This is a genomic window from Kocuria sp. HSID17590, assembly GCF_003989485.1.
GTDB classification, from domain to species: domain Bacteria; phylum Actinomycetota; class Actinomycetes; order Actinomycetales; family Micrococcaceae; genus Kocuria; species Kocuria salsicia.
In genome coordinates, this window is record NZ_RBMB01000003.1 from 1 (window position 1) to 56,876 (window position 56,876).

Here is a 56,876-nt window from a genome sequence, read left to right on the forward strand (position 1 = left end):
TGTGCAGCAGGTGCGAACTGAGCAGCACGGTGCCGCCGCGGTCCGCGAAGTCCCGCAGCAGCCCGCGCATCCAGCGGATGCCGGCGGGGTCCAGGCCGTTGGCGGGCTCGTCCAGGATCAGAACCTCCGGGTTGCCCATCAGCGCGCCGGCCAGGCCGAGGCGCTGGCGCATGCCCAGGGAGTAGTCCTTCACCCGGCGGGCCGCCTCGGAGCGTTCCAGGCCCACGAGGTCGAGCATCTCGTCCACACGGGCCTTGCCCATCCCGGTCACCGTGGCCGCCAGCCGCAGCACCTCGCGGCCGGTGCGCCCGGGGTGCTGCGCGGCGGCGTCGAGCATCACACCCACGTGCTTGCTCGGGTTGGGCAGCTCAGAGTAGCGGCGGCCCAGCACGAGCGCCTCCCCGGACGTGGCCGGCGTGAGCTGCGTGAGCGTCCGCAGCGCCGTGGACTTCCCGGCGCCGTTCGGGCCCAGGAACCCGGTGACCCGCCCGGGCTGCGCCGTGAAGGAGATGTCGTCCACGGCGGTGAACCCGCCGTACCGCTTGGTCAGGTGCTCGATCCGAATCATGCCCTCCATTGTGTGGGCTCGGCCCCCGGGGCCCCGGTTTCCGGGGCAGGCCGGGCGCGTTCCGGGCCACCGGGGGACGACGCCGCCGCGCCTGGTCCCGCGCGGAGGGTCCCGTTCGGTGCGGTGCGCTCGCATGGGCCTCAGCGGGGGAGGTCCTGCCCGCCCACCTGGGTCTCCCAGTACTGGAAGTCGATCGTGACACCCGGAACCACGGCCTCCTGGACCCGGGCCGCCAAGCGGACGCCTTCACGGCGGTGAGCGTCTCGCTGCTCCCGTGATGGCCAGCCGGTGTCGTAGTCGAAGTGGAGATCGAACTCGCGGGTCCACGCGAGGACGTCTCCGGTCAGCTCCGGAGGCAGTGGGAAGTCATCCTGTTCCAGAAGGCAGCCGTCTCCCCAGAACGGCCAGGGGCACCCGTACTCGTTGAACATGCGAACGGTGTGGAGGCGCATGCCGGTTGATCCTTTCGGGCCGTGCGACGGTATCTGGGATTTGTTCGATTCTCGCCCTGCGCTGCCCGGAAGGCGAGGCCTCGGATCGGTAGCATGAGCCGGGCCGGTGACCGTCCGGCGTCGTCGTCGAAGAGAGGGAATCCCATGGCCTTTGTGTGCAACGCCGTCTGGACCGCCAAGCCCGGTGAGGAGGAGACCGTGCGCGCCGCGCTCGAGCAGCTCTCCCCGCTCGCCCGCGAGGAGCCCGGGAACCTGTACTACCAGGCGTACCAGAGCCCCGAGGAGCCCGCCGTGTTCCGCATCTTCGAGGTCTACACGGACAAGGCCGCGTTCAAGGCGCACGTGGGCTCCGAGCACTTCACGCGGTGGGGAGCGGGCCAGGCGATCCCCGCGCTCGCGAGCAACGAGCACGACACGTACGAGACCCTCGACTTCTAACGCGCCGCTCGTGACCAGCCACAACGGGCCGACGACGCCGCCGGGTCCGGATCCTGCCGACGCCCCCGTCGTCCGCGGTTCCGGTGCGAGCCACGGGCCCGCACGCACTCCGGCGCGGGAGGCGGCTCCGGGCCACGCGGCCTGCCATCAGGTTGCTCGCGACTCCCCGGCCACGGCCCCTGCCCCCGGTGAACGGCCACCCGCCTGGGCGGTCGTGCTCAGCGAGGTGTTCCAGGCGCCGATCGTGCTGGCGGTGCTGCTGGTCCTCGTGCCGTGGACCGCTCACGGAACTTTTGCGTCGCTGGCCTGGGGCGTGGCGGCCGCGCTGTCCGTGTGCGGGGTGTCGCTGGCGACCGTCACCGTGCTCTCGCGCCAAGGTGTGCTCAGCGACCACCACGTGAGCGTCAAGGAGCACCGACGCCCCGTGATGATCGGGACGTTCCTGCTGGTGGCCGTGTTCCTCGCGGTCACGCTGGTGTTCCACGGTCCGGTGGAGATCACCGGCCTGCTGACCGCAACGCTGGCCGCGAGCGCCGTCGTCGCCCTCGTCAGTCCGTGGTGGAAGATCTCGGTGCACGGCATGATGATGGGCGGCACTGCCGTGATCCTGCCGCTGGCATGGGGGCCGTGGGGTCTGCTGTTCGGACCGGTCGCGGTGGCGGTGTGCGTGAGCCGCCGGGTGCTGCGGGCCCACACCTGGGCGCAGCTGGCGGCGGGGTCCGCGTACGGGGTGGTGTTTCTGGGCGGGATCTACGCGCTCATTGCGGGTTAGCCCCTCCCATTCCCAGCATCTGCGGCACGATATGCCCACGGGAACGACCGCAGGACGGGCATCTCATGCCTCAGGTGTTGGACCGGGGCGCGTTCTCGGCGCCCCTCGTGGCCGCTCGCGCGATCGGGATCATGGCCGCCAGGATCGCCACGGTCGGAAGGACCGCGAGCCACGGGAGCAGACCCGCAGGCCCCAGGAACACCAGGGCCAGGCACACCAGATCGATGAGCAGGACCGTGAGGCACGCGGTCCGGGCCACTGGCAGGGCGGCGGCATGACCGGCGCGCCACGCCTCGTCGCTGCGCCGCGTGGCTCTGATCCGGATGCCGACGGCCCCGTTCCGGCCCAGTTCCCCGCTCGCTCCCATGCGGGTGACCGCCAGGATCACGCCAAGCACCACCAGCGACGTGGCGATCCCGATGAGCGGTCCCACCACTGCCTCGTCCATGCGGGGGACGATACCGGGGAGCGGTCAGCGCCGGTAGCCCTCGCCCGGTCCAGCTCACCCCTGACATTCGGGGCACGAGAAGCCCACGGGATCGGCTGCCTGGCGGTCAGAACCTGCCTCAGATGCCTCGCCCGGTCACCCACGTTGCACCGGGTGGGGGTGTGGTGCAAGGGCAGGGAGCGCGACGTCGCACGCCGGAGACGCGGGCGACGTCGTCGGGCTCAGACGAGCGCCACCAGTAGGCCCGCCGCCAGCAGGCCCCCCAGGACGACCCACCCGGTGACCAGCAGGGTCGTGCGGACCCCGAAGTCGCGGGCCACCATCACGATGGACGGCACGCTCAGCGCCGGGAGGGTGATGAGCAGGGCCCCCGCCACGCCGCAGCTCGCCCCGGCCGCAGTGAGTGCCAGGACCACGGGGATCTCGCCGCCGGTGGGAATCACCAGTGCTGCCCCGACCACGCCCACGAGCAGCAGCGAGAACACCCCGGCGTGCTGGCTCAGCGCCGCGAAGTCCGAGAGCCAGCCGGCGAAGAATCCCACCAGCAGCACCAGCAGCAGGTACTCGGGGACCAGCACCACCAGGTACCGCCCGAGGGCCTTCACGAACCGGCCGAGCATCTGACCCCAGGACTGCGGATCGGCGGGCAGGGCCTCGGGTGTCTGGACCGTCACGGTGGAGAAGCGTCGGCTCACGAGAACCGCCGCGATCAGCACCACCAGGACCCCCACGGCCACGCGGGTGGTGACGAACGGCCAGGACATGGTGAGCCCCAGGAACATGAGCACCGCGGGGTTGAGCAGCGGGTTGGCTAGCCAGTAGGCCATGGTGGCGCCAGCGGGCGCTCCGGAGCGGCGCAGACCGATGGCCACGGGCGCGGTGCAGCATGTGCACATCATGCTCGGCAGGGCCAGCAGCGCGCCGGAGATGCCCTGACCCCAGGACGTCCTGCGGCTCAGTACGCGCAGCAGCCAGCGTCGTGGCACGAGGGACTCCAGCGCGGCGGCTACGAGCAGCGCCACGAGTGCGGCCTTCCACACGGCCTTCGCGTAGACCACGGTGAAGGCCCACGCGCCCTGCCACGAGGGCACGGTCTCCGCCGCCCCGAAGACGGCCTTGCCGTCCCACACGCCTGTCTCGGCCAGAGTGCGCGCCTTGAGGTCGTAGGGAATCCACTTCGCCCACAGCAGCCCGGCCACCAGGATCGCGAGGGTCAGGGCGAGTCCCGCCCAGCCGAGCGCGCGGTGACGCGGGGTCTGCGGGGCGGTGGTGAGGGTGGTCGTGGTGCTCACCGGGGGCCTTTCGGAGTGGGGGTGGTGTGAGGCCTCGTTGCCAGGGGCGACGGCGCGGCGGCCAGTGTACGTCCGGCGCCCGCCTCCCCGCCGGACGAGCTCCGGTGCCGGGCAGTGGGTTCACTCCCAGGCGGCGGTGTCGGGGTCGATGCCGTGCAGCCGCGCGCTCGCGTCGATGGCCTCGCGGAGCCAGGCGGTCAGGCCGGGGTGCAGGGTGTCGTAGTGCGTCGTGAAAGCCGGGTCCGCCTCGTACATTCGGCCCAGGCACACCTGCATCTGCCGGGTCAGGGGAAACCAGCGGCCGAACAGTGCGCGGTGCCGCTCCACAAGTGCGTTCGCGCGGGCATCCCCGGGAACCGCATGGTCGCGCGCGGCCCGGGCGAGGTCACCGTCGAGGTCCTCCGTGGCGCGCGTGAGCTCTGCCCACTCTTCCGCAGTTCGAGAGGCGGCCCGTTCTGCGTACTGCCGCCACTGGACCGTGTCTCCCCACCGGGCCCTGGCCTGCGCGGGCCAGTCGGGGCTCCACCCCTCACCCAGGACCTCCTTCTTGCGCTCAGGGCCCAGGAGGATCCCGTGCTCGTGCGCCTGGACCATGCCCTGCACGCTCTCGTGAAGCTGCTGCAGCCGGTGGATCCGCTCCTCGAGGTGCCCGATCTGCTCGCGCAGGGCGGCGGGGACGTCCACGGCGGGGTCGTCGAGCAGACTGCGGATCGAGTCGAGTCCCAGCCCGAGCTCGCGGTAGACCACTACCCGCTCCAGCCGGTCCAGATCTTCTTGGGTGTAGAGCCGGTACCCGGAGGCTGATCGTTCGGAGGGGCAGGCGAGGCCCTGTGCATCCCAGTGGTGCAGCGTCCGCACGGTCACGTCGAGGCGCTCTGCCACCTGGCCCACCGTCAGCCGGTCATCGGTCATGGGGCTCATTCTCGCCGAGCCCTTACTCCGGTGCCGTGATGCCTACGGCTCGGAGAGTCGCCGCCTCCTGGGTCGTGGGGTCGTACGGTTTCGCCGCCGTGAAGACCACGCGGGCCCGTTCGGGGGTCACGACCTCCACCTCCCGACTGTTCCAGGGGGTGTCCCGCGGACCGGTCACGACGACGTCGTCGAACCACCTGCACGCCGCCACAAGTGGCTCGATCTGGTTCAGCACGCATGAGAAGTTCACGAACATCGAGGATCCAGACCCGGACTCGGGCGCGGAGGTTCCGGGTACCAGGAGCACGTCCTGGAAGGCCCACCGGCGGAGGTGCACGAGCTGCCCTGGGATCTCGAAGAGGGCGAAGAAGCCGAGAGCCTCGGTCCAGAACCTCACGGAGGTGGGCAGGTCTGCGGTGCGGACGGTGGTGAACGAGGGCATTCCGTAGATGCCGTGGAAGTTCTCGGCCGCGGGGGCATCCCACGAGGGGCGGGGAACGGGGCTGATGTCGAAGGAGTCGAAGTGAGTGCTCATGCCGGTGACTGTCCCGCCTCACGCGGCGTGAGGGTCAAGTGGGATAACGGCACCCTGACACCCGAGGCACGAAATGCCTTAGGAACGGCTGCCGGGCGGGTACTTCGTGCCTCAGATGTTGGGGCCGACCTGTAGACCCATTCCGGGGACGTGTCTCGCTGCCCTGCGAGGGTGACGGGTGTCATACTCCGGGTGTGGAGAACCCCCAGCAGCGGCTACAACCCCATCTGCGTCCCGGCGAGAAACTTCTGTGGTCCGGGCAACCCGACCCCCGCGTCCACTTCATGCCGTCCGACGCGTTCCTCGTGCCCTTCAGCGTCTTGTGGTGTGCTTTCGCCGTGTACTGGACGTGGAGGGTCCTGAATTCTGGGAAGTCCCCATGGTTCGCTCTCGTGGGGCTACTCTTCGTGGGGATCGGGCTGTACCAGCTGGCCGGGAGGTTCATCGTCAAGGCTCGGCAGAAGCGACGCACGGTCTACGGCCTCACGGACACTCGCGCAATCGTGCTGGAGGGCGAACGCAACGTCTCGGACGTCCGGGTGAAGGACGTTCCCGCGAAGGTGAGGAAGCACCGCGATGGGGCGCACGTCGAGGTCATCTTCGGGGCATCCGGACTTCAGAAGGGCTATCTCAACAGCGGCATGGAGATCTTTTCGCCGGGCCGAGAATCGCCCGTGGCCTTCTTCGACGTCCCCGACTCGGACGCCCTGCTGCGGGAGCTGGACCGGGTGCGCTGACGCACCGAGGGGTCAAACGGCCCTGAGGCGCTCCCCTCGCGGTTCGCCGTCCGGGAAGTTTCCGCGCAGCTCCTCCATGAAGCCCGTGGGGGTCAGGCCGTCCCAGTAGAGGCTGCCACCCCGCGGTTCCACGGTCGGATCGAAGGGCACGACCTCCAGGGCCACGGGTCCGCAGTCCACGGGTGTGATCTCGCACCGGTACTCACGTCGCGAGGTGCCGTCCGAGACGACCACGTGCCCATGCCCCTCCTGCAGACGGGCCGAGACGACCCGCAGCTCCGGGTAGAGGTCGTCGAGCAACGCGGGGGTCAGCGACAGGTCGTACAGGAACCCGGCCCAGTTGCACCGCAGGTTTTCCGGGAACTCGCCGTACTCCAGCACCACCCGCCCGTCTCCCGACAGGGTGACCCCCACGATGTTCTCTCCGGCCGCGACGTCGCACGCCCGGTGGTAGAAGTTGTGCCTCGTGCCCATGGAGACGACCTTACGTGAGGGCGAGCGGGGAAAAGGCCCCGACATGTGAGGCGCGAAATACCCCGGGAAACTGCTGCCGGGCGGTCATTTCGTGCCTCAGATGTTGGGTGCGGCCCCAGCCGCGTCATGTCAGTCACCAGGGGGTGCCGCGTCGCCGGGCGTTACCGCCACCCGAGTTCCGGCGCCACGTGCGTCAGGATGCTCTCGATCACGTGCGCGTTGTACTCGACGCCCAGCTGGTTGGGGACCGTCAGGAGCAGGGTGTCCGCCTCCGCGATCGCCTCGTCCTGCGCGAGCTCCTTGACCAGCTGCTCCGGCTCCGCGGCGTAGCTGCGACCGAAGACCGAGCGGGTGCTGTCGATGAGGCCCACCTGGTCCGAGTTCTCCCGGTTGATCCCGAAGTACGCGCGGTCGGTGTCGCTGACCAGCGCGAAGATGCTGCGGGAGACCGAGACACGCGGTTCGTGATCGTGGCCGGCCTGCGCCCACGCCTCGCGGAACGCGCGGATCTGCTTGGCCTGCTGCACGTGGAACGGCTCGCCGGACTCGTCCGTCTTCAGCGTGGAACTCATGAGGTTCATGCCCAGCTCTGCGGTCCAGCGGGCAGTGGCGTCCGACGCCGCTCCCCACCACATGCGGTCCCGCAGCCCCTCGGAGTGGGGCTCCAGGCGCAGCAGCCCGGGCGGGTTGGGGAACATGGGCCGCGGGTTGGGTCGCGCGAACCCCTCACCCTCGAGCAGTTCCAGTGTCTTGAGGGTGTGCCTGCGAGCCATGTCCGCCTCGGTCTCGCCCTCGGCGGGCTCGTAGCCGAAGTACCGCCAGCCGTCGATGACCTGCTCGGGGGATCCCCGGGAGATGCCGAGCTGGAGCCTGCCGCCCGAGATCAGGTCCGCGGCCCCGGCGTCCTCCACGAACGCGTGGGGATTGACGTAGCGCATGTCGATCACGCCGGTGCCGATCTCGATCCGCGAGGTCTTGGCCCCCACGGCGGCGAGCAGCGGGAAGGGCGCACCGAGCTGGTTCGCGAAGTGGTGCACGCGGAAGTACGCGCCGTCGGCACCGAGCTCCTCTGCCGCCACGGCGAGGTCGATGCTCTCCAGCAGCGCGTCCGCACCCGTGCGCACGGCCGAGTGCGGGCTGGGTGTCCAGTGCCCGAAGGACAGGAAGCCGATCTTCTTCATGAGCTCACTCTCTTCCAGATGGTCTGGACGCGGCCGCCTCGGACCGGGAAACCCCGTTCGAAGGTGTTCCCAGCGCTCCGATGGCGACGGCGCCGGGGCCGGCGGGCGCGGTGCTCGCCGGCCACTCACCCCTCACAAGTGAGAACCGCCCCCATCTATTCCCGCCGCAACTATTGATGACGCAAGGAGGGGAAGTCCGTGTCCGCGAATTCCTGGGCACCCTCCACGGGGACGGGCCCGGAGCCGCCCTGCGGGTCGATCTCGTCCGGGTGCAGCTGCATCTCGCGGTGGCGCAGCTCCACGCGGCGGATCTTCCCGGAGATGGTCTTGGGCAGCTCCGCGAACTCGAGCCGCCGGATCCGCTTGTACGCCGCGAGGTTCACCCGGCAGTGGTGCAGGATGCTCTCGGCGGTCTCCGCGGTGGGTTCGTAGCCGTTGGCGAGCACCACGTACGCCTTGGGCACGGCCAGGCGGATGGGGTCGGGGGAGGGCACCACGGCCACCTCCACCACGGCGGGGTGCTCGATCACCACGGACTCCAGCTCGAACGGGGAGAGCCGGTAGTCGGAGGCCTTGAAGACGTCGTCGGCGCGTCCCACGTACGTGAAGACCCCGTTCTCGTCCCGGCTCACGACGTCCCCGGTGTGGTACAGCCCGTCCCGGAACGCCTCCGCGGTCTTCTCCGGGTCCCCGTGGTAGCCGGGGGTCAGGCTCACGGGGCGGGGGTCCAGCCGCAGGCACAGCTCGCCCTCGGTCTGGCTCTCCTCGTCCGTGTTCGGGTCGATCAGCACGGTCTCGTACCCGGGCAGCGCACGCCCCATGGCCCCGGGCTTCACGGGCATCCCGGGGGTGTTGGCGATCTGCAGGGAGGACTCCGTCTGCCCGTAGCCGTCCCGGATGTCCGTGCCCCAGGCCTCCCGCACGCGGGCGATGATCCCCGGGTTGAGCGGCTCGCCGGCGGAGACGGTCTTGCGCGGCGGGTGCTTGAGGTGGGTGAGGTCCGACTGGATGAGCATCCGCCACACCGTGGGCGGCGCACAGAAGGACGTGACTCCCTCGCGCTCCATCTGATCCATCAGCGCGGCGGCGTCGAAGCGCGTGTAGTTGTAGAGGAACACCGTGGCCCCGGCGATGAACGGCGCGTAGAAGTTGGACCACGCGTGCTTGCCCCACCCCGGGGACGCCACGTTCAGGTGCACGTCCCCCGGCTCCAGCCCGATCCAGTACATCGTGGAGAGGTGCCCCACCGGGTACGTCACGTTGGTGTGCTCCACGAGCTTCGGCAGGGACGTGGTCCCGGAGGTGAAGTACAGCAGCAGCGGGTCCTCCGCCGGGGACGGCTCCAGCACCTCGAAGGTCTCGGGCCCCTCGAACGAGCGCGTGTAGTCCAGCACGCGGTGCTCGCCGACCGGCTCCAGCTCCGCACTCTCCGGGGACGACGACGCCGCAGCGCCGGCTTCTCCGCCCGCCGCACCTTCCGCGGTGCTCGCGGAGGCGGAAGCCGCCTCAGACGCGGGTCCGGAACCGGCGCCCGCAGGACGCGACGCGGCGTCGTCGTCGGAAGAAGAGGAGGACGGGGCAAAGGCTCCGGAGGCCGGGCGCACGCGGAAGTCGGGCTGGTCCGGCACGGCGATGATCGTGAAGTCCCCGGGAACCTCCTCGAACTTCTGGGCGTTGCTCCGCGAGGTGACCACCCAGGCGGCGTGCCCTCGCTCCACGCGGTCCCGCAGGTCCGCCGGGCCGAGCATCACGGTGGTGGGGATCATGGGGGCGCCCAGCTTGGTGCACGCGAGCATGGTCTCCCACAGCTCCACCTGGTTGCCGAGCATCAGGATGACCCGGTCCCCGCGCCGCACCCCCTGCTCGCGCAGCCACGTGGCCAGCTGCGAGGAGCGGCGGGAGAGCTGAGCGTAGGTGCGGCGGGTCTCGGTGCCGTCCTCCTCCACGATCACCAGGGCCTCGCGCTCTGCCTCCTCGCCGGCGCCGAGGGCGTCGAACCAGTCCAGCGCGAAGTTGAAGTGCTCGAAGCGCGGCCACTCGAACTCGGCGTGCGCGGCGTCCAGGTCCGTGCGCAGCCGCACGAGCTGGTCCCGGGCGGCGCGGAAGCGCTCCGTGACGGACTGTTCTGGCGCTGTGCTCTCACTCAAGGGATCCTCGTTCCGGCCGGTGGGACCCCGGTGCCCAGCCCCGGGACGGCGGTGTCCGGAGGGCGGTGTGGAGCGTCGGGATCGGGATGGGACTCTGCCTCAAATTTACTGCACGGACCGGGGCCGTGGGCGGGGGTGACGTCGCGGATTCGCCGCGGCGGCCACTGCTCCCCGCGCGACGGTCGGCGGGCGGATGCGTCCTCCACAGGTGCTGCGCCGGGGGCCGTGCGCCCGGTTCTCGTCCCCTGCCGCTGACACGGCCGGGGCGGCCCCGTACGATCGGCCGGGAAGGCACCCCTACAAGGCACCCCGACGGCGTCGTCGGGCGCTGCGAGTACGCACGACGGCAGGAGCGGACATGGACATCACGGGAACCTCAGCGATTGTCACGGGGGCGGCCTCGGGGCTGGGAGCGGCCACCGCCGCGGAACTCGTCTCGCGCGGGGCCCAGGTGGTCGGCATCGACCTCCCGGCGGGGATCGAGAAGGCCCCGGAGGTCGACGGCGTGACCTACGCGGCCGCGGACGTCACCGACGAGCAGCAGGTCCGGGACGCCGTCGCCACGGCCGCCGCGATTGCACCCCTGCGCACGGTCGTGAACTGCGCCGGCATCGGACCCTCCGCCCGCGTGGTGGGCCGCAGCGGCGTGCACGACCTCGCCCTGTTCGAGCGCGTGGTGCGCATCAACCTGGTGGGCACGTTCACCGTGCTCGCGCTCGCCGCGGAGGTGATGACCGCGCAGGAGCCGGTGGACGAGGCCGGGCAGCGCGGGGTCATCGTGAACACCGCGTCCGTGGCGGCGTTCGAGGGGCAGGTCGGTCAGGCCGCGTACGCCGCGTCCAAGGGCGGTGTGCACTCCCTGACCATTGCCGCCGCGCGGGACCTCGCCTCGAAGGGCGTGCGCGTGATGACGATCGCCCCCGGCATCGTGGACACCCCCATGCTCGGCAGCGTGGGGGAGGACTTCCGCGCCGCGCTCGCCGAGTCCGTGCCCTTCCCGCACCGCCTGGCGCAACCTGCGGAGTTCGCGCAGCTGGCCGGGATGATCGTGGCGCACGACTACCTCAACGGCGAGACCATCCGCATGGACGGCGCACTGCGCATGGCGCCGCGCTGATCCTCGCTGCCGCGCGCCTGTCCCGTCCCGGCCACGCAGCCACGGGCGACGACACCGCACGGCCCCGCACATGACGATGCCTCGTCACGGTCCACCCGTGACGAGGCATCGTCGTGATGTGGTCAGAGCTCCATGGCTCCGGCCTGCGCGAAAGGCCCCCGGGAATCGCCTCGCTGAGGTCGAGACGTCCCCCGGGGCGTTCCGCGGATCAGTCGACCGTGAGCACGACCTTGCCCACGGTGTGGCCCTCCTGGCTCGCGGTGAATGCGTCCGGCAACTGCGCGAGCGGGAAGGTGCGGTCCACGCGGACGGTGAGCTTGCCGTCGTCGGCCAGGCGAGCAAGCTCGGTGAGCTGCTCTGCGTCCGGAGAGACCCACATGTAGTGCCCGCCGTGCTCCTCCACCCCGGGGTCCGCGATGGAGGCGTGCTGGCCGCCGTCCGCGAGCACGGCGACGGAGTCCTCCACCACGCCGCCCACGAAGTCCACGACGATGTCCACACCGTTCGGGGCAAGCTCCTTGACGCGCTCCACGAGACCGTCCCCGTACTCCACGGGCTCCGCGCCGAGCTCACGCACGTAGTCGTGGTTCTTGGTCGATGCGGTGCCGATCACCCGCGCGCCGAACGCCTTGGCGATCTGCACGCCCATGCTCCCCACACCACCGGAGGCCGCATGGATCAGCACGGTCTTGCCCTCCGCGACACCAAGTCGGGTGAGTACCTGGTACGCGGTGAGTCCGGCGAGCGGCAGCCCTCCGGCCTGTTCCCAGGAAAGACTCTTCGGTTTGGGGGCAAGTGCGCGCACCGGGACCGAGACGTACTGGGCAAACGTACCGCCGTGGATCCAGTCCTTGCGGGCGTAGGCGATCACCTCATCGCCCTCGGAGACGCTGGGGGTGTCGAAGCCCTTGCCCACGACGACGCCCGCGACGTCCCAGCCGGGGGCCGCCGGGAACTGGACGGTCATCATGGGATCCAGCCCGCCGGACATGACCTTCCAGTCCACCGGGTTGATGCCCGCGGCCTTCACCTTCACCAGGACCTCGCCGGGGCCCACCTTGGGCATGGGCTGGTCGGTGAGCTCCAGCACGGAGGTGTCACCGTACTGCTGATATGTCTGCGCCTTCATTGTGGTCATGTCTGTCTCAACGGCCCCGGGCGGGGCCTTATTCCATGCCGCGGCAAGTTTCTCGTGCGTGCTGCCGGACGACGCCGCCCGGTGGCCGTGGTCTTCCAGTCTCCCCGGGGGTGCCCGGGCGAGTGGGGGAGCAGCCTCAGGCGGAGATCAGCGCAATGCCCGTGAGCACGGCGGTGCAGCCGATGAGCCGCGGCACCAGGCGGTTCTCCTTGTAGATCCACCACGCGAGCAGCGAGCCCACCACGATGCTCGACTCCCGCAGGGGAGCCACGAGCGCCACCGGGGTGGACTGCATGGCGAAGAGCACCAGGATGTAGGCGAGCGGGGACAGCAGGCCCACCGCGACGATCCGGTTCCGGTCCACGGCCCACGAGCGCACCATGTCCTGGCGCTGCCGCCACGCCTTGGGCGTCAGGGTGAGCACCAGGACCACCGAGGTCAGCGCGAAGTACAGCACGGGCGGCAGGTCCAGGGCGGCCATGGAGTGGTCGTCCCACAGGGTGTACCCGGCGATGCACGCGCCCACCGCGGCACCCCACAGCACGCCGGTCAGGGCGGACCCGCGGGTGGGTGTGGCAGCGGAGTCGCCCCCCGGTGAGTGCCCGTCCGCCCCTTCCGGGGTTGACGTTCCGGACGCGGAGGAGTCCAGCGGGGCGGCGTCGCGCGCGATGACCGCGCCGGGATCCGACGCGTCGGACGAACTCGGCGGGGCGGCGTCGTCGTCCCGGGTGGAAGTGGGCGTGCCGAACGTGGCGACCACGGCCACGCCCACGAGCACGGAGATCGCCCCAGCGGCGGCCGTGAGGGAGAGCTGTTCACCCAGGAACAGGACCGCCACGATCATGGTGATCATGGGTCCGGTGCCGCGGGCCACCGCGTAGACCACGCCCAGAGGTGCGCGGTCGTAGCCGGTCTGCAGTGCGGTGCCGTAGACGGTGTGCAGCAGCCCGGAGACCACGGCGGCGCCCACGAGGGGCCACCCCCAGGACTGCCACGCCCCGGGTTCCAGCAGGCTCACGGGGATCAGCACCACCGAGGAGACGAGCCCGTACCACCACACGAACAGGGTCCCGTTGCCGCGGATGCCCTTGGCGAGGATGTTCCAGACCGCGTGCACCACGGCGGCCAGGAGGATCAGGGACACGCTGAGAGTGGACATCACCGTCCATTGGAGCGCACGCGGGGACGCGCGGGCGAATCGGAGCGCGGATTTGTCGCCGCGCCACGCCGGGCGGCGTCCGGGACGGCTCAGTCCCGCCGGTACTTCAGCAGCTCCGCCATGGCCGCCACGGTCTCCCGGGCGATCCCCGTGCGGTTCTCCACGTGCAGCTTGAACATGACGCCCTCCCCCAGGGAGATCACCAGCTCTGCGGGAATGCTGGTGCACCCGCTGACCCGCAGCAGCTCGCGCGCCTGCCCCTCGAGCCGCACGCGCTCCTCCGCGAGCACGGTGGCCAGCTGCGCGTTCTCCCGGGTGGTGTCCAGGAGCCAGCACAGGGTGCCGCGCAGCTCCGCGTCCTCCAGCCCCCGGCCGGTGATGACCCGCAGCATGCGCTGCGCGGTGACCTCCGGGTCCGGGCGGGCGGCGTCCGCGGCCGCCTCGGCCAGCACCCGCCGGGCCTCGGCGTCCCGGCGGGACTCGATGTCCTCCACGCACGCCGTGAGCAGGGCGTCCCGGGTGGCGAAGTAGTAGCGGATGGAGCCGTTGGGGACCCCCGCCCTCTCGGCCACCTGGCGGTGGGTCACGGCGGCCGTGCCCCCGTGCGCGAGCAGCTCACACGCGGCGGCGAGGATGTCCGCCCGGCGCTCCACGGCGCGGGCCTGTGTGCCTGCGATGACCACCACTCCTCAAAACTAGTACGGGCGTACAACTATGCTATATCCTCGTCGAGTGCCACCCGCCGTGCGGGCAGAGACAGCAAGAAGGCAAGCTCAGCCATGACAGCAACCCTTGACACCCCCGAGGTGATTCCAGCCCCCGCGGCCCCGCCCCGTTCCTTCCTGCTCTCCCTGGCCGCCGTGCTGGGCGTGGGTCCCTTCGCGATCGACATGTACCTCGCGTCCCTGCCCGAGATCGGCGCGGACTTCGCCGCCCCGTCCTGGACGGTGCAGCTCACCCTCACGGGCTACCTCATCATGCTCGGCGCGGGGCAGCTGGTTGCGGGGCCCGTGACGGATGCTTTCGGACGGCGCCGCCCGCTGCTGCTGGGCCTGAGCATCTTCATCGCGGCCTGCCTGCTCGCGGCCGCGGCGCCCTCCATGGCCGTGCTCGTGGTGGCCCGCATGCTCCAGGGCGCGGGGGCCGCCATGGCGTTCGTGGTGATCAACAGCGCCGTGCGGGACCGCGTCTCCGGCGACGCCGCCACCCGCGCCTTCGCCGTGCTCGTCACCGTGACCTCGGTGATCCCCATGATCTCCCCGGCCGTCGGCGGCTGGGTGGGCGAGCTCTTCGGGTGGCGCCCGGTGTTCCTGGTGCTCGCGCTGATCGGGGCCGTGTCCCTCGGCATCGTGTTCCGGTGGCTGCCCGAGTCACTGCCGGCCCAGCGGCGGGTCCCGCTGGCCTTCGCGCCCGTGCTGCGCGCCTACGCCGGGCACCTGCGCTCCCGCCGGATGCTCGTGCCCCTGGGGGCGCTTGCGGGCACGTTCGTGTACCTCTTCTGCTACCTGGGCGGGGCGTCCTACGTCTACCAGGGCCACTACGGGGTGGGTCAGGCGGACTTCGGGATGATCTTCGGGGTCACGGGCTTCGCCTCGGTGGGCGGCGCGGTGATCGGCCACCGCCTGGCGCACCGGCTGACCACGGGCCAGCTGGGCGTGCTGGGGATGCTCATCATGGTGGCGGGCGGCGTCATGGCCACCGCGGCCGCGCTGTGCACCGAATCCCTGTTCCTGCTGGCCCTGAGCGTGGGCTTCGGGCTGCTGGGCCTGGGCGCGTGCGAGCCCGCGTTCATGTCCCTGTGCATGTCCTCGGCCACCAGCAACGTGGGGGCGGCCTCCGCGCTGCTCGGCGCCACCCAGTTCCTCTCCGGCGCGCTGACGACGGCGCTGATCGCCTTTCCCGCCACGCTCGCCCCGTGGGCGTGGGCGGCCACGATGCTCGGGGTGGCCGTGGTATCCCTGGGGCTCGCGCTCCTGGCGTCACGGTGGTCCGTTCCGGTCCGTCAGGTTTGAGGGCCCGGGCCGCGTGGAGGCCCGCCGGGCCGTGCCGTGCCCGCGCCGCGCGGCCGCATGCGTCCCCGGGAGCGCCGGGGCATCCAGGCCGCCCCTGCCGGCGACGGCTAGTGTGAACTGTGTGCAGCATACGGCCGGGGCAGGGGCCGTGACCTCCCAACCTCTGCCGGCTTGGAAAGGCGTTCTCCCGTGAAGAAACGACTTGTCGCCGAGTGGGAGCCCGCGCTCGGGGCCTTCGTCACCTGGCCCGCGGCGCTTCCGGGTGCCCTGCTGCGGGACCTCGCGCTGGACGCGCACCTGTGGGTCCTCGTCACGGACGCCGCCTCGGAGACCGACGCCGCCGCGTGGTTCGCGTCCCAGGGCGTCTCCCCGGACCGGGTCACGTTCGTGCGCGCGCCCCAGGGCGACGACGCCGTGTGGGTGCGCGACTGGGGCCCGCACCCCGTGATGGACGAGCACGGTCAGCTGTGGTGCGTGGGCCCGCGGTACGTCTACGCCACCCCGTTCACGGCCCATGAACCGGGCGCGCCCCTCGAGACCGCGGACCGTGAACCGCTCGCCGCGCTCGAGTACGAGCCCGTGGACCAGCGGGCCCAGCCCGCGCTCGCACGGGCGCTGGGGCTGCCGTTCGAGAAGCTCCCGCACGCCTTCACCGGGGGCAACGTGCTCTCGGACGGCCACGACCTGCTCATCAGCACCGAGGTGCTCGTGGCCGAGAACGCGTTCGACGGCGCCACGTGGGACGAGGCGCGCCAGGACGCCTCCGCAGCCACGGGCATGAGTGAGCACGTGGTGCTGCCCGACTACGAGAACTGGGGCATCCAGCACGCGGACTGCCTGCTCAAGGTCCTGGACGAGGAGCGGCTGCTGGTGCTGCGCCCGCCCGCGGACCACCCGCTGCGGGAACGCTACGACGCGATCGTGACCGAGCACCTGGAGCCGCTGCTCACCCGCTGGGGGCGGCCCTTCGAGATCCTGCGCATGGACACCGGAATCAGCCCCCACGGCGGGCTGGCGCCGTACGTGAACTCGGTGGTGCTCAACAAGGTGGTCTACGTGCCGCGCTACGGCATCCCGGAGGACGAGACGGCCCTGCAGCAGTGGCGCGCGGCCATGCCGGGCTACGAGGTCCGCGGGTACACGTTCTCCTTCGACAAGGAGCCCCACGCGGTGCGCAACCCCCGCAACACGGGCCCCACCGGCTGGCGGGACGGGGACGTGCTGCACTGCCGCGTGCGCGGGGTGTTCGACCCCAGGATGATGCACGTGTCCGTGCGACGCCCCGGCCCCGAGAACCCCTCCCTGGTGCGCGTGCGCGCGGAGGGCTGCGGCGGCACCCGGGTGAAAGCGGTGACCCTGCTGAGTCGCCGGGCGGACGGTGCGGAGACCACCCGCACCCCCATGCGGGAGACCGCGCTGAACGGTGAGTACACGGCCCACCTGCCGCAGGGCCCGGCCTCGGGTGAGATCGAGTACGCGGTCGAGGCCACCTCCGAGGACGGCCGCGTGCAGCGCTGGCCGCGCCCGTCGAAGGCGTGGCTGCGGGCGGCGATAGACTGACCGACCGTGGCCAAGCTCTACTTCCGCTACGGCGCGATGAACTCCGGGAAATCCACGGCGCTGCTCCAGGCCGCCTACAACTACGAGGAACGCGGGCAGCGCGTGCTGCTCGCCAAACCCCACGTGGACACCAAGGGCGAGGACCAGATCCTCTCCCGGCTGGGTGTCACCCGCACGGTGGACTTCCTGATCCAGCCCGGCGAGAGCGCCATGGGCCTGTTCAAGCGCCACTCCACCGGCGATGACCCGGAGGCCCTGCTCGAGCACGTGGACGCCCAGCCCGTGGCGTGCCTGCTGGTGGACGAGGCGCAGTTCCTGGAGACCGGGCAGGTGGACGACCTGCTACGGATCGCCGTGCTGCTGGACGTGCCCGTGATGGCCTACGGCATCCGCACCGACTTCCGCACCCGTTCCTTCCCCGGCTCCGAGCGGCTCATGGAGCTCGCCCACACCCTGGAGGAGCTCAAGACCATCTGCCGCTGCGGACGCAAGGCCCTGTTCAACACGCGGAAGGTGGGCGACGACTTCGTGTTCGAGGGGGACCAAGTGGCCATCGACGGCGTGACCGTCACCTACGAGTCCCTGTGCGCGGCGTGCTACCTGCGGGAATCTGGCGGCAAGCTGGGCTGAGGGGACAGCCCGGCACGTAAACTGCCCGTATGAGCACCGACTTCTCTCCCGTGGACCTGGCCACCGCCCGTGAGCGCCTGCGCGAACTGATCAAGGACCTCGCCGTGGTGCGGGGCAAGGTCACGCTGGCCAGCGGCATCGAAGCGGACTACTACGTGGACCTGCGCCGCGTGACCCTGCACCACGAGGCCTCCCGGTACGTGGGTCAGGTCATGCTCGGTCTGCTGGACGGGGCCGGGATCGTGTTCGACGCCGCCGGTGGGCTCACCATGGGCGCGGACCCGGTGGGCAACGCGATCATGCGCACGGCCGGGGACCAGGGCCGCGCCGTCGACACCTTTGTGGTGCGCAAGGCTCAGAAGTCCTACGGCATGGGGCGTCAGGTGGAGGGCCCCAGCGTGGTGGGCCGCAACGTGGTGGTCGTCGAGGACACCTCCACCACCGGCGGTTCCGCCCTGACCGCCGTGGAGGCGCTGCAGAAGGCGGGCGCGAACGTCGTGGCCGTTGCCGTGATCGTGGACCGCCGCACCGGCGCCAAGGAGCGCATCGAGGAGACCGCGGGCGTCCCGTGCCTGTACGCCTACTCCAAGGACGAGCTGGGGCTTGACTGACTCTGAACTGCCCGCTGATCGAGAGGTCGGCGTGGGCCCCTGGCAGGGCGAGTGGCCCGACGGGGAGCACTGGGACCCGGAGCTGCTGCGCGCGGGCGACCGCCGCAACGTGGCGGACCAGTACCGCTACTGGCGCATGGACGCGATCATCGCGGACCTGGACGCCCGCCGCCACGCCTTCCATGTGGCCGTGGAGAACTGGGAGCACGACTTCAACATCGGTTCCGTAGTGCGCACCGCCAACGCGTTCCTCGCGCGTGAGGTCCACATCATCGGGCGACGCCGCTGGAACCGCCGCGGGGCCATGGTCACCGACCGATACCAGCACGTGCGCCACCACGCGAGCGTCGCGGAGTTCATGAACTGGGCGCGCCAGGAGGGGCTTGCGGTGCTGGCGATCGACAACGTTCCCGGCTCGCAGCTGATCGAGATGTTCGACCTGCCAGAGCGTTGCGTGCTGGTCTTCGGCCAGGAGGGCCCGGGGGTCTCGGAGGACCTCGTGGCGGAGGCGGACGCGGTGCTGGCCATCGAGCAGTTCGGCTCCACCCGCTCCATCAACGCCGGAGCGGCCGCCGCCGTGACCATGCATGCATGGATCCGCCGCCACGTGTTCGAGCAGCGTCCTGCGCCCTCGTCCGACGTCACGAAGGGCGCGGGAGCGTGAAAAAGCCCGGCCGACCATAGCCAGGAGACAGAAGTTACCGTATGGTCATGTGAGTTAAATCACATGATGAAAGGTTCGCATGCTCATGGCTGCCTCGACCACACGGCCATCGTCCTTGCGGCGTTCTGCGGGTGCCCTCGCCCTGGGTGTTGGGCTGCTGCTTGCTGGACTGCAGCCCGCGCATGCGCAGAGCGCAGCAGGCTCCGCACCAGATGACGGTTTTTCCGAGCTGCCGCGCAGCGAGCAGGACCAGAAGCTCCAGGAGCAGGGTCTGACCCGCGATGATCTTGCCCGCGAGGATGCGCTGAAGAAGCTCCGCAGCTCCACGGACACGGACTTCTACAGCACCCCGGCGCAGCTGCCTGCCGCCAACGGGGGCGTGGTGCGTTCGGGGCCGTCCACGTTCTACCTGGACCCCGTCAAGCTCATCAAGCCCAATGCGTCCGCCACGCGCATCATGTACAGGAGCACCAACAGCAAGAACCAGGCCGTGGCCACCACGGGCACCGTGCTGCAGTCCAAGGCTGCGTGGCGCAAGCCCGGTCCACGGCTGCTCGTGGTGCTGTCCTCGGGCACCCAGGGTATGGGCGACTCGTGCGCGCCGTCCCGTCAGATGGCCATGGGCACAAACTACGAAGGCCTCAGCCTGGCCGGCCTGATCAATGCCGGCTACAACGTGGTGGCCCCGGACTACATCGGTCTGGGCACTGACGGCGCCCACACCTACATGAACCGCGTGGACCAGGCTCATGCCGTGCTCGATGCCGTGCGCGGTGCGCAGCAGCTCGGCATGGAGGGAGTGGACGCTAAGACCCCCGTGGCCGCCGTGGGATACTCGCAGGGCGGCGGTGCCACGGCTGCAGCCGCGGAGAGCGCCCCTGAGTACGCCCCGGAGGTGCAGCTCAAGAGTGCCTAAGTGGGTGCGCCGCCCGCGGACCTCACACTCACGGGTCAGCACATCGACTCCTCTCTCTTCTCCGGCCTGTCCTTCTACGTGATGGGGGCGGCCGAGGACTCCGGGGTGGCGGTTCGGGACAGACTCAATGCGGAGGGGCAGAGGCGCTATGACAAGGCCCAGGACAGCTGCCTGGTGGGTACCGTCCTCTCCGACGCCCTGGTGCCGTCCGAGAAGCTCACGGCTGACGGGCGCTCCTTCTCCCAGCTGCTCGGGGACCCCGCTCTGAAGGCGTACCTGGACGAGCAGACCATCGGTGCCGCGGGCCGCCACCCTCGTGTCCCGGTGCGCATCGCCCACACCGTGGCGGACGACGTCGTGCCCTACCAGTCGGGCCGACGGCTCGCCCAGAAATGGTGCGCCTCCGGCGTGAACGTCTCCATGCAGACGCTCGCCACGCCCACCCATGTGGGGGCCTCCCTGGAAGGCATTCCCTCGATGCTCGTCTACCTGGACGCACGGTTCAAGGGCATCCCGCAGACCAGCTCGTGCTGGCGGTTGTGATGTCACGAGATGAGCCACTGCACCCCGGCACCGCATCCTGCGGTGCCGGGGTGCGGTGGTGACCCCTCGGCGTCGTCCGCGCCGCCCCGCAAGGTGGGGCTTGTGGTGGGTTGGAACCATAGCGCGGATCACAGGTGCCCGCCCCCGGTCGCCTAGACTGGGAAGAGGCCTCAGGCCACGGTCCAACCGTGCATCGGGAACCCAGAAGAAGGAGCACACCATGCCCATCGCAACCCCTGACGTTTACTCCGAGATGATCGACCGTGCCAAGGAGAAGGGCTTTGCCTACCCGGCCATCAACGTGACCTCCTCGCAGACCCTGAACGCCGCGATCCGCGGCTTCGCCGAGGCGGGCTCGGACGGCATCATCCAGGCCTCCACCGGCGGCGCCGCGTACTGGTCCGGTGCGTCCGTGAAGAACATGGTCACCGGTTCGCTGGCCATGGCCGCGTTCGCGCGCGAAGTGGCGAAGAACTACGACGTCAACATCGCCCTGCACACGGACCACTGCCCGAAGGACAAGCTCGAGGGCTTCGTGCTGCCGTTGCTCGCCGAGTCCGAGAAGGCCGTGGCCCGCGGCGAGGACCCCATCTTCCAGTCGCACATGTGGGACGGATCCGCGATCCCCCTGGACGAGAACCTCAAGATCGCCCAGGAGCTGCTGGAGCGCACCAACAAGGCGCACATCATCCTGGAGGTGGAGATCGGCGCCGTCGGCGGTGAGGAGGACGGCGTGGTCGGCGAGATCAACGACTCCCTCTACACCACCGTGGCGGACGGCATGAAGACCATCGAGGCGCTCGGCACCGGTGAGAAGGGCCGCTACATCACCGCCCTGACCTTCGGCAACGTCCACGGCGTCTACAAGCCCGGCAACGTGCGCCTGCGCCCGGAGCTCCTCAAGGAGATCCAGGACGAGGTGGGCAAGAACATCGGCAAGGACCGCCCGTTCGACCTCGTGTTCCACGGCGGCTCCGGCTCCACCGCCCAGGAGATCGCGGACGCGGTGTCCTACGGCGTGATCAAGATGAACGTGGACACGGACACCCAGTACGCGTTCACCCGCCCCGTGGCCGGCTTCATGCTGCGCAACTACGACGGCGTCCTGAAGGTTGACGGCGAGGTCGGCGACAAGAAGAAGTACGACCCCCGCGTGTGGGGCGCCGAGGCGGAGGCTGGCATGGCCGCCCGCGTAGTGGAGGCCTGCCAGAACCTCGGTTCCGCGGGCACGTCCATCAAGTAGCACCACCCGCACTGCTCCGGCGCCCCGCACGCGAACGTGCGGGGCGCCGCTGTGTCCCACGACACTTGTTACCCTCCAGGACATGGGAGCCAGCACCGAACAGTCCGAGAGTCCCGACCGAACCGCCGAGCGCGTCGCCGCGGTCCCGGAGCCGTCCACCGCGTACCTGCACCAGCTGCGGCGGGACACCGAGCGGCGCAAGGGCGAGCTCAGTCACCACCTGCGGGAGCACGACGGTGCGACGGAGGATCTGCAGTCCCGGCTCGAGTCCCTCGTGGACGCCCAGGCCGAGGGGCTGACCCGGATCCTGCACCTGCTCCACGAGAACCCGGAGACGGCGTTCCAGGAGCACCGCGCCGCCGAGTGGATCGTGGAGTACCTGGCGGCGCACGACATCGCCGCGCAGTGCCCTGCCCACGGGCTGGACACCGCCGTCCGCGCGGAGCTGGAGTCCGAGGGCTTCGACCCTGCCCGCCACCGCACGATTGCGTTGATGTCCGAGTACGACGCGCTGCCGGGGATCGGGCACGGCTGCGGCCACAACGTGATCGCGGTGACCGGGCTGGGCGCGTTCGTGGCGCTCGTGGAACTGCTGCGAGAGGACCCGGGGGCCTTCTCCGGCCGGGTGGTCTACCTGGGCACTCCCGCCGAGGAGGGCGAGGGCGGCAAGGAGATCATGGCGCGGGCCGGTGCGCTGGACGGGGTCGACGCCGCCGCGATGGTCCACCCGTACCCCGCGGACCTCGTGGACCAGGTCTGGCTCGGGCGTCGCCAGTGCTCGGTGACGTTCCACGGCCGCGCGTCCCACGCCTCCGCCCACCCGTTCATGGGCCGCAACGCGCTCGACGGCGCCGTGCTCGCCTACCAGGGGCTCGGCCTGCTGCGCCAGCAGACCCCTCCCACGGACCGCATCCACGCGGTGCTGCCGCAGGGCGGGGAACGGCCGAACATCATCACGGAGACCGCCGCCCTGCAGCTCTACGTCCGCTCCCAGCATCCGGAGACGCTCGCGGCACTCTCTCAGCGGGTGACCGAGGTGATGGAGGGCGCCGCGCTGATGGCCGGGGTGGGCGTGAGCATCGAGTGGGACTCCTCGCCGGCCACGCTGCCGGTGCTGGGCAACGGACCGCTGTCCGACCGCTGGGTACTGGCCCAGCGACGTCGTGACCGGGAGCCGTACCCCGCCGGGACCGTGTCCGAGGTGCTGGCCGCCTCCACAGACTTCGGCAACGTCAGCTACCGCGTGCCCGGGATCCACCCGCTGATCGGGATCGTGGGCGAGGACACCGGGCTGCACTCGCGCGAGTTCGCCGCCGCGGCCGCCACGCCGCAGGCCGAGCGCGCAGGTGTGGACGGTGCCTACGGGCTGGCCGCCGTGGCACTGGACTACCTCGCGGACGACGCCCTGGCCCGCGACGTCGCCGAGGACTTTCGTGCCAACGGCGGCGGGGTCTCCGTGCCCGACTACTTCGACTGACCCCGACGACCCCGTACGCCGTGAGCCGCCCCGCGCGCTCGTCCCGACCACCACGGAGCACCCATGAATGCCACCGCGACCACCAGGCGCAGCCTGGGGGACCGACTCCTCACGGGCATCGAACGGATGGGCAACAAGCTGCCCGAGCCGTTCGCGCTGTTCACCATCCTCTTTCTGCTCACCGCGGCGGTGTCCACGGCCATGGCCTGGGCGCACGTGCAGGTGCAGGTTCCCGGCACCGAGGACCCCGTGGCGGTCAGGGGGCTGTTCACCGGTGAGGGCATCGCGTGGTTCACCACCACGGTGGGAGAGAACTACATCGGATTCCCGCCGCTGGTCACCGTGGCCACGATCCTGCTGGCCATCGGGATCGCGGAGAAGTCCGGGTTCCTGGCCGCGGCCATCCGATTCACGATCGGCAGCGCCCCGCGGTGGCTGCTGCCCTACACCGTGGGGTTCGTGGGCGTGGTGGGCTCGATCATGGCGGACTCGGCGTTCGTGGTGATCCCGCCGCTCGCGGCGCTCGCCTTCAAGGCGGCGGGCCGCCACCCCGTGGCGGGGCTGCTGGGCGGCTTCGCGGCCGCGGGCGCCGGGTACTCCACGAACATCTTCCCGACCTCGCTCGACGCCCTGTTCGCGGGCATCACCAACGCGGTGATCCCCACCGTGCCGGCGCTCGCGGAGAGCGCCACCGAGGTGAACCCGCTGTCCAACTACTGGTTCAACATCGTGGCCGCGCTTGTGCTGTCCCTCGTGGCGGGGTGGGTCATCGGCAGAATCGTGGAGCCGCGCGTGGAGCGGGCGGGTGTCTCCCGGGACGAGGTCAACCCGGAGACCGCCCAGCTCATGACGGACACCCGTGCCATCCGGATCGTGGGGGACGAGCAGACCGTGGCCGAGTCCCGAGAGCCGGACGTGGAGGCGGCGCTGTCTCCGAGGGAGAAGAAGGCCCTGGCGTGGGCGTGCACCGCGTTCATGCTGATCGGCGTGGCCATGGTGGTCTTCGCCCTGCTGCCGGACTCGCCATGGCGCAACGAGGCCGGGCACTTCCTGCCCAAGTCCCCGTTGCTGGCGTCCATCGTGTTCATCATCTTCGTGTTCTTCTCCGTGAGCGGCTACGTCTACGGCCGGGTGGCGGGAACCGTCCGCGGGTTCCGGGACGTGCCCGTGATGATGGGTGCCGCCCTGCGGGACATGATCTCGTTCCTGGTGCTGGCGTTCGTGCTGGGGCAGTTCATCGCCCTGTTCAACTGGTCCGGGATCGGCTCGTGGATCGCCGTGACGGGCGCCGAGGGGCTGCAGAACGCGGGGGTGAGCGGGTTCCCCGTGATCATCGGGTTCATCGTCCTGTGCTCCCTGCTGAACCTGTTCATCATCTCCGGCTCCTCCATGTGGACGCTCATGGCCGCCGTGTTCGTGCCCATGTTCGGGATCCTCGGCTTCGAGCCCGCGTTCATCCAGGCCGCGTTCCGCGTGGGGGACTCCGCCACCCAGGTCATGACGCCGCTGAACCCCTACATGGTGGTGCTGCTGACCATGCTCAGGAAGTACGAGCCCTCCGCCGGGCTCGGCACGGTGATGGCCCGCATGATCCCCTTCGTGGTGCCCTTCTGGGTGGTGTGGGTGCTCATCCTCACGCTGTTCTACGTGCTGGACCTGCCCCTGGGCCCGGGCGTGGGAATCATGATCGGGGACTGAGGCCACCCTGGTGGCGAACGGCCTGGAGCGGCGTCGTCGTGCGTGCGTACAGTGACAGCGAACCCCGCACGACCGTGGAAAGGAACCACCGTGGCACTGCTCGGCAAGAACCTGCTGGACGAACCCGCCCCCACCTACCTGGAGGAGAACCCGGAGCTCGCCGCCCGCTTCGACGCGGGTGACGAGGCCGAGGACCTCGCCGCCGCGTTCCCCAAGGAGCAGCTGCCGTGGGCCATCCTCGCGGAGGAGGCGCTCGCGGACGGCCGCACCCTGGAGGGCTACGCGTACGCGCGGGTGGGCTACCACCGCGGCCTGGACGCCCTGCGCGGGCACGGCTGGAAGGGCCACGGCCCCGTGCCGTACTCCCACGAGGCGAACCGCGGGTTCCTGCGGGCCCTGGCCGCCCTCGGCCAGGCCGCCGCGCAGATCGGCGAGACGGATGAGGCCGCGCGGATCGAGAAGTTCCTGGACGACTCCGATCCGGAGGCCGCCGCCCAGATCCAGGCCCGCTGAGGGCAGCGCCGACCGGGCGCTGAGCCGCCCGGTCCCGAGGGCCCGTTCCCGGTGGGGACGGGCCCTCGGTCACATTGGGCGTTCCCCTGTCCCGCAGCGGTGGTGCCGGGCACAATGAGGGCACAGCCGGGGCTCACCGCCGAGCCTGAGCGCATCCCCTCCGGACGGCGCGCCCCACGAGAGGAGCGTGCCGTCATGAGAATCTCCGTACCCCGCGAGATCAAGCCCGAGGAGGCCCGCGTGGGCCTCACGCCCACCATGGTCACCGCGCTGGTCGCCCAGCACCACGAGGTCTTCGTGGAGGAGTCCGCGGGCCTGGGCGCGGGATTCGCCGACGACGACTACCGCGCCGCCGGCGCGCACGTCACCTCCCAGGAGGAGACCTGGGCGCAGGCCGAGCTGCTCGTGAAGGTCAAGGAGCCCGTGGGCACCGAGTACCGCTTCCTCCGCCCGGACCTCACGCTCTTCACGTACCTGCACCTGGCCGCGAGCCGGGGGCTGACCGAGGCCATGCTGGAGAGCGGCGTCACCGGCATCGCCTACGAGACCGTGCGTGTGGGCCGGGTGCTTCCCCTGCTGCGCCCGATGTCAGAGATCGCGGGGCGCCTGGCGATCGTGAACGCCGCCCACCACCTGCAGTTCCACGCCGGTGGCCCCGGGATCCTGCTGGGCCGCGTCCCCGGCGTGGTGCCGTCCACGGTGCTGGTGATCGGCGGCGGAACCGTGGGCGAGCACGCCGCCCGGGCCGCCGTGGGAGCGGGCGCGGACGTCACCATCCTGGAGGCCAACGGGGACAGGCTCCGGCAGCTGGACACGCTCTTCCCCAACGCGCGCGTGCTGATGAGCGACGCCCACCGGATCGAGGAGGAGCTGCCCCGCGCGGACGTGGTGGTCGGCTCCGTCCTCATCCCCGGCGCTGCGGCTCCCAAGCTCGTGCGGCGCGAGCACCTGGCGCTGCTCAAGCCCCACGCCCTGCTGGTGGACGTGGCCGTGGACCAGGGCGGGTGTTTCGAGACCACGCGCCCCACCACCTACCACGACCCGGTGTATTCCGTGGACGGCATCCGCCACTACTGCGTGGCCAACCTCCCGGGCGCGGTGCCTGTGACGGCCACGCAGGCGCTGACCCACGCGACCACGCCGTACGTGATGGCGCTCGCCGGGGGAGTCGACGCCGCCCTCGCCGCCGACGCCGCCCTGGCCGCCGGGCTCTCGACCCGCGCCGGGCAGCTGTGCTCACCGGGTGTGGCGGCCGCCTTCCCGGACCTGCCCGCCGCGCTGTGACGGTGCGGGCCCGTGGCGGGCGGTGCAGGACACTCCACCGCGTGACGGCATGACCGCCGTGACGGCGTGAGGAGGCCCCCGGTCCGCGGACCGGGGGCCTCTTTCGTCCCGTCCATGAGGGGCGGGTCAGGTGCGCGGTGGAAAAGCCGCGTCGGGGCTCAGACCAGGGGAGCGGCGTCGTCGTGCGCGGCACTGTCACGCGAGGCGCCGGAACCCGGGCGCTCGGCGTCGTCGCCCCGGAGGAGGAGCTTGCAGGCCAGCGCGATCAGGCAGACCAGCACGAACGTGGCGATGAACTGCAGGCGCACCGAGGGGTCCAGCAGGCCGAGGACCACGATGGCCGCGAGCAGTGCCAGCGCGAAGTAGGACAGCCACGGGAACGCCCACATCTTCAGCGGGGAGGACACCCCGGCGCGGTCCGCGCGGCGGCGCAGGATGATCTGCGAGACCAGGGCCACGCCCCACACCACCAGGCACGTGGAGCCGATGACGTTGAGCATCACGTTCAGCACCGTCTCCGGCCACACGTAGTTCAGGACCACGGCGATGAACCCGAACGCCACGGAGGCCACCACGGCGGCCCGCGGCACGCCGCGCTCGCTGGTGCGGCCCAGGGCGCGGGGTGCGGAGCCGCGGCGGGCCAGGGAGAAGAGCATGCGCGAGCTGCCGTAGATGTTGGCGTTCAGGGCGGAGAGCAGCGCCAGGATGATCACCACGGTCATCAGGACGTCCGCGCCGGGAATGCCCGCCTCGGTGAGGACCGCGACGAACGGGCTGGAGGACAGGCCCTCGTTGTTCCACGGCAGCACCAGGACCATGACCGTCACGGAGCCCACGTAGAAGATGAGGATGCGCACCAGGATGGTGCGGATGGCGCGGGCCACGTTGGTCTGCGGGTCCTCGGTCTCGGCGGCGGCAATGGTCACGAGCTCCGTGCCGCCGAAGGCGAAGACCACCACGAGCAGCGCGGCGGCCACCCCCGTGAGCCCGTTGGGCATGAACCCGCCGTGCTCCGTGAGGTTGGACAGTCCCGGGTTCGGGGCGGGCAGCACGTTCAGCAGCATGAGGACACCCACCACCAGGAAGCCCACCACGGCGGCCACCTTGAGCAGGGCGAACCAGAACTCCGTCTCGCCCAGCGTGCCCACGCGCACCAGGTTGATGACGGTGAACGCCACCATGAAGACCAGCGCCCACACCCACTGGGGCAGCCCCGGCCACATCTCCGTGACCAGCTGGGCCGCCGCTGTGGCCTCTGCGGCCACCACCACCACGATCTGCGCCCACCACAGCCACCCGAGGGCACGGCCCATGGTCGGTCCCATGGCCTTTCCGGCATACGTGGAGAACGCCCCGGAGGACGGGTCTGCCGCGGCCATCTCGCCCAGCGCCCGCATCACGAGCACCAGCAGCGTGCACGCCACGAGGTAGGAGATCAGCACCGCGGGCCCGGCCGTCTTGATGGCCGCACCCGTGCCCACGAACAGCCCCGTGCCGATCGCCGAGCCCAGCGCCATCATCACCAGGTGACGGGGCTTGAGGTAGCTGCTCTGCGCCGGCTGCGACGGTGCCTGCGGGGAGTGCTCGCGGTTTCCGCCGTGGATCACGCTCGACGAGCTGCGCGGCGCGGGCGAGGGATCCTGGGGTGAGCGCGGGGAGGTCATGGGAGAAGAGGTTACCGGGCTCACGGGTAGCCTGCGTTCATGCGCACCCTCCTGAAGGACCACCGCCGCGTCCCGGCCTCCCGCAAGCCGCCGATCTACCTGATCTCCTGGGCGGGCTACCCGAACTTCGGGGACGAGCTGATCGCGGCGGCGTGGGTCAACCACCTCGCGAAGGTCGCCCCCACCACGGACGTGTGGCTGGACGTGCGCGAACCCGGAACCGTCACCGCCCTGCTGCGCGGGCTGCATCCCCGCCTGCACGTGGTGAACACCCTCTTCCGCGCGATGCACGAGATGGACCACGGCTCAGTGCGCTCCATGCAGAGTCTGATCGCGGACCTCGGCTCGCCCAAGTACGACGCCGGGCTGCTCGCCCTGCGCGAGGCGGCCACCGTGCACCTGGTGGGCGGCGGGGTGCTGCACCGGGACTGGATCGAGAACTTCCGGATCGTGGAGGCCATGCGCGCGGTGCGCGAGCTCACCGGGGCGCGGCTGTTCGCCACGGGCCAGGGGCTCATGCCCTTCGCCGGGGACACGCTCGCGGACCTGGACCACCTCAGTGTGCGCGACCGCCCGAGTGCCGAGGCCGCGGGCGTGTCCCCGGGGTTCGACGACGCGTTCCTCCTGGCCGAGGACCCGCGCCACGCCCGCGCCCTCGGACTCCGGGCCGGGCAGAAGGGTGAGGGCGCGGCCGCCGTGGGCGCCCCGAGCGAAGTGGTGGTGTGCGTGCAGTCGGACACCCTCGCGGAGGGGGCGTTCGAGCGGATGCTGGACTACACCCGCGCCCAGCTGCGGCGCTGGGACCTGCCGCGCGAGTCCGTGCGCTACCTTGAGGCGATCCCCGGGGAGGACCACCTGGGCTGGGAGCGGCTGCGCGACGTCGTCGCCCCTGACGGGTTCATCCCGTTCCAGGCCGCGTGGGACGGCGGGTTCAGCTTCGGCCCGCACCAGGTGTGGCTCACCACCCGCTTCCACCACCACCTCGTGGCCGCCCTGCACGGGGCCAGGGGTGTGGCGCTCAGCGGCAAACCCGGGTACTACGACGTCAAGCACCAGTCCGTGGTGGACGTCGGCTCCCGCTGGAACGTGGTCCACGCGGACGGGGCCGCTGACGAGGAGGCGCAGACAGTGGGCCTCGAGCAGCTGACGGCGCCGGGGAGTTTCGGCGAGGCCGTGGCCGCCAAGCGGGACGAGGCGGCTCTCCTGTACGGACGGTAGACCGCGCCCGGTGCCGTTCCCAGGACACCGAGCGGGGTCCGGGCTCGGGGTCGGAGACCGGGCCCGCGCAGGTCCACCGCAGCTCCACCGCAGGAACCGGCCGCAAGCTGCCACGCGCCGTCGGGCACGGGAAGGGCCCGTGGCCCCCACAGTGTGGGTGCCACGGGCCCTCGTGCCGGGGCGGTCTGCCGATGTCTCGGAGACCCCCCCCCGGGCCGGATCCCTACTTCAGCTGGTCGTAGCGGAAGAGGAACGCGGCCATCTGGTCACGCTGCACGGCCTGACCGGGACGGAATGTGCCGTCCGACCAGCCCTTCGCGATGCCCTGCCCGTTCATCCACGAGATCTCCTTGTAGAAGACGTCCGTGGTGCGCACGTCCTTGAAGGGGGAGACCTTCGGGGCGGTGTAGGAGGGCGAGCCCGCCATCCGGTAGAAGAACGCCGCCATCTGCTCACGGCTGATCTTCTGGGTGGGGCGGAAGGTGCCGTCTGACCAGCCCTTGGTGATGCCCTGCTCGCTCAGCCAGGAGATCTCCTTGTAGAAGACGTGGTTGGTGGGCACGTCCTTGAAGGGAGACTTCGTGGGAGGCGTGTACTGCGGGGAACCGGCCATCCGGTAGAGGAACGCGGCCATCTGGTCACGCTGCACGGGCTGGGTGGGGCGGAAGGTGCCGTCCGGCCAGCCCTTGGTGATGCCCTTGCTCGCGAGCCAGGAGATCTCCGAGTGGAAGACGTAGTTCTTCGGCACGTCCTTGAACATCGGGTCCTGCGCCTCGGGGACCGACGCCGCGGGCTGGACCCGCTTCACCTCGGCCTTCGCGCCGTCCTCGCCCTTGTGGATGCCGGAGAGGTCCCCGGTGCCGTTGTGCAGGTGCAGGAACAGCGCCTCGCCCTGGGCCTTGTCCGAACCGCGGTGCGCGGTCAGCTTCTTGCCGGGCAGGTCCGTGAACAGCGAGTTGTTGAACTTCTCCCCGCGGAACGAGACGGTCGGGGTCACCGGGTTGAACGAGATCGTCTTGGTCTCGTCCACCGTGCCGTCGATGTTCGCGGAGTAGGTGGAGACCTGGTAGTTCAGCTTGGTGTCGCTCTTGGCGGGGTCGATGCCCAGCTTCGCGGTGCTCACGGGCAGGACCACGGCGTTGGTGTCGAAGGTGTTCGTGTCCGTGTCGCCCCAGGAGCCGTTCACGGGCTGGCGGTCGATCACCTTCAGCTCGCCGTTGACGTAGCCGTAGAGGTTCGCCACCGGGTAGTCCAGGCCGTCCGCTCGGCCCAGGGCCACGTAGTGGTCGGCCCGGCCGTTGCCGGTGCTGTCGATGGCGATCCGGATCTCGGCGTCCGGCTTCATGGTGCTGGCGTTGCCCCAGCTGGAGACACCGAAGTTCACCAGGCCGTCCCTGGCGGCGTCCCCCTTGTCAGCCTTCAGCTGCGGGAGATTTGAGGACGCGCCCACGTACTGCAGGTCTGCGAACTGGGAGTTGCCGCCGGCCAGCTTGGTGGACGCCAGACGGTCGGACTTCGCACCCAGCTCGAAGGCGCCGACGGCGGACTTCCAGCCGCCCTGGTCCACTCCGGTTCCGGTCAGGGGGACGGTGGCGTCACCCTGCTTGTCCCACTGGTTCAGTGCGGCGCCGTCCACGCGCATGTCTGCCACGGGCTTCGGGGCGATCGAGACCGGGACGCGCATGTCCTGGCCCTTCTCGCTCAGCACCAGGCGGCCGGACTCGGTGGCCAGGAACTGACGGGCGAGACCCAGCTGGGTCACGGCCTCCGAGGGGTCGTGGGTCTTCTCCAGCTTCGCCCGGTCCACGGTGGCGGTCACCTTGACGGTGGTCTTGCCGCCCTTGGGCACGGTGACCGAGGCCGGTGCGGTGATGCTCACGCCCGGGACCTCGGTGGAGGGGTCGAAGCGCACCTGGTAGGTGTGCGCGGCCCCGCCGGTGTTGTCCACCACGAGCTCACGGGAGAAGGTGTCCCTCGCGTTCCTGATCTCGGTGACCCCGAAGGTCGAGGAGACCACGGACGTGTCCGCCTTGTCGTAGACCATGACGTCCTGGTTCACGGCGCGCAGCGCATCCACGCGGCCCGAGCCCACGCGGTCCACCGCGGAGGTCTTGCCGTTCGCCGCGTGGACGTCGTGAACCGCCGAGTTCATGATGGCGGACTTGATGTTCTGCGGGCTGTAGTTCTGGTGCTTCTGCTGCACCAGGGCGGCGATGCCGGCCACGTGCGGGGTGGCCATGGACGTGCCCGTCTTGACCGAGACACCGTTGCCCATGGACACGCCGGCCGAGCCGATGTTGGTGCCGGGAGCCGCGACATCCGGCTTGAGCACGCCGTTGCTGCCGTGCTGGCCGCGGGACGTGGAGTCGTTGACCTGGTCCTTGGAACCGGTGTCCGTCCTGGCTGCGCCGATCCACTCCGGGGCCAGCTTGATCTTCGCCCCGCCGGTCTGCACTGCGGGCTTGATCTTGTCCACGGACTTCTTGCCCATCAGCAGACCCGGGATCTTGGCGTTGCCGGCGATCGCAGAGGGGTCCACCGCGTAGTCGGACTCGAGCACCACGCCCTTGCCCCCGGCGGCCGCCACGTTGTCGAAGCGCACCTTCGAGCCGCAGGGGAACGGGCCGTTGTCCTCCCAGTCGAGCATGACCCACTTGCCCGCGAAGTTCTGCGAGAACGGGGTGCAGCCGAACTTGTTGTCCGCGGGGGCCGCCACGATGTCACCCTGCAGGTCCTCGGGCTTCGCGCCGGAGTAGTCGTAGCTGCCGCTGTAGGAACCGGTCAGCTCACCCTTGGCGCTGTCCGGGGAGAGCGCCTGCGCCTTGTCCTGGGCCGCCGTGCTGCCCTGTGAGTTGGCCACGGTCAGGGCGGAGCGGGCGCTGCCCGGGGAGCCGGAGATCTCGTGGAAGTCCCCGGCGTTGCCCGCGGCGATCACGGAGAGGATGCCCTGCCGTGACAGGGCGTCGATCAGGTCGTTCTGGGGATCGTCCGCCGGGCCGAAGTCGGAGCCCAGGGACATGTTGACGATGTCCGCCTTGTCCGAGAAGTCCCCGTCCATGTTGGGGTCCAGGGTGCGGTCCAGCGCGTTGATCGTGAGGTTTGTGGAGCCCTCGCAGCCGAAGACGCGGAAGCTCATCAGCTGGGCCTCGGGCGCGGTGCCCGGGCCGATCTTCATCTTCTTGACCTGGTCCTCGGTCAGCTTGGTGAAGTCGCCCTTGAAGGTCTTGCCGTCCGCGCCGACGCCGTAGCCGGCCGTGGTGCCTGCCACGTGCGTTCCGTGTCCACCCGCCTCGCAGTCCAGCGGGTTGGAGTCCGGCTTCGGCACGCTGCCGGCCACGCGGGCGTCGTAGGAGTCGCCGGCGAGGTCGTAGCCGCCCACGAACTTCTTGGGGTCGTACAGGCCCGAGTCCTTGCCCGGCAGCTCGGTCGAGGCCTTGGCCTTCTTGTAGCCGTCCGTGGTGCCCGGGCCGCCGAAGTCCGCGTGGGTGTAGTCCAGGCCGGAGTCGATGACCGCGACCTTCACGTCCTTGCCCGTCTGGCCGGTCTGGGCCCACGAGTTCAGGGCGCTGGTGTCCACCACGGAGCCGGCGTTGCTGCGGTACTGGGGGGTGATCTTTGAGATCTTGACGACCTCGGAGCGCTTGGCGAGATCCCGCAGCTGGGCGGCGTCGCCCTGCAGGGCCACGCCGCGCAGGGCGTTGGCGGTCGTGTAGAGCAGGTCGGAACTGGATTCGGAGGCCAGGGATGATGCGGCGCTCTGAACCGACTGGCGGATGGCCTGCACCTGCGCCGCGGCCTGCACCGGATCCTGGGTGCCGGTGCGCACGCCCTCCGGTTGGGTGGCCTCGAAGGCGCTCGGGCCCTGGAGTTGGACGAAGACGGCTACCTGGCCCTCGGCGTCCTTGAGGTCCGAGCTGATCAGGCGGTCCGGGCCCTGGGGGTTGAGGTCGTCCGCGGGGGCGCCCGGGGGGACCTCGACGGCGCTCGCCGGCAGCACTGTGCCCAGGGCCAGTGTCAGGCCGAGGGCCGTGGCCAGGCAGGTCTTGGCGGCTCTGCCACGACCTGCCCCTGTCTCATGATTCATGGTGTGTTCCTTTGCCCGTCGAGTAATGCAGTCAGACGCATCACAGTGTCCCCAAGAGTGCGCTCTGACATGCGCAAAAGCAACAATTTCGTCCAAATTCCCTGTGTCGACACTGATTGTGACCTGTGTGACGCCGTTCACCGCCCGGTCTCAACCGCTGTTCCGGCCCGACCGGCCTCCGGAGGGCTTGGCCGGGTAGACTGGGCTGCTGGTTCCTCCGGCCGTCGGGCCACACCCGGATAGAGAGTGTTTCCATGCCAGCAATCGTGATAGTCGGCGCCCAGTGGGGCGATGAAGGCAAGGGCAAGGCCACGGATCTCCTGGGCGGCCGCGTGGACTACGTGGTCAAGCCCAACGGTGGCAACAACGCCGGCCACACCGTGGTGGTGGGCGGTGAGAAGTTCGAGCTCAAGCTCCTTCCCGCGGGCATCCTGAGCCCCAACGCGACCTCCGTGATCGGCAACGGCGTGGTCATCAACCCGCAGGCCCTCTTCGAGGAGATCGACGGTCTGGAAGCACGCGGTGCGGACACCTCCCACCTGCGCATCTCGGCGAACGCCCACCTGGTGGCGCCATACCACCAGACGCTCGACCAGGTCACGGAGCGGTTCCTGGGCAAGCGCGCCATCGGGACCACCGGCCGTGGCATCGGCCCGTCCTACATCGACAAGGTGGGCCGGCTGGGCATCCGGGTGCAGGACCTCCTGGACGAGTCCATCCTGCGGCAGAAGATCGAAGGCGCCCTGCGGCAGAAGAACGAGCTGCTGGTCAAGCTCTACAACCGCCGCGCGTTCGAGGTGGACGAGATCGCGGACTACTTCATGGGTTTCGCGGAGCGTATCGAACCCATGATCGTGGACGCCACGCGCATGCTCAACGAGGCCCTGGACCGTGACGAGGTGGTGCTCATGGAGGGCGGCCAGGCCACGTTCCTGGACGTGGACCACGGCACCTACCCCTTCGTGACCTCATCCAATCCCACGGCCGGCGGCGCGTGCATCGGGTCCGGCGTGGGCCCCACGCGGATCACCCGGGTGATCGGCATCCAGAAGGCGTACACCACACGCGTGGGCGCCGGTCCGTTCCCCACCGAGCTCTTCGACGAGATGGGCGAGCGGTTGCGCACCACGGGCGGCGAGTTCGGGGTCAACACGGGCCGCCCACGCCGCACGGGCTGGTACGACGCCGTGATGGCCCGCCAGGCCGCGCGCATCAACGGCTTCACGGACCTGTTCATCACCAAGCTGGACGTGCTGACCGGGATCCCGCAGATCCCCGTGTGCGTGGCCTACGAGGTGGACGGCCAGCGCTTCGACGAGATGCCCATGACCCAGTCGGACTTCCACCACGCCAAGCCGGTCTACGAAATGTTCCCCGGCTGGAAGGAAGACATCACCGGCGCGCGCACCCTCGAGGACCTGCCGCGCAACGCCCAGGACTACGTGGCCGCACTGGAAGACCTCTCCGGGTGCCGGATCTCCGCCATCGGCGTGGGACCGGATCGCGACGACACCATCGTCGTTCGGGACCTGATCTCGGACTAAACGGCCGAAGTCGCCTTGCCCGGTGCCAGGGTCCCGGGTGCACGGCGACCCCTGCCAGTGCAGGATTCTGACAGGTGGGGGTTCCCGGCGGATGCAGGATCCCGGTTCCCACGGAACCGGGGCGGAGATGTGTGCGAGGTGCGTGGGCGGCGGCGTCCATGACGGGGGACGACGCCGCCGGGCGGCTCAGTGGTGCGCCGGGGAGACGTCCGCGGTGCGCAGGTCCACGGGCTCGTCCTTGGTGACCAGCTTGTGGCCGAGCCACAGGGCCAGGAAGATCGGCAGACCCAGGTAGGAGGACAGCAGGCTCAGGGGGTTGACGTCCCCAGCAGTGAAGAGGCTGTAGCCCTGCCCCACGATCACGACGGCGCACATGACAAGTGCGATCACGGGCCCCAGGGGAAAGAAGCTCGCCCGGTAGAGCAGGTTCTTCGGGTCCCCGCCCTGCAGCACGTACGCCTTGCGGAAGCGGTAGTGGCTCCAGGCAATGCCCATCCACACGATGAATCCGGCCAGGCCGGAGGCGTTGATGAGCCACACGTACGCCTCGCCCTCACCGATCAGGGTGGTGAGGAAGCAGAACATGCCGATCAGGGTGGTGGCAAGCAGCGCGTACATGGGTACGCCGCGGCGGTTGACCTTTGCCAGGAACCGCGGGGCCTTGCCGCTCTTCGCAAGAGCGTAGAGCATGCGCGTGGAGGCATACAGGCCGGAGTTGCCCGCCGAGAGGATGGCCGTGAGGATCACCGCGTTCATGACGGAGGCCGCGGCCAGCACGCCCGCGTGCTCGAACACCAGGGTGAAGGGGGAGATGGAGACGTCCTGCACGTCGCTCGCGAGCAGGTGCGGATCGGTGTAGGGGATCAGGAAGCCGATCACCGTGATGGCACCGATGTAGAAGAGCAGGATGCGCAGGAACACGGTGCGGATGGCCTTGGGGACCGTCTTGCCGGGGTTCTCGGCCTCGCCGGCGGCCACGCCCACGAGCTCCGTGCCCTGAAAGGAGAAGCCCGCGACCATGAAGATGGCCATGATGCCCGTGAAGCCGTTGACGAACGGCGCCTCGCCCGCGGTCCAGTTGTGGAAGCCGGGGGAGGGCCCGCCCAGGATGCCCAGGATCATGAGCACGCCCAGCACCAGGAAGATCACCACCGTGATGACCTTGATGAGGGAGAACCAGAACTCGCCCTCGCCGTACGCGCGGGCGCTGAGGGCGTTGAGGGTGAAGAGGATGACCAGGAACAGTGCGGACCAGATCCACGCGGGGGTGTCCGGGAACCAGTAGCGCATCACGAGTGCTGCGGCCACGAGCTCCGCGGCCACGGTGATCGCCCAGTTGTACCAGTAGTTCCAGCCGATGGCGAAGCCGAACGAGCGGCTGATGTAGCGGGTGGAGTACTCCTCGAAGGAGCCGGCCACGGGCAGGTGCGTGGCCATCTCGCCGAGGGACTGCATGAGCAGCCACACCATGAAGCCGATGGCCGCGTAGGCCACGAGCGCGCCGCCCGGGCCTGCGGTGTTGATCGAGTTGCCGGAGGCCACGAACAGGCCGGTGCCGATGGCCCCGCCCATGGCGATCATGGTCAGGTGGCGGGGCTTCAGGGTGCGGTGCAGGGAACCGTCGGCCGGCTCATCCTGCCCGGTGCGCGGAGTATCTGGGTGGTGGGAATCGTGCGGGGCGGTCGGTGCGGGGACCGCCTGGCTGTTTCCCCCACCGGTCGAGGATGAGGCCACTGGGTGCTCCCAAAAGTGTTGGTCCGGTGCCGGCGCAGGAGGCGCGACGGCTGACCGCTATTATGCGGCGTCAGCCGATTCCGTGGCCCGTTCCCACGCCCGGGTGGGCGGAAGTGTCTACAACTCGTCAGAAAACGAGGATGGTGACGAGGCCAAGCGCCCCGAGCACCACGCACGCCCCGGCCGTCAGGCCCACGGCCACCGCGTCCGGGGTGAGCCGCTCCCCGGCGATCCCCGTGGCGGCGCGGCGGTAGCGGCGTCGCTGCGTCGCGTAGATCCCGCCCGCCAGGCACAGGGCCACAGCGAGCAGGCAGAGCACGAAGACACCGTGGGTGGGCAGCCAGCGCAGGTAGATGGCGGCCGCGGTGCACAGGGTCATCATGGTGCGGCCCCACGCCAGCGCGGTCCGCTCGGGCTGCAGCCCCGGGTCCTCGTGGGGGCAGGGCACGGAAGCGGGCGCGGCTCTCACCGGGTCAGCACCACCGCGACGAGCACGCCGGACGCAATCGCCCCGCCCACGGCCACGAGCGGTGCGATCAGCGGCAGCGGAAGGGGCGCCCCGTGGCGCATCGAGCGCTCCACGTTGAGCCAGCGAACGGCCGAGCCCGCACTGAGAAGCATGCCGAGCAGTAGCAGGACCACGGCCAGAAGCTTCCGCACGACCAGGTCGAAGACGTCACCCGTGAATGCCTCCACGGCTATGCCTCCGGCCAGGAACGCGAGCGAAGTGCGGATCCAGGCGAGGAACGTGCGCTCGTTGGCCAGGGTGAACCGCGGGTCCGGTTCCGTGCCGCCGCGCAGGAGCCGTTCGCTGACGGTTCCACGACGACGTCGCGCGGCAGGGTCTTCGGGGCGGGTCACGGTTCTCCTCGGGCTGGATGGGTGCGGCCACTTCCACCGATGGTATGCCGCGCCGTGCACGTGCGGGGCGGCGGAGAGGGTTATTGCCGGGGGTGTGACCCGTGCGACAGGATGGTCGTGTTCGCACATTGTCAAGGCACGGAGGTCAGATCGTGAGTACGAGCAACCAGCCCGCAGCAGGGGGTCAGCCCTCCGCGGATCGGCCCCAGGCGCGCGCCCAGGACGAGGCGAGCGGTGGCCAGAGGTGCTCCGGCGGCACGGGGCGAGGCCACGACGTCGACGGCCAGAACGCCCCGGCCCGCAACGGCGACGCACACGGGCGAGGGGCCATGACCGCCCCGACCAACTCGTACCAGCCCTACGCGCAGCCCACGGGCCGGTGGGAGTACGTCCCCGGCAGCCCGGAGGACGCCCAGCGGCAGCAGCAGGTGCTCAAGAGCACGGATGCCTCGCTCGTCCTGGGCATCCTCGGCGTCACGGTGCTGCCCCTCCTGGCCCCGTTCGCGGTGTGGCAGGCGTCCAAGGCCGAGAAGCTGGGCGGCCGCGCGACGGCTGGCAAGATCCTCGGCTGGGTGGGGGTGGCCCTGCTGATCCTGGTGGTGCTGTGGGTGATCTTCCTCATGGCCATCTGGGGGTTCGCGATGTCCGAGATGCAGGACCAGTTCAACAGCTCGAACGTCTGACCGGCGGCTCACGCACCGCACGGCAGTGGCCGGCACCCTCCTGGACGGAGAGTGCCGGCCACTGCCGTGTGCGAGGTGGCGCGGGTGTCACCAGATGCGCACGCGCTCCTCCTCCGGCAGCCACATGGCGTCCGCGTCCGTGACGTCGAACGCCTCGTAGAATGCGTCCACGTTGCGGGGCGTCTGGCTCGCGCGGAACTCTGCGGGGGAGTGCGGGTCGGTGGCGATCCGCGTGCGCAACGCCTCGTCGCGGGACTTCTCCCGCCACACGTAACCCCACGAGATGAACAGCCGCTGCGCCGGGGTGTATCCGTCGATGCTCTCGGTGTCCGGGTTCCCCTTCTTCCCCTGGGCCGTCTTCCATGCCTTGTGGGCAATGGACAGTCCGCCCAGGTCACCGATGTTCTCGCCCAGGGTGAGCTCGCCGTTGAGGTGCGGAGCGTCGTCGTCGCCGTCGAACTGTGCCGGGGACAGCGCCGCGTACTGGCTCACCAGCCGGGCCGTGCGCTCTTCGAACGCGCTGCGGTCCGCGTCCGTCCACCAGTTGCGCAGCTTTCCCTCGCCGTCGCACGTGGAGCCCTTGTCGTCGAAGCCGTGGCCGATCTCGTGGCCGATCACCGATCCGATGCCACCGTAGTTGACGGCGTCGTCCGCGTCCTCGTTGAAGAAGGGGGGCTGCAGGATGGCGGCCGGGAACACGATCTCGTTGCGCAGCGGGTGGTAGTACGCGTTGACCGTCTGCGGAGTCATCAGCCACTCGTGCCTCTCCACCGGCTTGCCAGCCTTGCGCGCGAGCTCGGCCACACCGAACTGAGCAGTGCGCACCACGTTGCCCACGAGGTCGTCTCCGCGGATCTCCAACGCCGAGTAGTCCTTCCACTTCTCTGGAAAGCCGATCTTGGGGGTGAAACCGGTGAGCTTGCGCAGCGCCTCCGCGCGGGTCTCCTCGGTCATCCAGTCGAGCGTCTCGATGGAGTCGCGGTAGGCCTCCAACAGGTTGGCCACCAGCTCGTCCATGCGGGCCTTGGCGGTGGGGGAGAAGTTCTCCGCCACGTACAGCTTGCCCACGGCCTCGCCCAGCGCGCCGTTGACCAGCGCGACGCCGCGCTTCCAGCGTTCGCGCAGCTGCGGTGTGCCGGACAGCGCCGTGCCGTAGAACGCGAAGTTCTCCGCCACGAACGCCTCGGGCAGGTAGGCCGCGCGCGCGGAGACCACGTTCCAGCGGGCCCAGGACTTCCACGCCTGCAGCTCGTCCTGCGTGAGCAGACCGTCCAGGCCGGTGAAGAAGCTCGGCTGCGCGTTGACCACCGTGCTCAGGTGCTCCGGGGTCAGCCCCACACCCTCCAGCACGGCGTTCCAGTCCAGGTTCTGCACCTGCCCGGCGAGCTCGTCGAAGCTCATGGGGTTGTACATCTTGGTCAGGTCCCGCACGGTCACCTTGTCCCAGTGGTGGGAGGCGATGCGCGTCTCCAGGTCCATGACCGCGCGAGCCTGCTGCGCGGCGTCGTCGTACCCCGCGAGCTCCAGCATCTTCTGGACGTGCGCCACGTACTTCTCGCGCAGGGACGCGTACTGCTCCTCGCGGTAGTACTCCTCATCCGGCAGTCCCAGCCCAGCCTGACCCACGAACACGAGGTTGCGCTGCGGGTCCCCCGGGTCCGAGTCCAGGTCGATGTCCAGCGCGGCACCCATCCCGCGGCGCATGGCCGTGCCGAACCAGCGGGACAGGGCGCGCGGCGAGTCGATCGCGGCCACGGCATCCAGGTCCTCGCGCAGCGGCTCGGTGCCGAGCGCCTCGATGCGCTCGGTGTCCATGAAGGACTCGAACAGCAGCGCGATCTTCGTCTCCGCGCTCTGCTCCGCGGACGACGCCGCCTGCTCACCGTCCGCGCTCGCGCCCGTGATGATCTCGCGCACCGCCTGCTCCGCCTTGTCGCGCAGCTCGATGAACGCGCCCGTGCTGGGCTTGTCGTCCGGGATCTCCGCGGTGCGCAGCCAGGCACCGTTGACGTGGCGGAAGAGGTCGTCCTGCGGGCGGACCGAGCGGTCGAAGCCCTCGAGGTCAAATACGGAAGTGGTCATGGTGCACACGCTAACGACACCGGCGCCGCGGCTCCACGGTCCGGCGGTGCCTTTTTCGGACAGCTAAACGAGGCGCGACCGGGGCCCCGGGGCACGATCCGCGCCCCGTTCTGCCCCCACCCCTCGAACAAAGTGCAGCTTGTGACGTTTCGCGGCCTGGTTTCGTCACAACCTGCACAAAATCCGGGGTGGTGGGCGGACAGGGCCGGGCACCGGGGAGGAGAAAGGCGGGATGCGCCGTTCACGACGCCGCCGCCCCGGGACCCTGCCCCTGCCACCCGTGTCACCCCTGCAAAAACTGAGCAAACGCACTCTGGGGCCCTCGATCGTGCGTTTGCTCCGTTAAAGATCGCACCGCGGGACCGGGTGCCGCGCCTCCCTGCGCGCCGCGGGGCGCAGGGCACCCCGGCTAGAGTTCCCACCACGGCACACAGTCGTGGGCTGTGGTGCACCCCAGCGACCCGGTGAGGAGAGGCCGATGGCTGAGAACGAGGGCGACACCCGGATGGGCGTGTGGATCGTGGCGTGGTCAGTGTGCACCGCTCTGCTCCTGTGGCTAATCGCGAGCTTCACGGAGCTGCCATGGGGGATCACGGTGTTCATGGTGCTGCTGCCGCTGGTACTGGGGCCCTCGCGTCCCTGGTGAGACGACGGCGCGTGACGGCCGCCCACGGAGAGTACGAGATCGAGACGCAGGCGGCGCGCAGCGAGGCGAGCCTCCTCGTCCCGGCAAGCCCGGAGGCGGTGAGGGAGGCTGTTCGCCACGCTGCCACGGGGCAGTTCCAGCTGGTCGACGAGCAGGGGGAGAAGCTGACCCTGCTGCGCCGTATGAACCTGGCGACCTGGGGCATGACTCTTCGCGTGATGGTGACGTCCACAGCGGAGGGAACCCGGATCCACGCTTTCGAGGAGCCCAGACTGGGGACCACGATCTTCGACTGGGGCCAGGGCAGACGGGACATCGTGCACCTCTTTGAACGGATCGAGGAACACCTCACGGGCCCCGTCCTGGAGGACTAGAGGAACTGCCGGTAGCTGCGCACGCAGTGCCGCGCGATCTGGCCGACGATCCTGTTGGACACCGCGATCTGCCGTTCGCGGCGCACGGAACGGGTCAGGACCGCCACCGCGATGGACTTCTCCCCGGGGTGGGAGATCACGCCGGCCTCGTGGCACAGCGCCCCGAACGATCCCGTCTTCGCGGCGACACCGGCCCCGGGGTAGGAGAAGGCCTCCGCGAACCGGTGGCCCCAGGCCTGCTGCGACATCACCTCGCGCATGAACGCGCACTGCGCAGTCGACGCGGCCCGGTCCTGCCAGATGGCGCACAGCAGCGCCACCAGGTCCGAGGCGGTGGTTGCGGAGACGAGCAGCGGGTCGTACCCGACGGGGTCGGGCACCAGGTAGGGATCCTGCGCCTGCTCCGTGCCCACGGACACTGCCTGCCCAGGGACGGCGTCGGGTGCGGGTCCCGGGCGGACGACGGTGCTGGACAGGCCCATTTCCCGCAGCACGTCCCGGATGCGGGCGTGGCCGACCTCGCGCAGCACGGCCTGCCCGGCGGCGTTGTCGGAGACGGTCATCATCAGCCGTACCAGGTCCCGCCACGAGATCCGCACCGGATCCTGGCAGATCGCGAGACCCGTGGGGCCGTCCGCCCTGTCCTCGGGGCGGAGGGTCACGAGCGCCGTCGGGTCCAGTTCACCGCGGTCCACCGCGCGGCAGAAGGCCACCATGACCACGAGCTTGTACAGCGACGCCGCCGGGAACGCCTCGTCCGCCCGCCACCCGAACGCGGGCAGCTCGGGGGCGTCGATCACGCGCACGGCCACGGCGCCCGTCATGTCCGCGTCCCGCAGGATCCCGGTGACGTCCTGGGCAAGGCGGCCCAGCACGGCGTCGGCCGCAGGTCGCTCCCACATCTCAGCGCTCACCGTCGCCACACCTGCTCAGGCACGTCTGCAGCAGGGTCGCGGCCTGCTGCGCCGGTGGCTCGGCGTCCGGGTGGTGGAGCACCCGGAGCCTGAGCGGCAGGACCCCGTCCTCCAGCGAGAGCCCGTCCATCCCGGGCGTCGCGTGCGGGACGAGGGCCGCGGCACCCGCCACCCGGATCTCGGCGGCGAGCTGCAGGGGGTCCGCGACCTCCTCGAGCCGGGTGGCCACCCCCAGGGACTCGAGTTCTGCTTCCAGGACGTCGTGCGCGGCGGGCCCGTCCGTGCGCGGCGCGGTGAGGAGCACGGGGCCGACGGCGCGGCGCAGCGCGCGACGGGGGACGGGCGGGTCCAGGACGGCGCTCGTGACCAGATCCTGGGCGACGGCCACCACGGGCAGGGCCACGAGCTCGTCGGTCACGATCGGCGCCACCACCACGCCCACCGCGGTGGGGTCGCCCCGCACCTCGCGCACGATCTCCGACGACGGCGCGCTCGCCCACCGCGCCCCGGCGAAGTCCTCCCCGGGCGCGAGAAGGCGGCTGCCCACCCATGCTGCGGGCAGGGAACGCGGCAGGAGCATCCGCACGGAGCGGTCCAGGAGCGCGACGTCCTCGCTCAGGGTGAGCACGCGCCGTCGTGCGGCCATCAGCTCCTGGGCCCGCGGGAGGAACGCCTGGCCGGCGGGGCTCAGGCTGACACCCCGGGCGTGGCGCAGGAACAGGGTCTCGCCCACGGCGGACTCGAGCCTGCGGATGGTCTGCGACAGCGGCGGCTGGGACATGCCGAGCATCTCGGCCGCCCGTCCGATGTGTCCGACCTCCGCGACCACCAGGAAGCACTCGACCCAGCGCAGCAGGTTGCCCGCCCGTTCGTGTTTCATATCTTCGAGCCTATGCCAGATGCCTCTTCAAAGTCTTGGACATATGGGATTCCCGTTCCCTACCGTGAACGAGTCACTGCAGGAACCCCAGGACGGAACCCTCACCATGCTCGATCCACTCGCTCGCCGCACGCACCGCCGGACCCTGGTGCTCGGCGTCGTCGCCGCCCTCTCGCTCAGCAGCTGCGGGGCACTGCAGGACGACGGCGCCCGGTCCGCCGCGGACGACCTCGCCCGCGGCCTGCACTCGGAGGACGTGTCCGGCCTCGCGTTCTCGAACGGGACGGGTGAGGAGGTGCAGACCGAGCTGGAACGGGTCCTGCGCACCACCGGAGGCATCGAACCGGACGTCACGGTCACGGGCACGGAGGTGGAGGGGGACACCGCGCGGGCGGAGCTCTCGTGGCGCTGGGACCTGCCCGCGACGGACGAGGACTGGACCTACACCACGGACGTGGACCTCATTCGCGCCGACGGCGGGTGGCGGTCCACGTGGCAGCCGTCGGTCGTGGAACCCGGGTTGAATGGGAACGAGGGGCTGCGCATCCGCACGGTCCAGCCGCAGCGCGGGGAGATCCTGGGCGCGGACGACGTGCCGCTGGCCATGTCCCAGCCCGTGCACCGCGTGGGCCTGGACCTCCGCAAGGTCCCGGCGGCCCAGCGCTCGGACGCGGCCACGGCTCTTGCGAAGGCGGTGGACATCGACGCCGGGACCTACCGGAAGGCGGTCTCCCAGGCGTCGGACGACGCGTGGGTCGAGGCCGTGACGCTGCGCGAGGAGGACTTCCGGGCCCTGGACGCGGCGCAGATGAAGAAGATCCCCGGCATGCAGGCCACGGAGGACACCCGCGTGCTCGGGCGGAGCAAGGGCTTCGCCGCCGAAACCATCGGCTCGGTGGTCGAGGCCACGGCGGAGGACCTCGAGAACTCGGACGGGGCACTCACCCGGGGCGCCTGGATCGGCCGCGGGGGCCTGCAGCAGGAGCACGAGGCGAGCCTGCGGGGCGCGCCGGGCGTCGTCGTCGACCGCGTGGGCACGAACCCGGACGGCAGCCTGGAACCCGGGCAGGTCCACCAGCTCGTGGCCCACGCCCCGCGCGCGGGCGAGGACCTGCACACGACGCTGGACGCCACCCTGCAGGAGGCCGCGCAGCGCGCGCTGGAGGACGTGGACTCGCCGTCCTCCGTGGTGCTCGTGCGGCCCTCCGACGGCGCCGTGCTGGCGGTCGCGAACGGTGCCGGTTCGAAGGGGTACCCCACGGCCACGCTCGGACAGTACGCCCCCGGCTCCACCTTCAAGATCGCCACCTCCCTGGCCATGCTGCGCAAGGGGGACACCCCGGACACCACCGTCGACTGCCCCCACACCTACGCCGCCGAGGGGACCAGCGTGGCGAACTTCTCCGGCTATCCGCAGCAGTTCGAGGGGCGGGTGCCGCTGCGCCAGGCGATCGCCCACTCGTGCAACACGGCGTTCGCCGCCCAGCACGGGCGGGTCTCGCAGCAGAACCTCGCGGAGGCCGCGGAGTCCCTCGGCGTGGGTGTGGACATGACCCCCGGCATACCGGTGTTCTCCGGCAGCATCCCGTCCGAGGAGCCGGCCGGTGAGCACGTGGCCGCCATGTTCGGGCAGGGGCGGACCCTCGTGTCCCCCTTCGGAATGGCGCGGTTCGTCGCCAGCGTGCAGGCCGGGAAGCTTGTGCAGCCCACGCTGCTCGCGGGTGACGAGGGGGCGGGCTCTGAGAGCGCGGGCGATGACGAGGCGGACGACGCCGCCGCGGCGCCGGCTCCGCGCGTCCCGCTGACCGCCGGGGAGTCCTCCGGCCTCCACACGCTGATGCGCGAGGTCGTGGCCAGCGGCCACCTGGAGGATCTCGGGTCCCTGTCCCCGGACACCGCCGTCGGCAAGACCGGCACCGCCGAGTACGGCAACGAGGACCCGCCCCGCACCCACTCGTGGGTGATCGCCGGGCACGAGGACCTCGCCGCCGCGGTGTTCGTGGAGGACGGGAACCTCGGGTCGATCACCGGAACCCCGATCATGCTGGACGTGCTGCGGGCCGCGCAGGGCTCCTGACGGGATGCGCCGTGGCATGGCACCGGCACCACCGCACATGAAGTGCAGCTTTTGACGTTCGGGGGCCCATTTCCGTCAAAAGCTGCACAAAACCCGTCGGAAACCGGCCGGTGAGGGCCCATCCGTGGGGAACCAGCCGGTGGGGGCGCTGTCGACCTCTGGACACCGTCATGCGTTCGGGCAGGGCAGCACGGGCGCGCCCGCGCATGTCAGGATGAACCAGGAATGAGCGGGTTCCCCACGCTGGGCCCGCGAGGAGCGGACCCACGACGAACGGACGGGCATGACGGCGAGCGCACTGGTCGGGGGCGTGGTCTCCGTGCTGGGCCTCGGCCTGGTCATGGGGTTCTCGCCCACCATCTACGCGCTCGTGCTGCGGGTTCTCACCCACCGCACCAGACCGGGGCGTCCGGTGCACTTCCTGACCCTGGGAATGGTGCTCGGGACCACTCTGCTGCTGCTCGTCTTCCGCACGGTGGACCCGCAGACGCTGACCGCGCTGCTGGAGGACCGCACCAAGGAGCTGCTGGTCCGCCGCAGCGTGGACCTCACCGCCGGGGTGCTCCTGGCGGTGGCGGCGGTCGTGGAGCTCGTCCGCTGGCGGACCCGGCCCCGCAGGCCCCACCGTGCGCCGAGGTCCGAGGAGCTGGACTCGCCCCGGCACATGGTCCTCCTCGGGTTCCTCAACACGGTGGTGGGGGTGAGCGGCCCGGCGACCATGTACATCGCGGGCCGACTCTTCACCGGGCTGACGCACCACGTGGTGGGACAGGCGGCGTTCTTCGCCGTCTTCCTGGTGGCCGTGGTGGGCCCGTACTGGCTCCTCACCTGGGCGTGGGAGAAGATCCCCGCCCTCTCGCGCCCCGTGGAACGGGTCACCCGCTGGGTGGCCGCCCAGGACCCGCGGCCCGTCCTGACCCTGGGGCTCGGGGTGGCCGCGGCGGTGTTCCTCACCATGGGCGCCCGGGGCTGAGCCGGCGCTTCCAAGGCCCCCAGCGACGTCGTGCGGCTCAGGCGTCCTGGGAGGACGCGTCCGAGATCTTCTCCCCGCGGCGCTCGGCCATCAGCAGCTCCCACGTGCGCAGCAGGCGGGGCAGGGAGATGATCACCATGCCGCCCACCATGTTCAGTGGGATCACCCACGCGAACCAGCCCAGCCAGTCCAGGTAGGAGTAGTCCCACCCGGTGTGCATGGCGCCGAAGACCACGATGGAGTTCAGCGCTCCGTGGAGCATCCCCAGCCCCACCACCAGCAGCCCGCCGATCAGCGAGATCACCGCGGTCATCATGTCCTCGTTGGTGCCCTGCTGCATGCGTGTCATGAGCGTGATCGTGGACCCGGCCAGCAGCGCCAGACAGACGGTCTCCATCCCGAACCCGTCGGACACGTAGCCCGAGGCGATCTCCACCAGGGTGGACGAGAAGTCCGGGAACGCGGCGACCACCACCCACATGAACGCCCAACCGCCCACCAGGTTGGCCACCAGGGTCACGATCCACAGCCTCAGCAGGGACCACCAGGACCCGTGCCCCGCCACGACGGCGTTCAGCGGCAGCAGGAAGTCCTCGGTGAACAGCTCGGAGTGGGCCAGCCGCAGGGCCAGCAGCCCGATGCCGAAGGCCATGCCCGCGAGCAGCTTGGAACCGGTGGCGTCCATGACGGCGAGCATGGCCATGATGCCCAGGCCCACGTCGATGCCACCGAACAGACCCGTGACCACCAGTGCCCGCCAGGTCCGGTGCAGCCGGTCGGTGCCCTCCTGCACGGTGTTCTCGAACTCGTCCACGAGCTCGTCCTCGAGGGGCTGGTCCGTGCGCCCCGAGGAGCGCCGCGCGGTTTCACTGTCTCGGGTCCCGGCCATGGGGAACAGCGTAGGGGATGGGGCGGGGCCGAACGGTGTGCAGGTGGCCGCCGCGTGCTCCGCCGCGTGCATCAACGGAGCAAACGCAGAAAAGGCGGCCGGATTCTGCACTCACGGAGTAAATGCAGAAGCCGGGACGGGAGCGGGGGATGCCCATGTCCGACCTGCGGCTGCATCAACGGAGCAAACGCAGAAATGGTAGCCGATTTCTGCACTAGCGGAGCAAACGCAGTCGCCGGGGAGGGGCGACTGCGGGGTCAGTCCCTGCCCGTGAAGGTCGGCTTGCGCTTCTCCTGGAAGGCCTTGAAGCCCTCGCGGTAGTCGGCGGTGGCGGTCAGGGCGGCCTGCACCGCACTCTCGCTGGCCATGGAGTCCCACAGGCCCGCGCGTTCGTCGCGGACCTGCGCCACGAGCCGCTTGGACGCCACGAAGGACTGGGTGGCCCCGTGGGCGGCCTTCGCCACGCGCTCCTCGGTGAACTCCGCGAGCTCCTCCGTCGGCACTGCCCGCGAGAACAGCCCGGCGGTGACGGCCTCGGCCCCGCTCATCATCTCCCCGGTGTAGATCAGGTCCAGGGTGCGGTGCGCCCCGAGGCGCTCGGTGAACAGCGCGTGCCCTCCGGAGTCCAAGATGGCGCCCAGGGCCGCGAACGGTGAGCCGATCTTCGCGTCCTGCGCCACGTAGACCACGTCCGTGGCGATCGCCAGCCCCAGCCCCACACCCAGGCACGCGCCCTGCACCGCGGCGAACGTGGGAGCGGGGAAGCTCGACATCTGCTGCATGAGGGGCAGCAGGGTCCCGGTGAGGTAGCCCTCGGCGTCGTCGGTGGCGGGGTCCACGGCGGAGATGTCGCGACCGGCGCAGAACACGCGGCCCTCACCCGTGAGCAGTAGCGCGCGGACCCCGGCGGCCTCGGCCTCCGAGTACGCCGCGGCGAGCTCCTGCAGGGCGCCGAGGTCCAGCGAGTTCCGCTTCTCGGGCGCGTTGAGCACCACGCGGGCGATGTCGTCCTCGATGGTCAGGTCGATCACGGTGTTCTCCTCGGGGTTCGGGTCTCGCGTGCGGAGTGCCAGCGGGAATCGGTGTGCTGCGCGGCCCGGGCGGACCAGCGCGCCGTGCCGACGAGGGAGCGGCAGCCACGTGCGCGGTGCCGCCGTGCGGGGCACGGCCGTGCGACGTCGCGCGCACCGCGAGCGGGCAGAGACGGCGACGACGCCGCCCGGGCCGGGTGCGGCGTCGTCGTCATCCGGGTGGGTCAGGCGTCGAAGTCCACGCTCAACCGGTCGGAGGTGGGGCGGGTCTGGCAGGTGAGGACGTACCCGGCGTCCACCTCGTCCTTCTCGAGCGCGAAGTTCTCCTCCATCTCGAACTCGCCGGAGGTGACCTTGGCGCGGCACGTGCCGCACACCCCGCCGGCGCACGCGAAGGGGACGTCCGGGCGCACGCGCAGGGCGGCGTTGAGAACGGTCTCCGCGGCGGACTTGGGAGACTTCACCTGGGCGGAGGTGCCGTCCAGGTTGAAGACGATCTCGTAGTTCTCGCCCTTGGGGTCCGCCTTGACCACGCGGCCCTGCTGACCCTGCGGGGTGGTGGGCTTGCCGGTGGTGAACAGCTCGAATCGCACGCGGGACTCGTCCACGCCGCGCTCCTTGAGGACGTCCCGGCACAGCTGGACGAGCTCGAAGGGCCCGCACAGGAACCACTCGTCCGTGGAGTCCACCTGGATCACGTGGTCCAGCAGCTCCTCGAGCTTGTCGTGGTCGATCCGCCCGGACATCAGCGGCGAGATCCGCTGCTCCCGGGACAGCACGTGGTGCACGGCCAGGCGGGAGGGGTACTTGTCCTTGAGGTCGCCCAGCTCCTCGGCGAACATCACGTCCATGGACGAGCGGTTGGCGTAGATGACGTCCATCGCGGCGGTGTCCGAGGCGCGCAGCAGGGCGCGGGCGATCGCCATGATGGGGGTGATCCCGGAGCCGGCGGCGAAGGCCACCAGGTGCACGTTGCGCTTCTTGGCCACCTCCCGCTCGGCCAGCCTCTCGGGGTCGTTCATGGAGGTGATGTTGACCTTGGAGGTGAACGCGCCCTGCGGGTTCATCACGTCCAGGGTGTCTCCCGCGGCGAGCTGCTCGTTCGCCCACGTGGAGAACACGCCGCCCATGTCCTTCTTGATGGCCACGCGGATCTCGCCCGGGGTGGGATCAGCGCAGATCGAGTAGGAGCGGCGCACCTCGTGGCCGTTGATCTGCGCGCGGATGGCCACGTACTGCCCGGGCAGGTAGTCGTAGTCCGCCACGAGCTCCTCGGGGACCTCGAACGTGACCTCCACGGAGTCGGAGGTCAGCTTGCGCACCTCGGAGACCGCGAGGGTGTTGAACGTGGCGCGGCGCTTGCCGCCACCCGCGCTGGCCTCGGTGGCTTCCTCCACGGCGGAGGTGTCCGGCGTTTCGCTCATGATCAGTGCACCTTGAAGTAGTCGAAGGGTTCTTTGCAGTCGTTGCAGACCCACAGGGCCTTGCAGGACGTGGACCCGAAGCGGGTCATCTCGCGGGTGTCCAGGGAGCTGCAGTGCGGGCACTTCACGGCCAGGCTCAGCCGCACCGGTCCGGAGTTGTGGCCGGCGGCCGTGCGCCCGGTGGGCGGGGCGATGCCGTACTCGCGCAGCTTGGCCTGGCCCTCGGGGGACATCCAGTCCGTGGTCCACGCCGGGCGCAGCACCTGCACCACGCGCACGTTCTCGTACCCGGCGGCGGTGACCGCGGCTTCGAGGTCCGCGGCCATGGTGTCCATGGCGGGGCAGCCGGAGTAGGTGGGGGTGATGACGACGACGTTCTCGCCCTCCCCGGCCACGGCGTCCCGCAGCACCCCGAGGTCCTCGAGCGTGAGCACGGGGATCTCGGGGTCGCACACGGTGGCGGCGACGTCCCACAGGGCGGCGTCGCGCGCGTCGTCCGGGCGCCGGGAGGGCCCCAGGGGGACCTCCCGGGGCGCCACGCCGCCCGTGGGCGGCAGCGAACGGGGCGGAACGCGGGAGAACACGGTGCTCACCACGTGGCGCCGGGATGCTGGCGGGCGAGCCACTGCATCTCGGCGAGGATGTACCCGCGGTACTCGGAGTAGGAGCCGTCACGCGGTGCGGCGGAGAGCCGGGCCTGGGCCACGTTCGGAACCTCGAGCTCGGCCTCCGCCAGCAGGGCGGTGATGCGGTCCATGGTCCGCTCGCGCAGGCTGGAGGGCCGCACGGCGATGCCCTCGAGCACGTCGTGCAGGGGCTCGTCCGCGAACAGCTCGTCCAGGTAGGGCCACATGTAGTAGAGCCCCTCCTGGATGCGCCGCTTGGACTCCTCGGTGCCGAGGCCCAGGCGCAGAATCCACTGGGCGGCGTGGTCCTGGTGGTACTCGACCTCCTTCAGCGCCTTGTCCGCGATCGCGGCCAGGGTCTGGTCCGTGGAGGACTGCAGCGCCGAGTAGAGCTCGTACTGGTAGAAGGAGAACAGCAGCTGGCGCGCGATGGTCTGGCCGAAGTCCCCGTTCTCCCGCTCCACGAGGCGCACGGAGCGGAACTCCTCCTCGTTGCGGAAGTACGCGAGCTCGTCCTCGGTCTTCCCCCACGCGGAGCCCGCGTAGGTCAGCAGGAAGCGTGCGTGGCCGATGAGGTCCAGCGCGATGTTGCCGAGCGCGATGTCCTCCTCGAGCTCGGGGGCCCGGGAGATCCACCAGCCCAGGCGCTGGGACAGCATCAGGGCGTCGTCGCCGAGGCGCAGGGCGTACTGGGCCACGGCCTCGGAGGCCTTGCCGCCGGTCTCCGCGATCTCCTCGGCGGTGATCGCGTCACCCGCGGACTGCTTGGTGGCGGAGTCGTGGGAGGCGAACGCGCTCACAGGTGCTTCACCCCTTCGCTCTTGGTGTAGTACGTGGCGTGGCGGTAGCTCTTGCCCTGCGCGGACTCGAAGTAGCCGCCCTTGGAGTCCGGGTCCGAGGCCGTGATGGCGTCCGCGGGGACCACCCACACGCTCGTGCCCTCGTTGCGCCGGGTGTAGAGGTCACGCGCGTTGCGCACGGCCATGGTGGCGTCCGGTGCGTGCAGGGAGCCCGCGTGCACGTGGGACAGCCCGCGCGAGGAGCGCACGAAGACCTCCCACAGGGGCCAGTTGCCGGTCTGGTTCTCGCTCATGCTCGGGCTCCGATCAGCTCGGCGGAGCCGCGGCCCGCCACCACGGTGGTCTCGTCGATCTCCACGCCGGCCTCGGGGGACGACGTCGCCGCCTCCGCCTCGGCGGCCTGGCGCGCCTGCCGCTGGGCGTAGGCCTCGGCCGCCTCGCGGACCCAGGCGCCGTTGGCGTGGGCCTCGCGGCGGCGCTTCATGCGCTGCACGTTGCACGGGCCGGAGCCCTTGATCACGGACATGAACTCGTTCCAGTCCAGCTGGCCGTAGTCGTAGTGGCCGCGGGCCTCGTTCCACTTCAGGTCCGGGTCTGGCAGGGTCAGGCCCAGGGCCTCGGCCTGCGGGACGATCATGTCCACGAAGCGCTGGCGCAGCTCGTCGTTGGAGAAACGCTTGATGTTCCACTGCATGGACTGCTGCGAGTTGGGGGAGTCGGCGTCCGGGGGGCCGAACATCTGCAGGGCGGGGCCGTAGAAGCGGTTCACGGCGTCCTGCGCCATCTGCTTCTGGGCCTCGGTGCCGTGGGAGAGCTCGTAGAGGATCTCCCAGCCCTGGCGCTGGTGGAAGGACTCCTCCTTGCAGATGCGCACCATCGCGCGGCCGTACGGGCCGTAGGAGGCGCGGCACAGGGGCACCTGGTTGCAGATCGCGGCACCGTCCACGAGCCAGCCGATGGCGCCCATGTCCGCCCAGGTGCGGGCCGGGTAGTTGAAGATCGAGGAGTACTTGGCCTTGCCGCTCAGCAGCTGCTCGTTGAGCACGGAGCGCGGGGTGCCCAGCGTCTCCGCGGCGGAGTAGAGGTACAGCCCGTGGCCGGCCTCGTCCTGGACCTTGGCCATCAGCACGGCCTTGCGCTTGAGGCTCGGGGCGCGGGTGATCCAGTTGGCCTCCGGCTGCATGCCGATGATCTCGGAGTGCGCGTGCTGGGAGACCTGGCGGGTCAGGCTCTTCCGGTAGGCCTCCGGCATCCAGTCCCGGGGCTCCACGCGGGAGTCCTCGCTGATGAGGTGCTCGAAGTGCTGCTGCTCGGCGGTGGGCTCCGCCTGCTCCGCAGAGGTGGTCTGCTCAGTCATGGTGTGTGTCCTCGGTTCGCGGGTGAGATGGGAGCGGAGGATGAACTCTGTACGCTGCCGGCAATAATAACTGACCGCTCGTTCAGAATATAGGCCCCCGGTGTGGTCGTCAACACATTTTCCGCCCGGCAGGCAGGAGGTCGCCAATGGCCCGGCAGGGGTGACGACGGCGCCGTGGAGCCGCGAAACTGGTTGACACACGTCACATTTCGCGGTTACCTACTGACCGATCGTTCAAAAAATCTGAGGAGCACCCCCGTGCCACACCATCCCGTCCTCACCGGCGACCGCGCCTCCGAGTGGCTGGGGATCACCGTGCAGCGCGCGGACCCCGGGCACTGCGTGATCTCCATGCCCGTGCGGGAGGAGATGCTCAACGGCTTCGGCATCGTGCACGGCGGGATGATCTTCGCGCTCGCGGACTCGTGCTTCGCCATGACGTGCAACGACCCCGATCCGGACGGCACCTCCATGACCGTGGCCCAGGGCGTGGACATCAACTTCCTCAGCTCGGCCCACCCGGGCCAGACCCTCGTCGCGGAGGGCCGCCAGATCGCCACCACCGGGCGCAGCGGCCTGTGCGACATCACCGTCTCCACCCAGGGCGGGGACGTCGTCGCCCAGTTCCGCGGCCGCAGCCGCACCGTGCCCCTTCGCCAGAAAGCGTGAACCCATGACGTCGTGCTCCGTGCCCAACCCGTACCACCCCGTGGCCTCCGAGGACTCCTCGCAGCCGGACCCCGAGGAGCTGATGAGCCGGGACCAGATCGAGGAGCTGCAGACGGAGCGCCTGAACTGGACCCTGCACTACGCGTACGAGAACGTGCCCGCCTACAGGGAGCTCTTCGACGAGCACGGGGTGCACCCGGACGACTTCCGGGAGCTCGAGGACCTCGCGAAGTTCCCGTACACGGACAAGGAGTTCCTGCGCAAGGCCTACCCGTTCAAGTCCTTCGCCACGCCCATGTCCGAGATCCGGCGCATCCACGCGTCGTCGGGCACCACCGGGCAGCCCACCGTGGTGGCCTACACGGAGGAGGACCTGCAGACGTGGGGGACCCTCGTGGCACGCTGCTTCCGCCTCTCGGGCATGAAGCCCGGGGACAAGGTGCACAACGCGTACGGCTACGGGCTGTTCACCGGCGGGCTGGGCGCCCACTACGGTGCGGAGCGCCTGGGGTGCGCCGTGATCCCGATGTCCGGAGGGCAGACGGAGAAGCAGGTGCAGCTCATCCGGGACTTCGAGCCGCAGGCCATCCTCTCCACCCCCACCTACCTGCTCACCATCGCGGACGGCTTCCGCAAGCTCGGTCTCGACCCGCGGGAGACCTCCCTGAAGCACGCGGTGCTCGGGGCGGAGCCGTGGACCGAGGAGATGCGCCACGAGATCGAGAAGACCTTCGACATCACGGCGTGCGACATCTACGGCCTCTCCGAGGTCATGGGCCCCGGCGTGGCCGGCGAGTCCTGCGAGACGAAGGACGGCTCGCACATCTGGGAGGACCACTTCCGTCCCGAGATCATCGATCCCTTCGACGACACCGTGCTGCCCACCGGCCGTCCCGGTGAGCTGGTCTTCACCGCGCTGACCAAGCAGGCGTTGCCGATCATCCGCTACCGCACGCACGACCTCACCCGGCTGCTGCCCGGCACCGCCCGCCCCGGCCACCGGCGCATGGGCCGGATCACGGGGCGCTCGGACGACATGATCATCCTGCGCGGCGTGAACCTGTTCCCGTCGCAGATCGAGGAGCTCGCGCTGAAGATCCCGGCGCTGTCCCCGCACTTCACGCTGGAGATCACCCGGCCGCACCGCATGGACCAGATGACCATCCACATCGAGCGCCGCGAGGACGCCACCCGCGAGGAGGCGGAGGAGGGCGGTCGTCGGCTGCTGCACGAGATCAAGACGAAGATCGGCTCCAGCGCCACGATCGACATCGCCGAGCCGGACACCCTGGCCCGTTCCTCCGGGAAGCTGCGGCGCGTGTACGACCACCGCGACAAGTGAGTTCCGGCGTTGCCGGGGGCCGCTGCGGCGGTGGAGCCCAGGTGACGAGCCGGTAACCTGAGGTTCTCCGTTCCCGACAGCCCGACAGAAGGTCGAGGTCCCCGTCCATGCCCCCCGCGAGCACTTCCCCCGCCTCCGACGACGCCGCGGCGGCCCCCAAGCGGGGCCGTCCCGGGTACGACCGCGAGACCCTGCTGTCCGTGTGCGTGGACGTCTTCAACCGCTACGGCTACGACGCCACCTCCATGGGGACCCTCTCCAAGCACCTGGGGATCTCCAAGTCCGCGATCTACCACCACGTGGAGTCCAAGGAGGCGATCCTCGGCCAGGCCCTGGACCGTGCGCTGGACTCGCTGGAGGCGGTTTTCGAGTCCGTGCTGGCCTCGGACCACGGGCCGGTTAACAAGCTCGAGGCGATCCTCGACGGCTCGGTGCGGGTGCTCGTGGACCAGATGCCCTACGTGACCCTGCTGCTGCGGCTGCGCGGGAACTCGGAGGTCGAGGAGGCCGCGCTGCAGCGCCGTCGCACCCTGACCCGCACGGTGGAGGACCTGGTGCGCGAGGCACAGGAACTGGGGGAGCTGCGCACGGACATCTCCGGGAAGTCCGCGCCGCGTCTGATGCTGGGCATGGTCAACTCGATCGTGGACTGGTACCAGCCCGGCCGCTCGGGCACGGTGGACCAGCTCGCGGACACCGTGGTGACGATGGTCTTCTCGGGCCTGCGAGCGTAGCCGCCGTCGAGCGCTCCCAGGGGACGGCATGGAAAGGTGACGCCATGGAATTCTCCCGATCACGGTCCATCGACCGTGCCGCGCTGATCCGCCTGTACGACGCCGTGGGGTGGAGTTCCTACACGCGTCGCCCCGAGGACTTCGGGCCGATGATCGAGAACTCCTGGCTGGTGCTCTCCGCCTGGGAGGCGGCCGAGCTCGTGGGGCTGGTGCGTGTGGTGGGCGACGGTGCCACCGTGGCGTACATCCAGGACCTCCTGGTGGATCCGGCGCACCAGCGTGGTGGGGTAGGGCGGGCCCTGCTGGAGCAGGTCCTGACCGAGACCGGGCACATCCGTCAGACGTACATCACCACGGACGATCCCCTCTGGAACCGCCACGTGGTGAAGCTCTACCGCTCCCTGGGGTTCCGCCCCACCTCGGACCTGGGCTGCACCACGCTCGCCATCATGCGTTGACGTGGGCCCTGTTCACGGGATGGGGGCGCAGATGTCAGTCCTCCGTGCCTTCGTACTCGAGGATGTATTCGCTGAAACCAGGAGCGGTGAAAGACAGCAGGCCTCGCCCAGGGGAATCCAGGATGCCCTTGTCCATGAGGGATCGCCGGGCCATGCTGATCGCGGTGGTCGGCTTCCCGAGTGATGCGGCAACATCGGCCCTGCGCGGAGTGGGGCTCGTCTGCTGCGCCACTGCACGGAGGAGGTCTCGTTCCGCGGGTGTGGCCTTGCCCCACCTCGTGCGGTAGAAGACGTCGAGTTGCTCGAGCACTTCGTCCTCGGAAGCCTCGACGGCGCCCGCCGTGATCGTCCCCCCGGGGTCGGGGGAACCCGCGGCCTCCCACGCGGCGTGCGCCCAGAGCTGGAGAAAGTGCGGGTAGCCGTTCGCTCGGTCCAGGACCGCCTCGACGGCCCGGTGGTGCCATGAGACCTCGAGACCCTCGGCGGGTCCGGAGAGAGCCTCGTACGCGGCCTCCCGGCTGAGATCCTTCAAACGGATGAACTCGAAGCGCTCACCGAAGGTGGCGGCATCCGTGACTACGTCTGAGGTGTGGCCGAGTCCGGCGGCGATCAGAGTGGCAGGCAGGTCATCGCCCTCCTGGGACCGGAGATGCTGCCACGCATATGCCAAGGCCTTCAGCGCGATGCGATCGGCTGCTTGGAGTTCATCGATGAAGATTGCCAGGCCTCCACCTTTCTTGTGCAGCGCGCTTGCAGTGGCGCCGATCAGCGCTTCGAGTGCCTGCCCGGGTGCCTCGACGGATGTTGGGCGCTGGCCCGGACCGCTGCTCACGCCGAGCCCCGGAATGCTCAGGGAGAATTCGAGGTTCCGAACCAGTGCCGCGATCTCCTGTGCGGCCGAGGAGTGCCACGTCCTGGTCAGCCTCTGCAGTTCCGCGGAGAGCACCGGCAGGAGACCGGCATCACCGGCGGTGATCCAGACCGTTGCCAGCCCCCGTTCGCGCGCGACTTTCTGCGCGTATCTCAACAGGGAGGTCTTCCCTACCCCTCGGCTCCCCACGTATACGCGGGGGCGAGCGATGAACGCGCCTTCGTCCGCGACATGCTGCATCTGGGAACGCAGGCGTCGCATGTGCGTTTCCCGTCCGGGAAGGAACGTCGTGACCTCGCCAGGCGTGTAGGGAGAGCGCTGCATGGATAATCCTTTATAGAAGCAGGTCAACTATAAAGAAGTATAGGGAGCGTTGCCCACTGCCGGCCCTTTCCATATCCACCAGGACCACGGGCCAGT

53 protein-coding genes and 1 pseudogene are annotated in these 56,876 nt (G+C 70.2%); 26 read left to right on the top strand and 28 right to left on the bottom strand.

Annotated features, from left to right (window positions below; genetic code table 11):
- Together D8M39_RS00940 and D8M39_RS00945 are read right to left on the bottom strand one after the other, a co-directional pair.
- Window positions 1-568: ATP-binding cassette domain-containing protein (locus D8M39_RS00940; protein WP_126874206.1), on the bottom strand; the 568-nt coding region annotated here is incomplete at its 3' end.
- 140 nt (window positions 569-708) lie between these two features.
- A complete protein-coding gene (locus tag D8M39_RS00945) occupies window positions 709-1,020 on the bottom strand; it encodes a hypothetical protein (protein WP_232300273.1) in 312 nt (103 codons plus the stop codon).
- Between the two features lie 144 nt (window positions 1,021-1,164).
- Between D8M39_RS00945 and D8M39_RS00950 the strand changes: the two genes are divergently transcribed.
- Window positions 1,165-1,458, top strand: a complete 294-nt coding sequence (locus tag D8M39_RS00950) for a putative quinol monooxygenase (protein WP_055084164.1) — start codon at window positions 1,165-1,167, stop codon at window positions 1,456-1,458.
- A gap of 214 nt (window positions 1,459-1,672) precedes the next feature.
- Window positions 1,673-2,230, top strand: a complete 558-nt coding sequence (locus D8M39_RS00955; RefSeq protein WP_055084166.1) for a hypothetical protein — start codon at window positions 1,673-1,675, stop codon at window positions 2,228-2,230.
- 70 nt (window positions 2,231-2,300) lie between these two features.
- Here the strand turns inward: D8M39_RS00955 and D8M39_RS00960 are convergent, their stop codons facing one another.
- The 4 genes from D8M39_RS00960 to D8M39_RS00975 all read right to left on the bottom strand — a co-directional run bounded on the left by D8M39_RS00960 (window position 2,301) and on the right by D8M39_RS00975 (window position 5,417).
- Entirely contained in the window at window positions 2,301-2,678 is a 378-nt protein-coding gene (locus D8M39_RS00960; protein ID WP_083482415.1) for an SdpI family protein, read from the bottom strand.
- Window positions 2,679-2,899: 221 nt separating this feature from the next.
- Window positions 2,900-3,970 carry a permease gene (locus D8M39_RS00965; protein WP_055084170.1) on the bottom strand — a complete coding sequence of 357 codons (1,071 nt, stop codon included), beginning with the start codon at window positions 3,968-3,970 and terminating at the stop codon, window positions 2,900-2,902.
- Between the two features lie 120 nt (window positions 3,971-4,090).
- Window positions 4,091-4,882, bottom strand: coding sequence for a MerR family transcriptional regulator (locus D8M39_RS00970; RefSeq protein WP_198145187.1), 792 nt, complete (start codon window positions 4,880-4,882; stop codon window positions 4,091-4,093).
- A 22-nt stretch (window positions 4,883-4,904) separates the two neighbouring features.
- Window positions 4,905-5,417 carry a VOC family protein gene (locus D8M39_RS00975; RefSeq protein ID WP_055084174.1) on the bottom strand — a complete coding sequence of 171 codons (513 nt, stop codon included), beginning with the start codon at window positions 5,415-5,417 and terminating at the stop codon, window positions 4,905-4,907.
- Window positions 5,418-5,809: 392 nt separating this feature from the next.
- Between D8M39_RS00975 and D8M39_RS00980 the strand changes: the two genes are divergently transcribed.
- Entirely contained in the window at window positions 5,810-6,154 is a 345-nt protein-coding gene (locus tag D8M39_RS00980; protein WP_126874207.1) for a hypothetical protein, read from the top strand.
- A gap of 12 nt (window positions 6,155-6,166) precedes the next feature.
- Here the strand turns inward: D8M39_RS00980 and D8M39_RS00985 are convergent, their stop codons facing one another.
- The 3 genes from D8M39_RS00985 to D8M39_RS00995 form a co-directional block, all read right to left on the bottom strand.
- Window positions 6,167-6,628: a hypothetical protein gene (locus D8M39_RS00985; protein WP_055084178.1), complete on the bottom strand. Its 462-nt coding sequence runs from the start codon at window positions 6,626-6,628 to the stop codon at window positions 6,167-6,169.
- Window positions 6,629-6,789: 161 nt separating this feature from the next.
- Window positions 6,790-7,809 (bottom strand): LLM class flavin-dependent oxidoreductase, encoded by a 1,020-nt coding sequence (locus tag D8M39_RS00990; protein WP_126874208.1) that lies wholly within the window; start codon window positions 7,807-7,809, stop codon window positions 6,790-6,792.
- A 170-nt stretch (window positions 7,810-7,979) separates the two neighbouring features.
- Entirely contained in the window at window positions 7,980-9,956 is a 1,977-nt protein-coding gene (locus D8M39_RS00995) for an AMP-binding protein (RefSeq protein ID WP_055084192.1), read from the bottom strand.
- A 358-nt stretch (window positions 9,957-10,314) separates the two neighbouring features.
- Here D8M39_RS00995 and D8M39_RS01000 point away from each other — a divergent pair, with 358 nt between their 5' ends.
- Entirely contained in the window at window positions 10,315-11,073 is a 759-nt protein-coding gene (locus D8M39_RS01000) for an SDR family NAD(P)-dependent oxidoreductase (RefSeq protein WP_055084194.1), read from the top strand.
- Window positions 11,074-11,281: 208 nt separating this feature from the next.
- Here the strand turns inward: D8M39_RS01000 and D8M39_RS01005 are convergent, their stop codons facing one another.
- The 3 genes from D8M39_RS01005 to D8M39_RS01015 form a co-directional block, all read right to left on the bottom strand.
- Window positions 11,282-12,202 carry an NADP-dependent oxidoreductase gene (locus D8M39_RS01005; RefSeq protein ID WP_174233398.1) on the bottom strand — a complete coding sequence of 307 codons (921 nt, stop codon included), beginning with the start codon at window positions 12,200-12,202 and terminating at the stop codon, window positions 11,282-11,284.
- 145 nt (window positions 12,203-12,347) lie between these two features.
- Window positions 12,348-13,370 carry a DMT family transporter gene (locus D8M39_RS01010; RefSeq protein WP_055084197.1) on the bottom strand — a complete coding sequence of 341 codons (1,023 nt, stop codon included), beginning with the start codon at window positions 13,368-13,370 and terminating at the stop codon, window positions 12,348-12,350.
- A gap of 89 nt (window positions 13,371-13,459) precedes the next feature.
- On the bottom strand, window positions 13,460-14,053 hold the full coding sequence (locus D8M39_RS01015; protein WP_094393172.1) for a TetR/AcrR family transcriptional regulator: 594 nt from the start codon (window positions 14,051-14,053) through the stop codon (window positions 13,460-13,462).
- Window positions 14,054-14,149: 96 nt separating this feature from the next.
- Here D8M39_RS01015 and D8M39_RS01020 point away from each other — a divergent pair, with 96 nt between their 5' ends.
- From D8M39_RS01020 to ald, 11 genes and pseudogenes are all read left to right on the top strand, one after another.
- Window positions 14,150-15,382 (top strand): multidrug effflux MFS transporter, encoded by a 1,233-nt coding sequence (locus tag D8M39_RS01020; protein ID WP_126874209.1) that lies wholly within the window; start codon window positions 14,150-14,152, stop codon window positions 15,380-15,382.
- A gap of 189 nt (window positions 15,383-15,571) precedes the next feature.
- Window positions 15,572-16,942 (top strand): agmatine deiminase family protein, encoded by a 1,371-nt coding sequence (locus D8M39_RS01025; RefSeq protein ID WP_126874210.1) that lies wholly within the window; start codon window positions 15,572-15,574, stop codon window positions 16,940-16,942.
- Between the two features lie 6 nt (window positions 16,943-16,948).
- The gene (locus D8M39_RS01030; protein WP_126874211.1) at window positions 16,949-17,572 is read left to right on the top strand and encodes a thymidine kinase; all 624 of its coding nucleotides are present in this window, start codon (window positions 16,949-16,951) and stop codon (window positions 17,570-17,572) included.
- Between the two features lie 29 nt (window positions 17,573-17,601).
- On the top strand, window positions 17,602-18,183 hold the full coding sequence (gene pyrE, locus D8M39_RS01035; RefSeq protein WP_055084207.1) for an orotate phosphoribosyltransferase: 582 nt from the start codon (window positions 17,602-17,604) through the stop codon (window positions 18,181-18,183).
- Window positions 18,176-18,847, top strand: a complete 672-nt coding sequence (locus D8M39_RS01040) for a TrmH family RNA methyltransferase (protein ID WP_126874212.1) — start codon at window positions 18,176-18,178, stop codon at window positions 18,845-18,847. Before pyrE ends, D8M39_RS01040 begins: the two co-directional genes overlap by 8 nt.
- Before the next feature lie 457 nt (window positions 18,848-19,304).
- Window positions 19,305-20,306, top strand: a pseudogene (locus D8M39_RS12865) (lipase family protein).
- A gap of 220 nt (window positions 20,307-20,526) precedes the next feature.
- Window positions 20,527-21,549 (top strand): class II fructose-bisphosphate aldolase, encoded by a 1,023-nt coding sequence (fbaA, locus tag D8M39_RS01050; protein WP_055084213.1) that lies wholly within the window; start codon window positions 20,527-20,529, stop codon window positions 21,547-21,549.
- An 82-nt stretch (window positions 21,550-21,631) separates the two neighbouring features.
- Window positions 21,632-23,026, top strand: a complete 1,395-nt coding sequence (locus tag D8M39_RS01055) for a M20 family metallopeptidase (protein WP_126874213.1) — start codon at window positions 21,632-21,634, stop codon at window positions 23,024-23,026.
- Between the two features lie 63 nt (window positions 23,027-23,089).
- Window positions 23,090-24,724: an AbgT family transporter gene (locus D8M39_RS01060; RefSeq protein ID WP_094393165.1), complete on the top strand. Its 1,635-nt coding sequence runs from the start codon at window positions 23,090-23,092 to the stop codon at window positions 24,722-24,724.
- Window positions 24,725-24,814: 90 nt separating this feature from the next.
- On the top strand, window positions 24,815-25,237 hold the full coding sequence (locus D8M39_RS01065; RefSeq protein WP_232300277.1) for a DUF3151 domain-containing protein: 423 nt from the start codon (window positions 24,815-24,817) through the stop codon (window positions 25,235-25,237).
- A gap of 195 nt (window positions 25,238-25,432) precedes the next feature.
- Complete coding sequence (ald, locus tag D8M39_RS01070; RefSeq protein WP_055084221.1) at window positions 25,433-26,521, top strand: alanine dehydrogenase; 1,089 nt, start codon at window positions 25,433-25,435, stop codon at window positions 26,519-26,521.
- Window positions 26,522-26,679: 158 nt separating this feature from the next.
- Here the strand turns inward: ald and D8M39_RS01075 are convergent, their stop codons facing one another.
- Window positions 26,680-28,185 (bottom strand): amino acid permease, encoded by a 1,506-nt coding sequence (locus tag D8M39_RS01075; protein ID WP_055084223.1) that lies wholly within the window; start codon window positions 28,183-28,185, stop codon window positions 26,680-26,682.
- Window positions 28,186-28,224: 39 nt separating this feature from the next.
- Between D8M39_RS01075 and D8M39_RS01080 the strand changes: the two genes are divergently transcribed.
- A complete protein-coding gene (locus tag D8M39_RS01080) occupies window positions 28,225-29,403 on the top strand; it encodes a polysaccharide pyruvyl transferase family protein (RefSeq protein WP_126874214.1) in 1,179 nt (392 codons plus the stop codon).
- A gap of 223 nt (window positions 29,404-29,626) precedes the next feature.
- Here D8M39_RS01080 and D8M39_RS01085 read toward each other — a convergent pair whose 3' ends face one another.
- Complete coding sequence (locus D8M39_RS01085; RefSeq protein WP_126874215.1) at window positions 29,627-33,487, bottom strand: S8 family serine peptidase; 3,861 nt, start codon at window positions 33,485-33,487, stop codon at window positions 29,627-29,629.
- Between the two features lie 254 nt (window positions 33,488-33,741).
- On the opposite strand from D8M39_RS01085, the gene D8M39_RS01090 reads away from it, so the two are divergent.
- Complete coding sequence (locus D8M39_RS01090; RefSeq protein ID WP_094393161.1) at window positions 33,742-35,031, top strand: adenylosuccinate synthase; 1,290 nt, start codon at window positions 33,742-33,744, stop codon at window positions 35,029-35,031.
- Between the two features lie 186 nt (window positions 35,032-35,217).
- Here the strand turns inward: D8M39_RS01090 and D8M39_RS01095 are convergent, their stop codons facing one another.
- The 3 genes from D8M39_RS01095 to D8M39_RS01105 all read right to left on the bottom strand — a co-directional run bounded on the left by D8M39_RS01095 (window position 35,218) and on the right by D8M39_RS01105 (window position 37,626).
- Window positions 35,218-36,612 (bottom strand): amino acid permease, encoded by a 1,395-nt coding sequence (locus D8M39_RS01095; RefSeq protein ID WP_238693903.1) that lies wholly within the window; start codon window positions 36,610-36,612, stop codon window positions 35,218-35,220.
- 280 nt (window positions 36,613-36,892) lie between these two features.
- Window positions 36,893-37,234, bottom strand: coding sequence for a DUF202 domain-containing protein (locus D8M39_RS01100; RefSeq protein ID WP_126874217.1), 342 nt, complete (start codon window positions 37,232-37,234; stop codon window positions 36,893-36,895).
- Window positions 37,231-37,626, bottom strand: coding sequence for a YidH family protein (locus D8M39_RS01105; RefSeq protein WP_238693896.1), 396 nt, complete (start codon window positions 37,624-37,626; stop codon window positions 37,231-37,233). The genes D8M39_RS01100 and D8M39_RS01105 overlap by 4 nt, the downstream gene beginning before the upstream one ends.
- A 152-nt stretch (window positions 37,627-37,778) precedes the next feature.
- Here D8M39_RS01105 and D8M39_RS01110 point away from each other — a divergent pair, with 152 nt between their 5' ends.
- Window positions 37,779-38,309, top strand: coding sequence for a DUF4190 domain-containing protein (locus tag D8M39_RS01110; RefSeq protein WP_194074918.1), 531 nt, complete (start codon window positions 37,779-37,781; stop codon window positions 38,307-38,309).
- Between the two features lie 87 nt (window positions 38,310-38,396).
- Here the strand turns inward: D8M39_RS01110 and D8M39_RS01115 are convergent, their stop codons facing one another.
- Window positions 38,397-40,391, bottom strand: a complete 1,995-nt coding sequence (locus D8M39_RS01115) for a M13 family metallopeptidase (protein WP_094393156.1) — start codon at window positions 40,389-40,391, stop codon at window positions 38,397-38,399.
- A gap of 478 nt (window positions 40,392-40,869) precedes the next feature.
- Between D8M39_RS01115 and D8M39_RS12530 the strand changes: the two genes are divergently transcribed.
- Both D8M39_RS12530 and D8M39_RS01120 read left to right on the top strand, forming a co-directional pair.
- Window positions 40,870-41,037, top strand: coding sequence for a hypothetical protein (locus D8M39_RS12530; protein WP_153245893.1), 168 nt, complete (start codon window positions 40,870-40,872; stop codon window positions 41,035-41,037).
- A gap of 11 nt (window positions 41,038-41,048) precedes the next feature.
- The gene (locus D8M39_RS01120; protein ID WP_094393155.1) at window positions 41,049-41,411 is read left to right on the top strand and encodes a hypothetical protein; all 363 of its coding nucleotides are present in this window, start codon (window positions 41,049-41,051) and stop codon (window positions 41,409-41,411) included.
- On the opposite strand, the gene D8M39_RS01125 is transcribed toward D8M39_RS01120, so the two are convergent.
- Both D8M39_RS01125 and D8M39_RS01130 read right to left on the bottom strand, forming a co-directional pair.
- The gene (locus tag D8M39_RS01125; protein WP_126874218.1) at window positions 41,408-42,325 is read right to left on the bottom strand and encodes a serine hydrolase; all 918 of its coding nucleotides are present in this window, start codon (window positions 42,323-42,325) and stop codon (window positions 41,408-41,410) included. The two genes, D8M39_RS01120 and D8M39_RS01125, sit on opposite strands and share 4 nt — an antisense overlap.
- Window positions 42,315-43,205: a LysR family transcriptional regulator gene (locus D8M39_RS01130; protein ID WP_055082351.1), complete on the bottom strand. Its 891-nt coding sequence runs from the start codon at window positions 43,203-43,205 to the stop codon at window positions 42,315-42,317. Before D8M39_RS01130 ends, D8M39_RS01125 begins: the two co-directional genes overlap by 11 nt.
- 106 nt (window positions 43,206-43,311) lie before the next feature.
- Between D8M39_RS01130 and D8M39_RS01135 the strand changes: the two genes are divergently transcribed.
- Complete coding sequence (locus D8M39_RS01135) at window positions 43,312-45,282, top strand: penicillin-binding transpeptidase domain-containing protein (RefSeq protein WP_161971370.1); 1,971 nt, start codon at window positions 43,312-43,314, stop codon at window positions 45,280-45,282.
- A gap of 283 nt (window positions 45,283-45,565) precedes the next feature.
- Window positions 45,566-46,255 (top strand): hypothetical protein, encoded by a 690-nt coding sequence (locus D8M39_RS01140; protein WP_055082355.1) that lies wholly within the window; start codon window positions 45,566-45,568, stop codon window positions 46,253-46,255.
- Between the two features lie 37 nt (window positions 46,256-46,292).
- Here the strand turns inward: D8M39_RS01140 and D8M39_RS01145 are convergent, their stop codons facing one another.
- The 7 genes from D8M39_RS01145 to paaA all read right to left on the bottom strand — a co-directional run bounded on the left by D8M39_RS01145 (window position 46,293) and on the right by paaA (window position 52,382).
- Entirely contained in the window at window positions 46,293-47,144 is an 852-nt protein-coding gene (locus tag D8M39_RS01145) for a formate/nitrite transporter family protein (protein WP_055082389.1), read from the bottom strand.
- Between the two features lie 257 nt (window positions 47,145-47,401).
- Complete coding sequence (locus D8M39_RS01150) at window positions 47,402-48,175, bottom strand: enoyl-CoA hydratase/isomerase family protein (RefSeq protein WP_126874220.1); 774 nt, start codon at window positions 48,173-48,175, stop codon at window positions 47,402-47,404.
- A 224-nt stretch (window positions 48,176-48,399) separates the two neighbouring features.
- A complete protein-coding gene (gene paaE / locus D8M39_RS01155) occupies window positions 48,400-49,599 on the bottom strand; it encodes a 1,2-phenylacetyl-CoA epoxidase subunit PaaE (protein ID WP_126874221.1) in 1,200 nt (399 codons plus the stop codon).
- A 2-nt stretch (window positions 49,600-49,601) separates the two neighbouring features.
- A complete protein-coding gene (paaD, locus tag D8M39_RS01160) occupies window positions 49,602-50,183 on the bottom strand; it encodes a 1,2-phenylacetyl-CoA epoxidase subunit PaaD (protein ID WP_305778365.1) in 582 nt (193 codons plus the stop codon).
- A 5-nt stretch (window positions 50,184-50,188) separates the two neighbouring features.
- Window positions 50,189-51,025: a 1,2-phenylacetyl-CoA epoxidase subunit PaaC gene (paaC, locus tag D8M39_RS01165; RefSeq protein ID WP_126874222.1), complete on the bottom strand. Its 837-nt coding sequence runs from the start codon at window positions 51,023-51,025 to the stop codon at window positions 50,189-50,191.
- On the bottom strand, window positions 51,022-51,318 hold the full coding sequence (gene paaB, locus D8M39_RS01170; RefSeq protein ID WP_055082364.1) for a 1,2-phenylacetyl-CoA epoxidase subunit PaaB: 297 nt from the start codon (window positions 51,316-51,318) through the stop codon (window positions 51,022-51,024). Before paaB ends, paaC begins: the two co-directional genes overlap by 4 nt.
- Window positions 51,315-52,382, bottom strand: a complete 1,068-nt coding sequence (paaA, locus tag D8M39_RS01175) for a 1,2-phenylacetyl-CoA epoxidase subunit PaaA (protein WP_094393149.1) — start codon at window positions 52,380-52,382, stop codon at window positions 51,315-51,317. Before paaA ends, paaB begins: the two co-directional genes overlap by 4 nt.
- Before the next feature lie 258 nt (window positions 52,383-52,640).
- Here paaA and D8M39_RS01180 point away from each other — a divergent pair, with 258 nt between their 5' ends.
- From D8M39_RS01180 to D8M39_RS01195, 4 genes are all read left to right on the top strand, one after another.
- On the top strand, window positions 52,641-53,051 hold the full coding sequence (locus D8M39_RS01180) for a PaaI family thioesterase (protein ID WP_094393148.1): 411 nt from the start codon (window positions 52,641-52,643) through the stop codon (window positions 53,049-53,051).
- 4 nt (window positions 53,052-53,055) lie between these two features.
- Window positions 53,056-54,393, top strand: coding sequence for a phenylacetate--CoA ligase family protein (locus tag D8M39_RS01185; protein ID WP_094393147.1), 1,338 nt, complete (start codon window positions 53,056-53,058; stop codon window positions 54,391-54,393).
- A 107-nt stretch (window positions 54,394-54,500) separates the two neighbouring features.
- Window positions 54,501-55,127, top strand: a complete 627-nt coding sequence (locus tag D8M39_RS01190) for a TetR/AcrR family transcriptional regulator (RefSeq protein WP_055082372.1) — start codon at window positions 54,501-54,503, stop codon at window positions 55,125-55,127.
- Between the two features lie 44 nt (window positions 55,128-55,171).
- Window positions 55,172-55,585, top strand: a complete 414-nt coding sequence (locus D8M39_RS01195; protein WP_055082374.1) for a GNAT family N-acetyltransferase — start codon at window positions 55,172-55,174, stop codon at window positions 55,583-55,585.
- Window positions 55,586-55,619: 34 nt separating this feature from the next.
- Here the strand turns inward: D8M39_RS01195 and D8M39_RS01200 are convergent, their stop codons facing one another.
- Window positions 55,620-56,780, bottom strand: a complete 1,161-nt coding sequence (locus D8M39_RS01200; RefSeq protein WP_055082376.1) for an AAA family ATPase — start codon at window positions 56,778-56,780, stop codon at window positions 55,620-55,622.
- Window positions 56,781-56,876 lie beyond the last annotated feature (96 nt).

Coding starts and splice junctions, on each gene's coding strand:
- D8M39_RS00945 (WP_232300273.1), bottom strand. CDS start 1,020: ATGCGCCTCCACACCGTTCGCATGTTCAACGAGTACGGGTGCCCCTGG.
- D8M39_RS00950 (WP_055084164.1), top strand. CDS start 1,165: ATGGCCTTTGTGTGCAACGCCGTCTGGACCGCCAAGCCCGGTGAGGAG.
- D8M39_RS00960 (WP_083482415.1), bottom strand. CDS start 2,678: ATGGACGAGGCAGTGGTGGGACCGCTCATCGGGATCGCCACGTCGCTG.
- D8M39_RS00970 (WP_198145187.1), bottom strand. CDS start 4,882: ATGACCGATGACCGGCTGACGGTGGGCCAGGTGGCAGAGCGCCTCGAC.
- D8M39_RS00975 (WP_055084174.1), bottom strand. CDS start 5,417: ATGAGCACTCACTTCGACTCCTTCGACATCAGCCCCGTTCCCCGCCCC.
- D8M39_RS00985 (WP_055084178.1), bottom strand. CDS start 6,628: ATGGGCACGAGGCACAACTTCTACCACCGGGCGTGCGACGTCGCGGCC.
- D8M39_RS00990 (WP_126874208.1), bottom strand. CDS start 7,809: ATGAAGAAGATCGGCTTCCTGTCCTTCGGGCACTGGACACCCAGCCCG.
- D8M39_RS01000 (WP_055084194.1), top strand. CDS start 10,315: ATGGACATCACGGGAACCTCAGCGATTGTCACGGGGGCGGCCTCGGGG.
- D8M39_RS01005 (WP_174233398.1), bottom strand. CDS start 12,202: ATGAAGGCGCAGACATATCAGCAGTACGGTGACACCTCCGTGCTGGAG.
- D8M39_RS01010 (WP_055084197.1), bottom strand. CDS start 13,370: ATGTCCACTCTCAGCGTGTCCCTGATCCTCCTGGCCGCCGTGGTGCAC.
- D8M39_RS01020 (WP_126874209.1), top strand. CDS start 14,150: ATGACAGCAACCCTTGACACCCCCGAGGTGATTCCAGCCCCCGCGGCC.
- pyrE (WP_055084207.1), top strand. CDS start 17,602: ATGAGCACCGACTTCTCTCCCGTGGACCTGGCCACCGCCCGTGAGCGC.
- fbaA (WP_055084213.1), top strand. CDS start 20,527: ATGCCCATCGCAACCCCTGACGTTTACTCCGAGATGATCGACCGTGCC.
- D8M39_RS01055 (WP_126874213.1), top strand. CDS start 21,632: ATGGGAGCCAGCACCGAACAGTCCGAGAGTCCCGACCGAACCGCCGAG.
- D8M39_RS01060 (WP_094393165.1), top strand. CDS start 23,090: ATGAATGCCACCGCGACCACCAGGCGCAGCCTGGGGGACCGACTCCTC.
- ald (WP_055084221.1), top strand. CDS start 25,433: ATGAGAATCTCCGTACCCCGCGAGATCAAGCCCGAGGAGGCCCGCGTG.
- D8M39_RS01075 (WP_055084223.1), bottom strand. CDS start 28,185: ATGACCTCCCCGCGCTCACCCCAGGATCCCTCGCCCGCGCCGCGCAGC.
- D8M39_RS01080 (WP_126874214.1), top strand. CDS start 28,225: ATGCGCACCCTCCTGAAGGACCACCGCCGCGTCCCGGCCTCCCGCAAG.
- D8M39_RS01085 (WP_126874215.1), bottom strand. CDS start 33,487: ATGAATCATGAGACAGGGGCAGGTCGTGGCAGAGCCGCCAAGACCTGC.
- D8M39_RS01090 (WP_094393161.1), top strand. CDS start 33,742: ATGCCAGCAATCGTGATAGTCGGCGCCCAGTGGGGCGATGAAGGCAAG.
- D8M39_RS01095 (WP_238693903.1), bottom strand. CDS start 36,612: ATGATCGCCATGGGCGGGGCCATCGGCACCGGCCTGTTCGTGGCCTCC.
- D8M39_RS01115 (WP_094393156.1), bottom strand. CDS start 40,391: ATGACCACTTCCGTATTTGACCTCGAGGGCTTCGACCGCTCGGTCCGC.
- D8M39_RS12530 (WP_153245893.1), top strand. CDS start 40,870: ATGGCTGAGAACGAGGGCGACACCCGGATGGGCGTGTGGATCGTGGCG.
- D8M39_RS01130 (WP_055082351.1), bottom strand. CDS start 43,205: ATGAAACACGAACGGGCGGGCAACCTGCTGCGCTGGGTCGAGTGCTTC.
- D8M39_RS01135 (WP_161971370.1), top strand. CDS start 43,312: ATGCTCGATCCACTCGCTCGCCGCACGCACCGCCGGACCCTGGTGCTC.
- D8M39_RS01140 (WP_055082355.1), top strand. CDS start 45,566: ATGACGGCGAGCGCACTGGTCGGGGGCGTGGTCTCCGTGCTGGGCCTC.
- D8M39_RS01145 (WP_055082389.1), bottom strand. CDS start 47,144: ATGGCCGGGACCCGAGACAGTGAAACCGCGCGGCGCTCCTCGGGGCGC.
- paaE (WP_126874221.1), bottom strand. CDS start 49,599: ATGAGCGAAACGCCGGACACCTCCGCCGTGGAGGAAGCCACCGAGGCC.
- paaB (WP_055082364.1), bottom strand. CDS start 51,318: ATGAGCGAGAACCAGACCGGCAACTGGCCCCTGTGGGAGGTCTTCGTG.
- paaA (WP_094393149.1), bottom strand. CDS start 52,382: ATGACTGAGCAGACCACCTCTGCGGAGCAGGCGGAGCCCACCGCCGAG.
- D8M39_RS01185 (WP_094393147.1), top strand. CDS start 53,056: ATGACGTCGTGCTCCGTGCCCAACCCGTACCACCCCGTGGCCTCCGAG.
- D8M39_RS01190 (WP_055082372.1), top strand. CDS start 54,501: ATGCCCCCCGCGAGCACTTCCCCCGCCTCCGACGACGCCGCGGCGGCC.
- D8M39_RS01195 (WP_055082374.1), top strand. CDS start 55,172: ATGGAATTCTCCCGATCACGGTCCATCGACCGTGCCGCGCTGATCCGC.
- D8M39_RS01200 (WP_055082376.1), bottom strand. CDS start 56,780: ATGCAGCGCTCTCCCTACACGCCTGGCGAGGTCACGACGTTCCTTCCC.